The 57,671-nt window shown below is 60.4% G+C and carries 42 protein-coding genes and 1 tRNA gene (1 of these 43 only partly in view); 23 read left to right on the top strand and 20 right to left on the bottom strand.

Features of this window, described 5'->3' with window-relative positions; genetic code table 11:
• The 6 genes from flgE to flgJ all read left to right on the top strand — a co-directional run.
• On the top strand, positions 1-467 hold the 3' end of the coding sequence (gene flgE / locus VVD49_RS16720; RefSeq protein ID WP_327600345.1) for a flagellar hook protein FlgE. The gene continues 793 nt to the left of window position 1, outside the view; 467 of the gene's 1,260 nt are visible here — the last part of the coding sequence; its start codon lies off the left edge, out of view; its stop codon occupies positions 465-467.
• Between the two features lie 58 nt (positions 468-525).
• A complete protein-coding gene (flgF, locus tag VVD49_RS16715) occupies positions 526-1,263 on the top strand; it encodes a flagellar basal-body rod protein FlgF (RefSeq protein WP_327600344.1) in 738 nt (245 codons plus the stop codon).
• Between the two features lie 82 nt (positions 1,264-1,345).
• Positions 1,346-2,128 (top strand): flagellar basal-body rod protein FlgG, encoded by a 783-nt coding sequence (gene flgG / locus VVD49_RS16710; protein ID WP_327600343.1) that lies wholly within the window; start codon positions 1,346-1,348, stop codon positions 2,126-2,128.
• A gap of 36 nt (positions 2,129-2,164) precedes the next feature.
• Positions 2,165-2,857, top strand: coding sequence for a flagellar basal body L-ring protein FlgH (locus tag VVD49_RS16705; RefSeq protein WP_327600342.1), 693 nt, complete (start codon positions 2,165-2,167; stop codon positions 2,855-2,857).
• Positions 2,858-2,898: 41 nt separating this feature from the next.
• Positions 2,899-4,017 carry a flagellar basal body P-ring protein FlgI gene (locus VVD49_RS16700; RefSeq protein WP_327600341.1) on the top strand — a complete coding sequence of 373 codons (1,119 nt, stop codon included), beginning with the start codon at positions 2,899-2,901 and terminating at the stop codon, positions 4,015-4,017.
• Between the two features lie 2 nt (positions 4,018-4,019).
• A complete protein-coding gene (gene flgJ, locus VVD49_RS16695; protein ID WP_327600340.1) occupies positions 4,020-4,925 on the top strand; it encodes a flagellar assembly peptidoglycan hydrolase FlgJ in 906 nt (301 codons plus the stop codon).
• Between the two features lie 97 nt (positions 4,926-5,022).
• Here the strand turns inward: flgJ and VVD49_RS16690 are convergent, their stop codons facing one another.
• Together VVD49_RS16690 and bioA are read right to left on the bottom strand one after the other, a co-directional pair.
• Complete coding sequence (locus tag VVD49_RS16690) at positions 5,023-5,226, bottom strand: hypothetical protein (RefSeq protein WP_327600339.1); 204 nt, start codon at positions 5,224-5,226, stop codon at positions 5,023-5,025.
• A 152-nt stretch (positions 5,227-5,378) separates the two neighbouring features.
• Positions 5,379-6,695, bottom strand: a complete 1,317-nt coding sequence (gene bioA / locus VVD49_RS16685; RefSeq protein WP_327600338.1) for an adenosylmethionine--8-amino-7-oxononanoate transaminase — start codon at positions 6,693-6,695, stop codon at positions 5,379-5,381.
• 160 nt (positions 6,696-6,855) lie between these two features.
• Between bioA and yaaA the strand changes: the two genes are divergently transcribed.
• Genes yaaA through queF form a run of 3 tightly spaced genes read left to right on the top strand, consistent with a single transcriptional unit; the run spans position 6,856 to position 9,625 of the window.
• A complete protein-coding gene (gene yaaA / locus VVD49_RS16680) occupies positions 6,856-7,632 on the top strand; it encodes a peroxide stress protein YaaA (protein ID WP_327600598.1) in 777 nt (258 codons plus the stop codon).
• 8 nt (positions 7,633-7,640) lie between these two features.
• Entirely contained in the window at positions 7,641-8,792 is a 1,152-nt protein-coding gene (locus tag VVD49_RS16675; RefSeq protein ID WP_327600337.1) for a M14 family metallopeptidase, read from the top strand.
• Positions 8,789-9,625 carry an NADPH-dependent 7-cyano-7-deazaguanine reductase QueF gene (gene queF / locus VVD49_RS16670; RefSeq protein WP_327600336.1) on the top strand — a complete coding sequence of 279 codons (837 nt, stop codon included), beginning with the start codon at positions 8,789-8,791 and terminating at the stop codon, positions 9,623-9,625. The genes VVD49_RS16675 and queF overlap by 4 nt, the downstream gene beginning before the upstream one ends.
• 61 nt (positions 9,626-9,686) lie before the next feature.
• On the opposite strand, the gene VVD49_RS16665 is transcribed toward queF, so the two are convergent.
• Positions 9,687-9,762, bottom strand: a tRNA-Thr gene (locus VVD49_RS16665).
• A gap of 397 nt (positions 9,763-10,159) precedes the next feature.
• Here VVD49_RS16665 and VVD49_RS16660 point away from each other — a divergent pair.
• From VVD49_RS16660 to VVD49_RS16630, 8 genes are all read left to right on the top strand, one after another.
• The gene (locus tag VVD49_RS16660; RefSeq protein ID WP_327600335.1) at positions 10,160-13,327 is read left to right on the top strand and encodes a PilC/PilY family type IV pilus protein; all 3,168 of its coding nucleotides are present in this window, start codon (positions 10,160-10,162) and stop codon (positions 13,325-13,327) included.
• Positions 13,327-13,872 (top strand): GspH/FimT family pseudopilin, encoded by a 546-nt coding sequence (locus tag VVD49_RS21835; RefSeq protein WP_416384912.1) that lies wholly within the window; start codon positions 13,327-13,329, stop codon positions 13,870-13,872. The genes VVD49_RS16660 and VVD49_RS21835 overlap by 1 nt, the downstream gene beginning before the upstream one ends.
• A gap of 20 nt (positions 13,873-13,892) precedes the next feature.
• Positions 13,893-14,402, top strand: coding sequence for a type IV pilus modification protein PilV (gene pilV, locus VVD49_RS16655; protein WP_327600334.1), 510 nt, complete (start codon positions 13,893-13,895; stop codon positions 14,400-14,402).
• Positions 14,402-15,157, top strand: a complete 756-nt coding sequence (locus VVD49_RS16650) for a PilW family protein (protein WP_327600333.1) — start codon at positions 14,402-14,404, stop codon at positions 15,155-15,157. The genes pilV and VVD49_RS16650 overlap by 1 nt, the downstream gene beginning before the upstream one ends.
• Positions 15,158-15,166: 9 nt before the next feature.
• Positions 15,167-15,673: a pilus assembly PilX family protein gene (locus VVD49_RS16645; RefSeq protein ID WP_327600332.1), complete on the top strand. Its 507-nt coding sequence runs from the start codon at positions 15,167-15,169 to the stop codon at positions 15,671-15,673.
• Positions 15,674-15,694: 21 nt separating this feature from the next.
• Entirely contained in the window at positions 15,695-16,081 is a 387-nt protein-coding gene (locus VVD49_RS16640) for a type IV pilin protein (protein WP_327600331.1), read from the top strand.
• Between the two features lie 126 nt (positions 16,082-16,207).
• A complete protein-coding gene (gene aceB / locus VVD49_RS16635; protein ID WP_327600330.1) occupies positions 16,208-17,809 on the top strand; it encodes a malate synthase A in 1,602 nt (533 codons plus the stop codon).
• 104 nt (positions 17,810-17,913) lie between these two features.
• On the top strand, positions 17,914-18,060 hold the full coding sequence (locus VVD49_RS16630; RefSeq protein ID WP_327600329.1) for a hypothetical protein: 147 nt from the start codon (positions 17,914-17,916) through the stop codon (positions 18,058-18,060).
• Positions 18,061-18,189: 129 nt separating this feature from the next.
• On the opposite strand, the gene VVD49_RS16625 is transcribed toward VVD49_RS16630, so the two are convergent.
• The 10 genes from VVD49_RS16625 to VVD49_RS16580 all read right to left on the bottom strand — a co-directional run bounded on the left by VVD49_RS16625 (position 18,190) and on the right by VVD49_RS16580 (position 32,592).
• On the bottom strand, positions 18,190-20,409 hold the full coding sequence (locus VVD49_RS16625) for an NADP-dependent isocitrate dehydrogenase (RefSeq protein ID WP_327600328.1): 2,220 nt from the start codon (positions 20,407-20,409) through the stop codon (positions 18,190-18,192).
• Between the two features lie 163 nt (positions 20,410-20,572).
• Positions 20,573-22,201, bottom strand: coding sequence for a tetratricopeptide repeat protein (locus tag VVD49_RS16620; protein ID WP_327600327.1), 1,629 nt, complete (start codon positions 22,199-22,201; stop codon positions 20,573-20,575).
• Between the two features lie 146 nt (positions 22,202-22,347).
• Positions 22,348-24,417, bottom strand: a complete 2,070-nt coding sequence (locus tag VVD49_RS16615) for a S9 family peptidase (RefSeq protein WP_327600326.1) — start codon at positions 24,415-24,417, stop codon at positions 22,348-22,350.
• Between the two features lie 83 nt (positions 24,418-24,500).
• Positions 24,501-26,297 (bottom strand): aspartate--tRNA ligase, encoded by a 1,797-nt coding sequence (gene aspS / locus VVD49_RS16610; RefSeq protein WP_327600325.1) that lies wholly within the window; start codon positions 26,295-26,297, stop codon positions 24,501-24,503.
• Between the two features lie 234 nt (positions 26,298-26,531).
• Complete coding sequence (locus VVD49_RS16605) at positions 26,532-27,131, bottom strand: DUF502 domain-containing protein (protein ID WP_327600324.1); 600 nt, start codon at positions 27,129-27,131, stop codon at positions 26,532-26,534.
• 9 nt (positions 27,132-27,140) lie between these two features.
• Positions 27,141-27,449, bottom strand: coding sequence for an FmdB family zinc ribbon protein (locus tag VVD49_RS16600; RefSeq protein ID WP_327600323.1), 309 nt, complete (start codon positions 27,447-27,449; stop codon positions 27,141-27,143).
• 131 nt (positions 27,450-27,580) lie between these two features.
• Entirely contained in the window at positions 27,581-28,429 is an 849-nt protein-coding gene (locus VVD49_RS16595) for a prepilin peptidase (RefSeq protein WP_327600322.1), read from the bottom strand.
• A 30-nt stretch (positions 28,430-28,459) separates the two neighbouring features.
• Positions 28,460-29,695 (bottom strand): type II secretion system F family protein, encoded by a 1,236-nt coding sequence (locus VVD49_RS16590; protein WP_327600321.1) that lies wholly within the window; start codon positions 29,693-29,695, stop codon positions 28,460-28,462.
• A 22-nt stretch (positions 29,696-29,717) separates the two neighbouring features.
• On the bottom strand, positions 29,718-31,442 hold the full coding sequence (gene pilB, locus VVD49_RS16585; protein ID WP_327600320.1) for a type IV-A pilus assembly ATPase PilB: 1,725 nt from the start codon (positions 31,440-31,442) through the stop codon (positions 29,718-29,720).
• Positions 31,443-31,779: 337 nt separating this feature from the next.
• Entirely contained in the window at positions 31,780-32,592 is an 813-nt protein-coding gene (locus VVD49_RS16580; protein WP_327600319.1) for a cytochrome C assembly family protein, read from the bottom strand.
• 164 nt (positions 32,593-32,756) lie between these two features.
• Between VVD49_RS16580 and ffh the strand changes: the two genes are divergently transcribed.
• Both ffh and VVD49_RS16570 read left to right on the top strand, forming a co-directional pair.
• Entirely contained in the window at positions 32,757-34,118 is a 1,362-nt protein-coding gene (ffh, locus tag VVD49_RS16575; RefSeq protein ID WP_327600597.1) for a signal recognition particle protein, read from the top strand.
• Between the two features lie 19 nt (positions 34,119-34,137).
• Positions 34,138-34,935, top strand: a complete 798-nt coding sequence (locus VVD49_RS16570; protein ID WP_327600596.1) for a ferritin-like domain-containing protein — start codon at positions 34,138-34,140, stop codon at positions 34,933-34,935.
• A 52-nt stretch (positions 34,936-34,987) separates the two neighbouring features.
• On the opposite strand, the gene VVD49_RS16565 is transcribed toward VVD49_RS16570, so the two are convergent.
• Complete coding sequence (locus tag VVD49_RS16565) at positions 34,988-35,638, bottom strand: c-type cytochrome (RefSeq protein ID WP_327600595.1); 651 nt, start codon at positions 35,636-35,638, stop codon at positions 34,988-34,990.
• Positions 35,639-35,781: 143 nt separating this feature from the next.
• On the opposite strand from VVD49_RS16565, the gene yihA reads away from it, so the two are divergent.
• Positions 35,782-36,420, top strand: coding sequence for a ribosome biogenesis GTP-binding protein YihA/YsxC (gene yihA, locus VVD49_RS16560; RefSeq protein WP_327600318.1), 639 nt, complete (start codon positions 35,782-35,784; stop codon positions 36,418-36,420).
• A gap of 366 nt (positions 36,421-36,786) precedes the next feature.
• On the top strand, positions 36,787-37,809 hold the full coding sequence (gene hemB, locus VVD49_RS16555; protein WP_327600317.1) for a porphobilinogen synthase: 1,023 nt from the start codon (positions 36,787-36,789) through the stop codon (positions 37,807-37,809).
• Positions 37,810-37,882: 73 nt separating this feature from the next.
• On the opposite strand, the gene VVD49_RS16550 is transcribed toward hemB, so the two are convergent.
• The 4 genes from VVD49_RS16550 to bioB form a co-directional block, all read right to left on the bottom strand.
• On the bottom strand, positions 37,883-38,548 hold the full coding sequence (locus tag VVD49_RS16550) for a pyrimidine 5'-nucleotidase (protein WP_327600316.1): 666 nt from the start codon (positions 38,546-38,548) through the stop codon (positions 37,883-37,885).
• Positions 38,545-39,423 (bottom strand): methyltransferase domain-containing protein, encoded by an 879-nt coding sequence (locus VVD49_RS16545; protein ID WP_327600315.1) that lies wholly within the window; start codon positions 39,421-39,423, stop codon positions 38,545-38,547. Before VVD49_RS16545 ends, VVD49_RS16550 begins: the two co-directional genes overlap by 4 nt.
• A 51-nt stretch (positions 39,424-39,474) precedes the next feature.
• Entirely contained in the window at positions 39,475-40,731 is a 1,257-nt protein-coding gene (locus tag VVD49_RS16540) for a putative Na+/H+ antiporter (RefSeq protein WP_327600314.1), read from the bottom strand.
• A 61-nt stretch (positions 40,732-40,792) separates the two neighbouring features.
• Positions 40,793-41,818, bottom strand: coding sequence for a biotin synthase BioB (bioB, locus tag VVD49_RS16535; RefSeq protein WP_327600313.1), 1,026 nt, complete (start codon positions 41,816-41,818; stop codon positions 40,793-40,795).
• 59 nt (positions 41,819-41,877) lie between these two features.
• Between bioB and VVD49_RS16530 the strand changes: the two genes are divergently transcribed.
• Both VVD49_RS16530 and VVD49_RS16525 read left to right on the top strand, forming a co-directional pair.
• Complete coding sequence (locus VVD49_RS16530; protein ID WP_327600312.1) at positions 41,878-42,624, top strand: ComF family protein; 747 nt, start codon at positions 41,878-41,880, stop codon at positions 42,622-42,624.
• A 47-nt stretch (positions 42,625-42,671) separates the two neighbouring features.
• Entirely contained in the window at positions 42,672-43,136 is a 465-nt protein-coding gene (locus tag VVD49_RS16525; RefSeq protein WP_327600311.1) for a tRNA (cytidine(34)-2'-O)-methyltransferase, read from the top strand.
• A 502-nt stretch (positions 43,137-43,638) separates the two neighbouring features.
• Here VVD49_RS16525 and VVD49_RS16520 read toward each other — a convergent pair.
• Together VVD49_RS16520 and VVD49_RS16515 are read right to left on the bottom strand one after the other, a co-directional pair.
• Positions 43,639-45,279 carry a sensor domain-containing diguanylate cyclase gene (locus tag VVD49_RS16520; protein WP_327600310.1) on the bottom strand — a complete coding sequence of 547 codons (1,641 nt, stop codon included), beginning with the start codon at positions 45,277-45,279 and terminating at the stop codon, positions 43,639-43,641.
• 8 nt (positions 45,280-45,287) lie between these two features.
• Positions 45,288-57,593 (bottom strand): cadherin domain-containing protein, encoded by a 12,306-nt coding sequence (locus tag VVD49_RS16515; RefSeq protein WP_327600594.1) that lies wholly within the window; start codon positions 57,591-57,593, stop codon positions 45,288-45,290.
• Positions 57,594-57,671: the final 78 nt, after the last annotated feature.

Below are 57,671 nucleotides of genomic sequence, written 5' to 3'. Positions count from 1 at the left end.
CGGTGACGACCGGCGCCACCACGCCCCTGGCCTTCACCTTGAACATGGCGGGCAGCACACAGTACGGCAGCACTTTCAACGTGACCTCGCAGACGCAGGATGGCTATGCACCGGGCACGCTGTCGGGCATCACCATCAGCAAGGACGGCATCGTCCAGGGGCGTTACTCCAACGGCCAGACCACCGACATTGCCACCATCGCATTGGCGACCTTTGCCAGCCCGAACGGCTTGCTGTCGGTGGGTAGCAACTTCTGGGCGGAGTCCGCCGAATCGGGCGCCGCGCAACTGGGCGCACCGGGCATCGGCAAGCGTGGTTTGCTGCAGGCGGGCGCGGTCGAAGAGTCCAATGTGGATCTGACGGCCGAGCTGGTGAACATGATCACCCAGCAGCGTAACTACCAGGCCAATGCGCAGTCCATCAAGACGCAGGATCAGGTCATGCAGACCCTGGTGAACCTGCGTTAATTCCCGCATCTAGATAGATCTCCAGATAACCCCATAGCGCTGATCGGTCACGAGAACCATGGACAAGCTGATCTACACGGCAATGAGCGGGGCAAAGGCGACGATGGCCCAACAGGCCGCCGTGGCGAACAACCTGGCCAACACCTCGACGACGGGCTTCCGCTCCGAGTTGCATCGCTTCCGTGCTGTGGAGGTGCAGTCGCCCGCCGCTCATACGCGGGCGTTCGTGGTGGACGCCAATATGGCAACCGACTATCGCACGGGGCCACTACAGCGCACCGGCGGCGCCTATGACGTCGCGGTGGTTGGTTCTGGCATGTTCGCCGTGCAGGCAGCGAATGGTTCCGAGGCCTATACGCGCAACGGTAATTTCACGGTGGATTCAGAAGGCGTCATGCGTACGCAGAGCGGTCTGACAGTGGTGGGCGATTCCGGTCCGATCGCCATCCCGCCAGACAACGATGTCGAGATCGCGTACGACGGCACCATCACCGCAGTTCCAAGAACGGGGGCGAGAAACGCAGCCACCACGGCGGGCCGCCTCAAACTGGTCAATCCGGCGGAAGCCGACTTGCGCCGGGGCGAGGACGGCCTGTTCCGTACAGCTAACGGCGCACCCGCACAGCAAGACGAGGCCGTGAAGATCGCCAGCGGCTACGTCGAAGGCAGCAACGTGAATATCGTCGAGCAGATGGTCAACATGATCTCGTTGGGGCGCCATTTCGAAATGCAGACAAAGCTGCTGTCGACCGCGCAGGAAGACGACAAGGTCGCGACCCAGATCATCGCGCGTTGATTCGCAGGGTTGAGAGTCGGTCCGCGGCGTAAGCGGATCGAAAGACGCAGAACACACGAGACGTACAGGAAGGACCGAGAACATGATTGGCGCACTTTGGGTTGCCCGTACCGGCCTCGACGCTCAGCAGACTTCGCTGGACGTCATTGCCAATAATCTCGCCAACACGGCGACAAATGGCTACAAGAGCTCGCGTGCCGTATTCGAGGACCTGCTGTACCAGAATATCCGCCAGCCTGGCGCGCAGAGCTCGCAGACCACCACGCTGCCCTCTGGCATGCAGCTCGGTACCGGTGTGCGGCCGGTCGCCACGGTGCGTACGCAAACTCAGGGCAACCTGCAGCAGACCGATGGCGTGTTCGACATGGCCGTGCAGGGGCGAGGTTTCTTCCAGGTCTTGCTGCCAGACGGCACGACGGCCTACACCCGCGACGGCTCTTTCCAGACCGATTCGCAAGGTCAGCTGGTCACCGCCGCAGGCTACCCGGTGCAACCGGCCATTACGATTCCGGCCGATGCCCTGAGCGTCACCATCGCCAAGGACGGCACGGTCAGCGTGACCCAGCCCGGCTCGACGGCGACCACGCAAGTCGGCTCGATCCAGCTGGCGACCTTCATCAATCCAGGTGGCTTGCAGGCAACGGGTGAAAACCTGTTCCTCGAAACGACGGCCAGCGGTACGGCGACGCCCACGACGCCAGGCACCAACGGCGCCGGTACGGTCAACCAGCGCTATGTCGAGGCCTCCAACGTGAATGTCGCCGAAGAGTTGGTGAACATGATCCAGACCCAGCGCGCTTACGAATTCAACTCACGTGTCGTGAGCACGGCCGACCAGATGCTCGCGCGTCTCGGCCAGTTGTAAGCCTCGTCTGAACCGGTGACAAAAGGTAACTGAGCCATGAACGCCCGCATCCAGTCCGCTCTGCGCCCCGTGTCGTACTCCCTTGGTACGGCTTCGCTGGCCATGCTTTCGGCATGCAGCCTGATCACGCCGGCTACCAGCGTGCATCAACCCATGTCGGTTCGGCCGGAGCCCGCGCCCGTCGTGCAGGCCTACAACGGTTCGATCTACGGCGCCGCCACGCGACCCATCTTCGAAGACCGCCGCGCGCGCCTGGTGGGTGACACACTGACGGTGAACATCGTCGAAAAAACCCAAGCCAGCAAGAACGCCAATACCAACACGACGCGCGCCGCGAATTCATCGGTGGGCATTTCCTCGCTGGTCGGTGTGCCCGGCAAGTTCCTCGCGCCGCTATCGGTAGGCGCCAGCGATGACACGACCTTCTCCGGCAAGGGCGCCTCGGCTGCCAACAATGCATTCACCGGCACCATGACCGTGACGGTGATCGAGGTCTATCCCAACGGCAATCTGCTGGTATCTGGTGAAAAGCAGGTAGCGATCAATCAGGGGCAGGAATTCATCCGTTTTTCGGGCGTCGTGAATCCCAACAACGTGACAAGCTCCAATACCGTTCAATCCGTGCAGGTTGCGGATGCACGCGTCGAGTACCGCGGTAGCGGTTACGTCGAAGAGGCGCAGAGAATGGGTTGGTTGCAACGCATATTCATGAACGTCTTGCCATTCTGAACGGCCGTTCGGAGCAAGATCAAACGCAGGCAGGTTGAAACATGAGACAAGCGATCCGGGCATGTGCAGGTCTTCTTACCGCGTTGTCGCTGGCCCTGCTGGCGACACCAGCGGCGCAGGCGGAGCGCATCAAGGATCTGGCTTCCGTTGCCGGTGTGCGCAGCAATCAGCTGGTGGGCTATGGTCTCGTGGTGGGGCTCGATGGCACGGGTGACCAGACGACGCAAGCGCCGTTCACCACGCAGAGCATCGTCAACATGCTGGGCAATATGGGCATCACCGTGCCGCCCGGACAGACCCTGCAGCTCAAGAATGTGGCAGCCGTCATGGTCACCATGCAGTTGCCGCCCTTCGCCCAGCCCGGTCAGCAGTTCGACATCAATGTGTCTTCGCTGGCCAATGCCAAGAGTCTCAAGGGCGGCACCTTGCTGATGACGCCGCTGAAAGGCGCTGACGGCCAGGTCTATGCCGTTGCCCAGGGCAACATGGTGGTGGGCGGTGCAGGCGGGTCGGGTGGAGGCACGTCGGTGACCATCAATCACCTCTCCGCTGGCCGCATACCGGCCGGTGCCATTGTCGAGCGTGCCGTGCCGATGCAGGTCGGGCAGGGCGACACCATTACCTATGAACTTTCCACCGCAGACTTCGGGACGGCGCAACGCGTTGTAGACGCCATCAACCAGAACAATGTGTCGGGTACCGCGTGGGCGCTGGATGGCCGCCGTATCCAGGTGCGCGCCCCTGAGGCCGCTTATGAACGCGTGGCATTTCTGGGGCGTATCGAAAATCTTGAAGTGACCCCGCTTGCTGGCGCTGCGCGCGTCATCATCAATTCACGCACGGGCTCGGTGGTGATGAACCAGACCGTGACCTTGCAGGAGTGCGCAGTTGCACACGGCAATCTTGCCGTGGCGGTGAGCGAGAACACACAAGTCAGTCAGCCCAATGCCCTGGCGGGCGGGCAGACAGCGGTGACGCAGAACGGCACTGTCGATATCAAGCAGGGCGGCAATGGCATGATCCGCGTGCGCCCCGGGGCGAACCTGGCTGACGTGGTGAAGGCGCTCAATGCTGTCGGTGCAAACCCGCTGGATCTGATCAGCATCCTGCAGGCGATGAAGTCCGCCGGTGCCTTGCGCGCCGATCTCGAGGTGATCTGATCATGATGGACCAGATCAATACACTCGACGTCAATGCATTGATCGCGCTCAAGCGCGCGGCGCATGAGAACACGCCCGAGAGCATCAAGGCGACGGCCAAGCAGTTCGAGGCGCTGTTTCTGCAGATGGTGCTCAAGTCGATGCGCGAGACGGTGCCCAAGGACGGCATGCTCGACAGCGAGTCCACCAAGTTTTACGAAGGTCTCGGCGACCAGCAGCTGGCTGCGGTACTGGCACAGCGTGGCGGCGTCGGCCTGGCGGCTTCCATCGAACGTCAGCTCTTGCAACAGGCTGGTCTGCCGCCGGCTGATGCCAAGCCCGTTACCGGTTCGTCCCTGAAGTCCCTGCTGCCGAGCGGTGTCATGCCTGCCGCGCCGGCGACGCCGCAGGTCTCGCCGAAAGTTTCTGCGGCCATCAACGCACCTGCGAGCGATGCGCAACGCTTCGTGGAAAATCTGTGGCCGCAAGCGACGGAAGCTGCGCGCACGCTCAATGTGCCGGCGCATTTCCTGGTCGGACAAGCCGCGCTGGAAACCGGCTGGGGCAAATCGGAATTGCGCACGGCTGATGGTCGACCGACCTACAACCTGTTCAACATCAAGGCGGGCAAGGGCTGGACCGGGGCAACCGTGGATTCGGCGACGACCGAATATGAGAATGGCGTGGCGCAGACCCGCGTTGAACGCTTCCGTGCGTACGGCTCGTATGCAGAAGCTTTTCAGGACTATGCCAGGCTGGTCCAGCAATCACCACGCTACGCCGCAGCGCAAGGGCAGGGCGACGCCGCTGCTTTTGCCAAGGCTCTGCAAGCAGGCGGCTATGCTACCGATCCGGCATATGCCGACAAGCTGACCAAGGTGATCAACGGGAATACTTTGAGGCAAGGGCTCGTCGCCAGCGCACGTTGAAGCTGCGCAGTCGGGCTACCAGCCTTTCCCGTGACAGAAAAATAAAACGGCGCATCGCTTCAAGCGGTGCGCCGTTTTTCTTGTACAGCGGAAGCGCTTACTTTGCAGCAGGTGCAGCGGCTGCAGGAGCGGCCTTGTGCGAGGACTTCTTCGAAGACTTCTTGTGGGCCGAAGTCTTCTTGGCTGTCGGAGCAGGTGCCGAGGTCGCAGCAGCGGCAGGTGCAGCAGCTGGCACGTCGGCAGCAAACGCAGCGGAAGAAATGAAAGCACCAGCGATCAGGGCGGTCAGCAACTTGCTCATGGTTCGTATCCTTTAAGGTGGGTTGTGATGGCCGGGGTTCGATTGAAGCGAATCAAATCGCCCGGACAAGCTCAATAACGCCGTGCCGGATTGCGTGATGACATGTCGGGGCTGCGGAATGACGTGCAAATTGTTGCGAGATATTTTCGCTCTTAACAGAACTTTTCAAGTGCTGTATCCAGCGCGACGAGCGTGTTCGTGCTCAGCAATTGCGTGGTGGCGTGATCGAGGATGTAAGGCGGCATCCAGTAGATCGTCGAGCCGATGGGGCGCAGCAGCAGCCCCTCGTCCAGTGCAGCTTGCGCAAAGCATCGACTGAAGCCGGCAGGGGCGTCGACATCGAAGGCGAGGATCATTCCTGTCTGACGCACATTGCGTACTTTGCGGTGCGTGGTCATGGGCAGCGCAGCTTCGGTCAGCCAACCCGCGCGCTCGCGGTTGCGGGCGAGCACCTGTTCCTGATCGAACAGTTCCAGCGTGGCCAGCGCTGCCGTGCACGCCAGCGGGTTGCCCGTGTAGGAGTGCGAATGCAGGAAGCCGCGACTGACTTCATCGGCGTAGAACGCCTGATAGATCGCATCCCGGCTCAGCACCAGTGACAGCGGCAGATAGCCGCCGGAAATGCCTTTCGACAGGCACAGGAAGTCGGGCCAGATGCCGGCTTGTTCGCAAGCGAAGAAACTGCCCGTGCGACCACAGCCAACTGCGATCTCGTCGGCGATCAGATGTACCTCGTAACGATCGCACAGGGCGCGTGCCAGGCGCAGGTACTCGGCGTCATACATGGCCATGCCGGTCGCGCATTGCACGAGGGGCTCGACGATGAACGCGGCGGTTTGCGTGTGGTTAGCCTGCAGCCAGGCTTCGAGCGCGGCGGCGGCGTTGCGGGCTACATCGGCTGCTGTTTCTCCATCCTGCGCGCGGCGCCAGTCCGGCGACGGTACGGTGTCCGCCGCGCGCACGAGCGGGGCGTAGGCGTCGCGGAAGAGCGCGATGTCAGTGACTGCCAGCGCGCCGACCGTTTCGCCGTGGTAGCTCCCTTCGAGGCAGACGAAGCGGTTCTTCTCGCTGCGCCCCTGGTTGCGCCAATAGTGCAGGCTCATTTTCAAAGCGATTTCGGTGGCAGAGGCACCATCCGATGCGTAGAAGGCATGCCCGAGCGCGCCGCTGGTCAGCGCTGACAGTTTTTCGGACAGGGCAACAACAGGCTCGTGGGTGAAGCCCGCCAGCATCACGTGCTCGAGCTTTTCAAGCTGCTCGCGCAAGCGCAGGTTGATATAGGTATTGCAGTGGCCGAACAGATTGACCCACCATGAGCTGACTGCATCCAGATAGCGCTTGCCGTCAGCGTCGTACAGCCAGGGACCTTCGCCGCGCGCGATGGGAATGAGCGGCGTGGCTTCGTGCTGTTTCATCTGGGTGCACGGATGCCAGACGGCGGCGAGCGAGCGGGAGAGCAGGTCGGTCATGATGGGGGAGGGCGCAAAACAGGTGCGGCATTTTGCTTCGTATCTGCGCTGTCGGGCGAAAAACAGCGAGGAGCGTGTGCGACGTCTCCCGGTTCAGGCGGGGCGAGGGGGGATGCCGGTATACTCTTCGTTCATCAATTGTTGTTGCTTACCTCCCTGCATGCTCCAGATCGTCATTTCCCCTGCCAAGTCGCTCGATTTCGAATCGCCCACGCTTTCCGTTCCACACACCCAGCCCGATTTTCTCGATCAGTCACAGGCACTTATCAAGATCCTGCGCAAACTCGCACCGAAAACGGTTGGAAAACTCATGAGCATTTCCGATCAGCTTGCTGTGCTGAATGTGACGCGCTTTGCTGAATGGGCTCCGCCTTTTACTGAAAGCAATGCCCGCCAGGCCGTTTTCGCTTTCAATGGTGACGTCTATGGAGGGCTCGACGCGTATAGCCTTTCGGCAGATGATCTGGAGTGGGCGCAGCGGCATCTGCGGATCCTGTCGGGTCTTTATGGGCTGTTGAGGCCGCTTGATCTCATGCAGGCCTACCGTCTCGAGATGGGGACGCGCCTGGTCAATCCGGCTGGCCGGGACCTGTACAGCTTCTGGGGCGAGACAATTACGCAGCGACTCAACAAGGACTTCGGTGGGGCGGAGGGGGCCATCCTGGTCAATCTCGCGTCGGAGGAGTATTTCAGGTCTGTGCGCCCGCGCAAATTGAACGCCCGCGTCGTAACGCCCGTCTTCCAGGAGTTGAAGAGCGATGGTTACAAGGTCGTCAGTTTTTACGCCAAGCGCGCGCGTGGCTTGATGAGTCGCTATGCGATAGTGAATCGCATGACTGACGTCGAAGACCTGAAGCGCTTCGATGTCGAGGGCTACGAATTTGCCCCGCAGGTGTCGACTGAAGACACTTGGGTTTTCCGTCGTCAGGCGGCTTGAGGAACGTGATGAGCATCTACATCAACAGCAAGTTCGATAGCGGCAATATTGAAGTCGTCAATGCCGACAAGGCTGACGATATTCGTCTGCGCATTCGCAACGACAGTAACGCCGAGTTTCTGCAGTGGTTCCACTTCCGCCTGACTGCGCCCAAGGGCGAGGCTGTTCGGATCATCATCGAGAACGCCGGCGAATGCAGCTACGCCGAGGGTTGGCATGGCTACCAGTGCGCGGCCAGCCATGACCGGCAGGACTGGTTCCGCATCGCGACGACGTACTACGACGGCAAGCAACTGCGTATCGAGTTCGTGATGCAGCAAGACAGTCTCTGGCTGGCGTACTTTCAGCCCTATTCGCTGGAAAGACATTTCGATTTGCTGAATCGTTGTGCGCAGGATGCTGGCGTGCAATTGTTGCAGCTTGGCAATTCCGTCGAGCAGCGCAGCGTCGATGCGCTGCGCACCGGCCAGCCTGGTAACGCGCGCAAAAACGTCTGGATAATCGCGCGCCAGCATCCTGGTGAGGCCATGGCGGAATGGTGCGCCGAAGGCCTGCTCGAAGCCTTGCTGAACGAGGCCGATCCGGAGTTTGGTGCGGTGGCGCGCGAAATCCGCGAACGTGCGTGTCTGTATATCGTGCCCAACGTCAATCCTGACGGCAGTACGCTGGGCAACCTGCGTAGCAACGCGGCTGGCGCGAACCTGAATCGCGAATGGCGCACGCCGACCCTTGAGCGCAGCCCTGAAATCCTCTGCGTACGCCAAGGCATGCTCGATAGCGGCGTGGACTTCTTCCTTGATCTGCATGGCGATGAAACGCTGCCGTATGTGTTCATCGACGGCAGTCACATGGTGCCTGGCTACGGCGAGCGTAATCTCGCACTGCAGAAGGCATTCCTCGATGATCTGCTCGAGGCAAGTCCGGACTTCCAGACCGCGCAGGGCTACGCCGACAACCGCTTCGACGACGAGCTGCTGACGCTGGCATCCAAGTGGGTCGCCAATCAGTTCAACTGCGTGGCATTGACGCTCGAGATGCCCTTCAAGGACAACGCCAATGCGCCGGACGCGCGCGCCGGCTGGAGCGCCGCCCGCAGCAAGCGTCTCGGCGCTTTACTGCTGCATCCCCTCCTGGCCCATCTGCGTAGACTGGACTCATGAGCACACAAGATTCCAGCATCGGTTCGCCGCTCGGCAAGAAGGTCGTCTACGAAACCGAGTACAACCCCGCGCTGCTCTATCCCATCCCGCGCGCTGAAAAGCGGGCAGAGCTTGGCATTGCAGGGGCGCTGCCGTTCGTGGGCGCCGATATCTGGAATGCGTATGAAATCTCATGGCTCAATCTGCGCGGCAAACCCGTCGTGGCGCTGGGCGTCTTTACGGTGCCGGCCGATTCGCCAAACATTGTCGAATCCAAGTCGCTCAAGCTTTACCTGAACTCCTTCAACCAGTCCCGATTGGCGGATATCGCGGAGGTCGAAGCACGTATCGCCGGAGACCTCGGCCGGGCCGTCGGGGCCGCCGTAGATGTGCGTCTGGAAGACGTGGCAACTGCCACGCGTCTATCCGGCGTACCCGCCGGAGTCTGCATTGATGATCTCGATATCGAGATCGACCAATACGAGCCTGTGCCGGGCTTGCTGAGCACCCGGCCGGATTCAGTGGTCGCCAATGAGACGCTCTATTCCCATTTGCTCAAATCCAACTGCCTCGTCACGGGGCAGCCAGACTGGGGAATGCTCGCCGTCCGCTACAGTGGCCCGGCCATCGATCGCGAAGCCTTGCTGCGCTACATCGTGTCGTTCCGTGAGCACAACGAGTTCCATGAACAGTGCGTCGAACGGATCTTCATGGGCATCCAGGAGCAATGCCGCCCGGAGCAACTTGCAGTCTGGGCGAGATACACGCGGAGGGGCGGGCTGGATATCAATCCGGTGCGAGCAAGCTCACAGGAGTGGGCCGACATCGGCAATCCGTTCGAGGCTCGCCAGTGACGGACGGTCGACCCGCCGTGCGGAAAGGACAAAGGGCCGGCAAATGCCGACCCTTTGATTTTGGTGCTGCTGACCGGAATCGAACTGGTGACCTACTGATTACGAATCAGTTGCTCTACCAACTGAGCTACAGCAGCGAAGAGGCGCGATCATACCTGCAACTGCGGGGCGCATCAATCCCGTTCACGGGTTGATCGGTCAAGAAGTGCTGATAATTTGCCGTAAATGGTATTCCGGTACGCCAAACGGCGATGTCGTGACAGATTTCACGCTTGTTCAAAGTGTCTCCCCGCCTATCAACAAAGCTCTCCCATTGATCGTACCTTTGTTGAAAACGGTGTCTGCGTATTCGACACTCGCAATGTGAGGAAAGTGGCGGTAAGAAGAGTGAGTGCGCTTCAGAGGTGCTGGCGTGCAACGGACAGTCGTTGAACGCAGCCGGCATGCCAGCCGCAGTTGTTGTCAATATATTGATTAACCCGAGCCTTGCGCGTTGGTGTCTCTAACGCGAGTGGTCAAGTCCTAGAGGTCATCATGAACGGATGCTTCAAAATCAAATCGCTTGAGATCGCTATCTTGCTGGCCTTTCCAGCGACGGCGTTTCCGCTATTGGCAACAGCTGCAGAGCCCTACCCATATCTGCCACCGACTGTCACGTCCAGCGTGGCGCCAAACGTCATGCTGCAGTTTGATAACTCCGGCAGCATGAAGGATCTTCCGGTTGGTAAAACCTCGGGCGATTCGAAAATGACGATAGCGAAGAAGGCCGCTGACAAATTGCTGACTTCGTACCCCGGATTTCGATGGGGCTTGTTCTCATTTGATCCCAAAAAGGGTCAGACGCAAAATGCGGGCGTGCTGGTAGTTCCGATGAGTGACAACAATAGTGGCTCGGTTAATACCGCAGTTCAAAACCTGTCTCCAGATACCAATACTCCACTAGGCGAGACCTATTTCGAGGTCACCAATTATTTCGCCGGCGAGGCTTCCTATGCCGGCAAGAGTGCGGGTATTTCCAACGGTGTATATACCAGTCCGATTCAGTATCGTTGCCAGAAGAATTTCGCGATTGTTTTTACTGATGGGTTGTCAAACGGTGACGGGGTCTTGCCGGGCCTGCCAGTAGATGACATCGCATATAACGACAACAAGCCATCTTCCCCCTATCGCTCCGCGAAGAGCTATGTCTCGTACGACGCCTCTGGCACAGCCGTGACAAAGTCGTTCAAGGCATGCGTCGACAAAGATACAAAATCCGACATTACGTGCCCGGTGATTCTGGATGGTCAGACTGCAAGCGTGGCGGATGCTTTCATCGGGACAGATGACAGTGATTCGACGTTTGGCCGCTCCCTGCGTGACGTGGCGATGTACGCCTATGACCGGGATTTCAAGGTCTCAGGGCTTGATAACTCGAACAAGAGCTGGGACGACCCCAAGTTCCAGAAGCAGAATTTGACGACCTATACCGTAGGGTTTCAACTGAAAGACAAGGACGGCAAAGCATTGCCGGGCAACCCCATGTTGAGCGCAGCGGCAAAAGTGGGGGGCGGGAAATTTTTCCTGGCAAACGATCAGGCATCTCTGGACGATGCATTCAGTACCATTGCGAGCGAGATTCAGGCGAACACCTCAAACGCTGGCGGGGTTGCGGTCAAGAGTGAAACGACTCCTGCTGGAGACGTTGTACTGCAGCCGCTGTTCAACCCCAGGGGCTGGTACGGTGATCTGATGTGCTGGGTCCTTGGAGCTGACGGCGTCACGACGACGGCTTGCGCCAATCCCAAGGCGATCATTCCGTCATCCCGGACGATTTTTACAGCCAAAGTTGTGGGTACAACGACTACACCGTTTGATTTCGACAAGAGTACGGTTGATACCAACGCGACTTCTGCGCAAAAGCTGGCTTTGGGAGCAGATTCCGCAGCGCAAGGGAAGGTTGTTGATTTCATCCGCGGTGTTGAAGGGTTATCCGGGTTTCGTACGCGCCCAAATGGATTGCTTGGTGACATCATTGACGGTCAGCCTACCTTTGTAGGCAAACCATCGGGCAAAACAGTAGAAAAAACATACGCTCAATTCCAGGCGGATAACGCCGCCCGCAGTATCGCTTTTATCGGAGCGAATGACGGGATGTTGCACGCCTTTGACGTATCGTCCATGACTGAAATCATGGGCTTTGTTCCCTCCTCGGTTTATCGAAACCTCAAGTATCTAACAGCCTCCGACTACGGAGTGACAGCGGGTACGACGCCGCACCGGTACTTTGTGAATGGCAGCTCGCGCAAAGCCGACGTCAAGTTGGGTGTGAGCACTACTGATACTGATGTTTCGAAAAGTGGCACCTGGAAAACTGTCGTAGTGGGGGCGCTTGGGCAAGGAGGGCGTGGATACCACGCTATTGACGCCACAACCGCCGCTAGCCTTAAAACGGCCAAGACGGCGATCAAATGGGAGTGGACCAGTGTCAGTGATTCCGATTTGGGATACACACTGGGCCAACCTGTCATCTACAACGTCCGTCAGAAGAATTCCACCCTGGTTTTGCCCGCCGTAGTGCTCTCTAACGGCTACGAAAATGATTTCGTCGACGGCACGACTGCAGTGCCGACCACGTTGCGAACGACAACTGCCTCCGCTCTATTCATTTTGAATGTGGATACCGGAGCGCTCATCAAGAAAATTTCGTTGCCCGCAGGCTCATACGGATTGTCGGCTCCTGCTGGTGTGGACACTGACGGAGATGGGAAGCTGGACTATGTGTATGCCGGGGATCTAAGCGGTCGCATGTGGCGTTTCGATTTGACTAGCAATGATCCCGCAAATTGGTCGGTCAATACCAATCCGATATTCAATGCAGGCTCCACGCACCCGATCGTGATGCGGCCCGGAATCAAAGTGACTAAAGTTGGTAACGATCTCGCGAATATGGTTGTTTTCGGGACAGGCAAGCTACTGGTCGATTCCGATCGAAAGGATACGACCACCCAGTCCTTATATGGTGTGGTTGACATTGTTACCACTGCTGCAGTGACTGCATCTACCAGTAGCCTGCAAAAGCAGAGCGTACTCGACACCCAGGAGAAGGATGGCGTCAGCTTTCGCAAGGTTTCAAATATTGGAGTGACCTTGTCTGCTTCGGCACGAGGCTGGTACATGGAATTGCCGGAGAGCTCCGAAAGAATCGTCGCTTCGCCAATGATGTACGCCGACAAGTTCTTGGTAGGGACCGGGATCCCTTTGGCGGAGGCATGTCTCCAGGGGGGGAAGGGCTGGGTCATGGGGCTTAATCCATTGACGGGAGGTATTGCTACGACGCGCTCTGGTGCTACATATAGCATTTATGATCTCGACGGCTCGAACTCCTCGTCAGCGGGTGACAAAGTCGACTTCTCGACGGGCTCTCAGTATGTCAGCGGCGTGGCTCTGGATGCGATTCCAACAGAACTCTCCTTTATCAGCGGGGGCTCTGAAACCGGGGCCGTGGCGGCAATGCCTGTGCTCACTTCCGATGCAAACACAGGCAGTGTCATGGCGCTCACAGGGGCAAACGACATGGCTGTGTATAGCCCCGCTGAGCCAAAAGGCGGCGGGGTGCTCTTGGTACCAGAAATTGGAACAGATCAATTCAAGCGCAAGAAAGTTAACGCCGCACCGTCGGGCGTGAAGGTTGAGACCGGAATCTGGAGAGAGATCAAGTGATGGGGCCCTTTCGGCGCGCAGCGCAGCGCAAGCTGCAGCATGGCGTGACTCTTATAGAGTTGCTTGTAACAGCCGCAATTCTGGCCGTCCTTATCGCTGTTGTTGCGCCGGGTTTGTCTGGACTGATCAAGGATGCCAGGCTTTCATCCCAGACGGATGCACTTGTTGCTGCACTGAATCTGGCGCGACTTGAGGCGATCAGTAGGCGCGCTGATGTGACGTTATGTGCTACCGACAACCCGGACGCTACCTCTCCTGTTTGCTCCTCCGCAACGACTGCTACGGCGGTGGCAGCTGCCTGGGGAAATGGCTGGCTTGTAATGATGGGTACCACCGTGTTGCAGCGCTTCCCTCCCAAGAACGGTGTGACCTATACGCCGGCTAGCACTACGGCAAAGGATGCAACGTTCAGTGGCACCCTTGGCAGTGCTTCGGGTGCAACGCAAGTTACGCTTTGTTTGTCCGGGAGGAAGCAGCAAGCAGTAACGATTGCTGCTTCTGGCCACGTGAGTAAAAGCGTTAGCTCCTCGACGACTTGTGTATGACAAACTCCAGAGAAACTGTCATGCGAAAAACACGCGTTCAGCAGGTAGGCGTCGCTTTGATCGAAGTCATGGTGTCAGTGGCGATCTTGGCTCTCGGGCTTCTAGGCATGGCTGGAATGCAAGCACGCTCACTGATGATGAATCAAAGCTCGCATTACCGCAGCATCGCAGCAGATCTGGCGGGAGATCTGGCTGATCGCATTCATGCAAATCGTTCTCCGTATCTTTCTGGTTCTGGCTCTGCGACAAGCGCTCCATTGCCCCCCGACTTTTCGAAGTGCACCCAAGGAAGTACTGACAAAAGCACTACAAGCTGCTTGGCGCAAGGCTCGGGCGTTCAAAGTTATCGTGCCTCCACCGAGATATCCGAATGGAATACGACCGTTCGTGCTCAATTGCCTAGCGCAACCTGGAGTTTGACGAAGGAGAGTGGGGCAATCTCTGGTTATTATCGTTACACCCTGTCCATTACTTGGCTTGATGACCGCACTACGGCGGGCAACGCTACTTATTCCGTGGTGATTGAATAATGAAAACGCTCGTTCAAGGATTTTCGTTAATTGAATTGATGATTGCTTTGACAATAGGTTCATTCATCACGGTGGGTGCGGTGTCCGTTTATTCGACAACTCGTCAGGCAAACCGGATTCAAGGGATGCAGTCCCGGTTATCGGAGGATGGGCGATTTGCATTGTCGATGCTGCGGCGAGTCGTTTCGCAGGCGGGTTTTCGTCCAACATCTTCAACTGATCTCGATACAACACGTCTTTCATCGTTGTCTGCTACCAGTTTGACGATGAAGTTCATTCCTGACGGCGCGAATATGATCGCCTGTGATGGCTCCGTCGCCACCGGAGTTGTCGCGGTGGTACCGACCATTTCATTCGATACCGGCGCGAAGAAGTTGTCGTGCAGTACAACGGTTGGCACCGTAACAACTACTACTGACTGGATCGCCCCGGTGACCGGTGGAAACGGTACGGAGCTTATTTCCGGCGTATTTGAGTACGGCTCTGACACCAGCTCCGTGACGACCGATAGTGAGTTCCAATGCGGAAGCACAACTCGGGATTGCGTGGCCGATAGTTATTCAACGACGCCGACAACTCCTGAATTGGTCGTTGCTGTGAGAGTGTGTTTCGTATTGCGCTCTGAAGCCGTAGACGCGGGAGTTGTCCAGTCTGCTGCAACGAAGGATTGCGCAGGTAGCAACATTTCCGGCTCGGACACTGACCACAAGCTTTACCGTACTTTCCGCTCAACCATTCTGGTTCGGAATCGCTAGGAGTCCGCCATGAGATACAAAACGGGACAAGCCGGTTTGACCTTGATCGTCTCAATGGTAATGCTGGTCGTGCTGACATTGTTGGTAGTGGCGGGTATGCGCAGCTCAACGATGAGTGAGCGTATGGCAGGCAGTAGCATGGAACGCGCACGCGCCTATCAGGCTGCAGAGCAGGCACTCGCCCAAGCATCGGCGGTCCTTCAGACAAACGGAGAGGATTGTTTGTCAGGCTGTACCAATGTTACGGCCAGTGTGCAGGGCAAGGGCGTGGGTGCGGCGTGGACTGGTACGGCGCTGCCTGGGACTTGGAGCGAGACCAATGCGCTTTCGATTACAACTGCTACGGGCCAAAAAACGACGGCCAAGTACCTCATTCAGCAGCTACCTAGCAGCTTTGTGCCCGCGGCCAAGGCAAGTTTGGGGTGCATGGCGTACAGTGTCATGGGGCTTGGTCAAGGGTTGGTAAGCAATACTCAGGTCGTATTGCAGACCGTGTCTTTTGTCTGCCCCCTTTGAATTTCATCGAGGATCGGGGATATGAACATGGCGATTGAAGGTCGTCGCATAGCGGGCTTTACGCTGATCGAACTGATGATTGTGGTGGCGATTGTGGGGATTCTTGCCGCAGTCGCATTGCCGAGCTACAAGTCATATATAGCGCGTAGCAAACGGACCGATATTCAGCGTGAGCTCATTCAATGGGCCCAAGACCAAGAGCGCTGGTATACGACGAATGGGACATATCTCAATAGCGCAGGCACGGCTTGCGGGACTGGAGCTACGACCCAGAGCTCCGCCTACTCGCTTAGTTCCACTTGCACCGCCTCGACCTTTACGCTTACCGCGACGGCTGCCCAAGGCGGAAACAATCAGACCCTGGATAACACCGGAGACAGGCAACCGACAGGTGAGTGGGCAAAGTAGCTTGATGTAGTTGCTGAGCGTAAGAGGTCTGCATTGCAGGCCTTTTCGCTGATGTAAGCGGCCCCGTTTTACGGCAATGATCAGAAGGCGTAGAGTGCACTGCACCATTTTATGGGGAAGTGCGTCATGACTGTTATTGATTTGCCCGCTGGCGTCACAACGACGATAGAGCCGTATGAAGCCTTCTCGGAGGTGCTGTCTGTGCACGCCTTGGCGCTCGTCGCGAAACTTCATCGTCGCTTCGAGTCCTCCCGCCAGACTTTGCTAGCGGCGCGCATTACACGACAAGCCGAACTGGATGGCAGTGTCGTGCCCGGCTTCTTGAAAGAAACCACGATTGTTCGCGACGGGGAGTGGCGCATCGCACCGCTGCCGCTAGCCCTGCAGCGTCGCCGTGTGGAAATCACAGGCCCGGTCGAGCGCAAGATGATCATCAATGCGCTGAATTCCGGCGCGGATGCCTATATGGCGGACTTTGAGGATTCGAACACGCCGAACTGGGAGAACCAGATTCAAGGGCAGATCAATCTGATGGATGCCGTACGCGGCACGATCGGCCTTGAGCAGAACGGCAAGCAATACAAGCTCAACGACAAGGTTGCGACCCTGCTGGTGCGGCCGCGTGGTTGGCATCTCGATGAGAAGCATGTGCTGGTCGATGGTCAGCGCGTGTCTGGCGGCATCTTCGATTTCGCCTTGTTCTTCTTTCACAACGCCAAGGAATTGATTGCGCGTGGCGTAGGCCCGTACTTCTATTTGCCCAAGATGGAGAGCCATCTTGAGGCGCGTCTGTGGAATGACATCTTCTGCATGGCGCAGGACGAGCTCGGGATTCCGCGCGGGACGATCAAGGCGACGGTGTTGATCGAGACCATCGTGGCGACCTTCGAGATGGAAGAGATCCTGTACGAGCTACGTGAGCACAGTGCGGGTCTGAACGCGGGGCGCTGGGATTACATTTTCTCCTGCATCAAGAAATTCAAAACCAACAAGGACTTCTGCCTGGCCAACCGCAGCAGCATCACGATGACCTCACCGTTCATGCGTGCGTATGCGTTGTCGCTGGTGAAGGTCTGTCACAAGCGCGGCGCGCCGGCGATTGGCGGGATGAGCGCCTTGATTCCGATCAAGAACGACCCGGTGGCCAACGAGAAGGCGCTGGCGGGGATTCGGGCTGACAAGACGCGTGATGCGAATGATGGTTTCGATGGTGGCTGGGTTGCGCATCCTGGTCTCGTGCCGATTGCGATGGAAGAGTTCGTGAAGGTGCTGGGTGACAGGCCGAACCAGCTGGAAAAGCAGCGTGACGACGTGAATTTCACGGCGGCTGATTTCCTGAATTTCCAGCCAGAAACGCCGATCACCGAGGCGGGCCTGCGCAACAACATCAATGTCGGCATTCACTATCTCGGCTCCTGGCTGGCCGGCAATGGTTGCGTGCCGATCCACAACCTCATGGAGGACGCAGCGACTGCGGAAATCAGTCGTTCGCAGGTCTGGCAGTGGGTGCGTTCGCCGAAGGGCGTGCTGGATGATGGCCGCAAGGTGACGGAAGCCTTGGTGCGCAGCCTGATCGGCGAGGAATTGCTGAAGGTGAAAGCGAGCGTTGGGGCTGGTGGCGAGAACACCGAGACCTATGATCGTGCTGCCGAGATCTTCGAAACGATGTCGCTTGCCGAGGATTACCCGGAGTTTCTGACTTTGCCGCTTTATGAGGCGCTCGACTAGCTGTTGGCTTTGCTTTTCAGCCCGTAAACCGCTACATTTGCGGGCTAACCGGCTGGCCGCGCCGCCGGATTCTGGCTTTATCAAAGTAATTTCAGGAGATTTTCATGGCTATTACCCGCAAACGCCGTTCCGGTATCGAGCGTCGCTGCCTGAGCAAGGCTGCCAAGCGCATGTTCATGGGCATGCCACGTTCAGTGCTGCGCGCCGTGTATCAAGCTGAGTGCCACTTCAAGCAAAAGAAGCCACTCTGATCTGATCAGGCAAGTGCAAACAAAAAGCCCCGCAGTTGCGGGGCTTTTTGTTTGGGCTTTCGCCGTCTTTGCTGAGGCGACAAGAAAAAGGCGCGGTCCATGCCGCGCCTTTTTGCTGGCCTGCCTTGCTTACTTGATGCTGGCCAATGCTGCGTTGAGCGTCGCGCTCGGGCGCATCGCGGTCGAGCACTTCTCGGGCGAAGGGTGGTAGTAACCGCCCACATCCACTGGCTTGCCTTGCGCGCCGATCAATTCGCCAGCGATCTTCTCTTCATTGCTGGTGAGCGTTTCGGCGACAGACTTGAACGCGGCTTGCAGGCCAGCATCCTTGCTCTGTGCGGCCAGAGCTTGCGCCCAGTAGAGGCACAGGTAGAAGTGGCTGCCGCGGTTGTCGGTCTGGCCTACCTTGCGTGCAGGCGACTTGTCGTTCTCCAGGAACTTGGCGTTGGCTGCGTCCAGTGTTTCGGCCAGCACGGCAGCTGCCTTGTTGCCGGTCTTGGCGGCGAGTTCTTCGATGGACACTTGCAGGGCGAGGAATTCGCCGAGCGAATCCCAGCGCAGGTAGTTCTCTTCGAGGAACTGCTGCACGTGCTTCGGCGCCGAGCCGCCGGCGCCCGTTTCGTACAGGCCGCCACCTTCCAGCAGCGGGACGATGGACAGCATCTTGGCGCTGGTGCCGAGTTCGAGGATCGGGAACAGGTCGGTGTTGTAGTCGCGCAGCACGTTGCCGGTCACCGAGATGGTGTCCTTGCCGGCGCGGATGCGCGTGATCGACAACTTGCAGGCCTCGACCGGCGACAGGATCGGCAGCTCGAGGCCGCTGGTGTCGTGGTTCTTGAGGTAGGTCTTGACCTTCTCGATCAGGTTGCGATCGTAGGCGCGGGCTTCGTCGAGCCAGAACACAGCGGGCGTGTTCGTCGTACGCGCGCGGCCGACGGCGAGCTTGACCCAGTCCTGCACGGCGATGTCCTTGGTCTGGAACATGCGCCAGATGTCGCCGGTTTCCACTTCATGTTGCGTGAGCACCGAACCGTCAGCGGCGATGACCTTCACCGTGCCATCGGCCGGGATTTCGAAAGTCTTGTCGTGTGAGCCGTATTCTTCGGCGGCTTGCGCCATCAGGCCGACGTTGGGAACGGTGCCCATGGTCGTGACGTTGTAGGCGCCATGGGCCTTGCAGTCGTCGATGACGGCTTGATACACGCCTGCGTAGCAACGGTCCGGAATCGTGAACTTGGTGTCCTGCAGCTTGCCGGCAGCATTCCACATCTGGCCCGAGCTGCGGATGGCGGCGGGCATCGATGCGTCGACGATCACATCGCTTGGCACGTGCAGGTTGGTGATGCCCTTGTCGGAGTCAACCATGGCGACCGGCACGGCGGCTTCGGCAGCGCGCAGGTCGGCTTCGATGGCGGCCTTCTCTGCTTCAGGCAGCGATGCAATCTTGGCGTAGGCGTCGCCGATACCGTTGCGCACGTTGACGCCCAGCTTGGCGAAGGTGTCGGCGTGCTTGGCGAACACGTCCTTGTAGAACGCGCTGACGGCGTAGCCGAACAGGATGGGGTCGGAGACCTTCATCATGGTGGCCTTGAGGTGCAGCGAGAACAGCACGCCTTGCGCCTTCGCGTCGGCGACCTGTGCTTCGTAGAAAGCCTGCAGGCCCTTGCTGCTGATGAAGGTGGTAGCGATCAGCTCGCCATCCTTGACCTTCACTTCCTTCAGCGTCTTGGCGTTGCCTTGCTTGTCGGTGAATTCGATCTTGAGGGTGCTCGCAGCCGCGATGACAGCAGACTTTTCGTTGCCGTAGAAATCGCCCGAGGTCATGTGTGCGACGTGCGACTTTGAGTCCTTGCTCCAGGCGCCCATCGAGTGCGGGTGCTTCTTGGCGTACTGCTTGACGGCATTGGCGACGCGGCGGTCCGAGTTGCCTTCGCGCAGTACAGGGTTCACAGCGCTGCCGGAGACCTTGGCGTAGCGCGCCTTGATGGCCTTTTCTTCGTCGGTCGCCGGGTTCTCAGGGAAGTCCGGCACGGCGAAGCCTTGCGATTGCAGTTCCTTGATGGCCGCCTTGAGCTGGGGTACGGACGCGCTGACGTTAGGCAGCTTGATGATGTTGGCTTCTGGCGTCTTGGCCAGCTCGCCGAGTTCGGACAGCGTGTCCGGCACTTGCTGCTCGGGCTTCAGGAAGTCGCCGAAGTTGGCGAGGATACGTGCTGCAACCGAGATGTCGCGCGTCTCGACGGCGATGCCTGCCGTCTTGGTGAAAGCCTGAACGATGGGCAGGAAGGAGTAGGTGGCCAGTGCCGGGGCTTCGTCGGTGAGGGTGTAGATGATCTTCGCTTCGCTCATGGCTTTCTTTCGGGGGGAGTCGAGGGACGGCACGTTTCGTGCCGCAGCAAAGGCGGAAGTATATCAAGCGGCTAGGGAAACTACCGATGGATGATGCAATCGGCCCCCGTTTGACGGGCCTTTGGCGGCCGATTCACATCGGGAGAGCAGGCGGTGTCGGGTGTCAGAACTCGTTGGGTTTGACGCCGTGCTTCTTGAGCAAGCCGTGGAAGTAAGCCGTGATGGCTTTGAGCCGCTCGTTGCCGGGATCCTGCTTGCGCACGCGCTCGATGTAGGAACGGGCATCTGCCGCGAAGCGCGGATTCCAGCCGAGGTTTTCAATGTGCTTGAGCAACGACAGCGAGGCGTTGAAGAGTACGTTGATATTGCCCGGCATCTTGGCGACGGCTTGCATCATCTGCCGCACGGAACCATCGAAGTCACCGCGCTGAGCGAGTTGCGCGCCTTGCGCCATGAGGTCTTTGACCTCGTCCTTCACGCGATTGGCGAGTTGCTCGCCGAGTTCGGGGCGGCCCAATTCCACCAGCATGTTCTTGATGCGTTCGACAGCCTCATCGTCGGCAGCGTTGCGCATCACGTCCATGATCACTTCGGCGGCCTGGTCGTCGCGTTTGTTCTCGATGCAGATGCGCGCGAGGTCTTTCTTCAGTGCAAGCGTCGCACCGAGGCGTGGATCGTTGTGTTTGATGGCGTCGTCGAGCGCCGCTGCGGCGGTACCAAGATCGCCTTGCTGAGTGGCGACCATGGCGGTCGACAGGGCTTTGCAGAGCGGTGTCTTGGCCAGCCCCTCCATGCTGCGCTCCATGTCGCGCAGCGTGGCGCTGGCCGCGGTGGCATCGCCAGCACCGAGTTGCGCCTTGACGAGGGAGACGTGGTCCTCCGGGTCGCGGAAGTCTGAATACTTGCCCTTGCGCACGACCTCGGACATGGTCTTGATCGCAGTCTCGTGGTCGCCCAGCTCATTTGAAACTTCGCCGAGGCGCCGTAGACGCCGAGTGGTGTGCGGCGATACCTTGATGGCGTCCTGCAGGGTTTGTTGCGCACCTTCGAGTTCGCCCATGGCCTCGCGCGTGCGCGCCAGCCAGTCGTAGGCGTCCATGTAGTTGGCATTTTCCTCTATCAGCGCCGAGAAGCCGGTCTGGGCTTCTTCCAGTCGCTTCTGCAGGAACAGGGTCTTGGCCAGACCGAGTTTTGCCCAGGGCACCGCCTTCGAATCGAGAACCTGTGCATAGATCTGTTGCGCGTCATCCGTCTGGCCCGCACTCAGGTGCAGCTCGGCACGCAGGCGCAGAAAGTCGATGAGGAAGGCTGGGTGTTCTTGCTCCCCCCGTCGGCAGAACTCGATGGCGTCCAGCAGGTTTCCCGCTTCGACCAGCTTGTAGGTCGGCATGAAAGCATCGCGCTTGGTCAGTGCGCGCGACAGGCGATCAAGCAGCTTCTCCGACGAAAACGGCTTGAGCACGTAGTCGTTGGGGGCGAGTTCGACTGCGCTGACGACGCGCTCGTAAGAGCTCTCGCCGGTAATCATGATGAAGATGGTCCACAGCGGGATCAGGTGATGGTGGCGCAGGTCTTCCAGCAGGTGCTGGCCGTCCTGCCCCTCGCCGAGGTGGTACTCGCACAGGATGATGTCGAAGTTGATCTCGCGCAGCTTGCGGATGGCGACGCCGGCAGTGACGGCGAGATTGACCGTCGTGATGCCGCCCAGCGCAAGCATGTTGCGCAACTGGGTGCGCATGGCCGCGTTGGACTCGACAATCATCACCGAGATTTCGCTGAGTTCTTGCGGCATGGCTGGCTGGATGGCTGTCCGGTAAGGTCGGCGAAGTGTGCAAAGTTGGTATGCCGAGCTGAGTTCGGCAAGGACTGGCAACGGCACTGGGGGCCGTTTTCTTTAGGGGCGGCGTGGCTCCGCAGGCCCGCTCTGCGGGCTTTCCCTTACGCGCCAGTTCGATCCTGCAGCACGCTAAGCGCGAAGGCCAGCTGACGCGCCCGCTCGCGCAAACTGTCGTAGCGCCCTGAGGCACCGCCATGGCCCGCCTCCATGCTGGTGACGAGCAGCAAGGGGTTGCTGTCCGTCTTGAGCGTGCGCAGTTTGGCCACGTATTTGGCGGGCTCCCAGATCATGACCTGGCTGTCATGCAGCCCGGCCTCGACGAGGATGGCGGGGTAGGCCGTCGCGCCGAGATTGTCATAAGGGGAGTAGGCGAGCAGTCGATGATATTCCGCGCGGATAGTGGGGTTGCCCCACTCTTCGTACTCGCCGATGGTCAGCGGCAGGCTGTCGTCCTGCATGGTGGTCACGACGTCCAGGAAGGGGACTTCCAGCATGGCTGCCCCGAACAGGTCGGGGCGCAGGTTGAGTGCCGCGCCTACCAGCAGACCGCCCGCGCTGCCGCCCTGAGCGAAGATCCGTCCCTTTGCCGTGAAGCGTTCGGTGATCAGCTTTTCAGCGCAGGCGATGAAGTCTGTGAAGCTATTGTGCTTGTTCTCAAGGCGGCCGGCGTCATGCCAGCGTTGCCCCATCTCTCCACCACCGCGCACATGGGCCAGCGCATAGACCCAACCGCGATCGAGCAGGGATAGGCGTGACACGGAAAACCAGGGGTCGTTGGTGATGCCGTAGGCACCATAGCCATCAAGCCATAGCGGGGCGCTGCCGTCGCGCTTCAAGCCCCTGCGATAGACCAGCGACACGGGAATGGCGGTGCCATCTGCGGCGCGCGCTTCGATCCGCTCCGAGACATAGTTGGCCGGATCGAAATCGCCGAGCACCGGCTGGCGCTTCAGCAGGAGGGCTTGGCGTGCGCCGGGGTTGTAGTCGTAGACCGAGTCAGGCGTGGTCAGCGATTCGTAGGTGTAGCGCAGTGATGGCGAATCCCACTCGGGCAGGTCTTCCAGATCGACTACGTAGCTTGGATCGTTGAAAGCGATGTGATGCGTAACGCCATCGGTGAAATGCGTGATGGCCAGTTGCAGCACGCCCTGCGCGCGTTCCGTGGTGATGCGCCAATTCTGGTACAGGTCGAAACCCTCCAGCACGACGTCGTCACGATGCGGGATGCACTCACGCCAGTTCTCGCGACGCCAGTCGCTCAGCGGCGCTTCAACAAGCCGGAAGTTGGGGCCCGTGTCGTTGATGCGGATAAGCAGCCGGTCCGAATGGTGATCGACCTCGTACTCGATGCTGGCACGGCGTTTCGCCACGATCCGCCAGCGCCCCTGCGGACGATTTGCCGGCAGGATGCGCGACTCACTCGTCGTGTGGCTTGATGAGCTCAGCACCAGATACGCCCGGCTGCGTGTCTTGGCGACCATCAGGTTGAAGCGCTCGTCGCGCTCCTCGAAGAGCGGCGTGTCTTGCGTTTCGAAAAGCTGATGGCGCCACAGCTGGTTGGCGCGCTTGGTCTGTGTGTCTTCGGTGACGTAGAACAGCGTCAGGTCATCTTCTGCCCACGCGAGGCTGACCACGTGGTTGCGTGTGGTACGCAGATTCTTGCCCGTCGTCAGATCCCGCAGCCGCAGGCGATATTCGCGCTGCCCGCGTGTGTCTTCTGCCCAGGCGAGATAGCGTCCCGAAGGGCTGATCTCGTAGTCGCCAACCTCATAAAAGCTCTTGCCCGCGGCTTCCTGGTTTTCATCCAGCAAGACCACTTCGGCAGAGCTTTCCCAGCCGCTCTCCGTAATGCGCTTGCGGCAGTGGATCGGATACTGCGCGCCTTGCACGGTACGGCTGTAGTACATCCATTCGCCATACTTTGTCGGTACCGACAGATCGGCTTCCTGGATGCGGCCAAGCATTTCCGCATACAGGCTCTCCTGCAGCGCGCGCGTTGGCGTCAGCACCTTCTCCGCGTAAGCATTCTCGGCCTTGAGATAGTCGAGCACTTCTTCGCTTTGCACCTTGCGTAGCCAGTAGAAGGGATCGACGCGTGTGTGGCCGTGGGCCACCAGTTGCTTTGGGCGAGGCGGCGCGACGGGGGGCTTGGCGGAGAGGTCAAGCTTCAAGATCGATTCCTGTCAGGTACAAGAAACAAGGGCCGCAAAAGGAAATCCCTTTGCGGCCCCGTTGATTTGCGAGCTACTTGCGGTCAGCCTGCGGCTTCTTCCGTCTTGGCGACGTTGCGCAAGCGGATATGCAGTTCGCGTAGTTGTTTCTCGTCGACCGGGCTCGGTGCAAGCGTCAGCAAATCCTGCGCGCGCTGGGTCTTCGGGAAGGCGATGACGTCGCGAATCGATTCAGCGCCAGTCATCATGGTGACGATGCGGTCCAGACCGAAAGCCAGGCCGCCATGTGGAGGCGCGCCATACTTCAGCGCGTCGAGCAGGAAGCCGAACTTGAGCTGGGCTTCCTCTGCACCAATGCCGAGGGCCTTGAAGACTTTCTCCTGCACGTCTGCGCGGTGGATACGCACCGAACCGCCGCCCAGCTCCCAGCCGTTAAGGGCGAGGTCATAAGCCTTGGCCAGGCACTTGCCCGGATCCGTGTCGAGGTACTCGAGGTGCTCGTCTTTTGGCGACGTGAAGGGGTGATGACAGGCGACCCAGCGCTTGCTCTCCTCGTCGTAATCGAACATCGGGAAGTCGACCACCCAGGCTGGCGCCCACTTGCGGCCATCGACATGCCCCTTTTCGTGACCGATCTTCGAACGCAATGCGCCGAGTGCGTCGGAAACGATCTTGGCCTTGTCTGCGCCGAAGAAAATCAGATCGCCGCTTTGCGCGCCAGTGCGCTCCATCACCGTCTTCAGCGAGGCTTCGGACAGATTCTTGACGATGGGGGATTGCAGGCCGGTTTCGTTGAGCTGGGTAACGTCGTTGACCTTGATGTAGGCCAGACCCTTCGCGCCGTAGATCTTCACGAACTCGGTATAGCCATCGATTTCACCGCGCGACAGCGACGCGCCGCCTGGAATACGCAGGGCCGTGACACGACATGCGGGGTCGTTGGCTGCGCCAGCGAAAACCTTGAAGCTCACATCCTTCATCGCATCAGCGACATCGACCAGCTCCAGCGTGACGCGCAGGTCAGGCTTGTCCGAGCCGTAGCGGGCCATGGCTTCGCCGTAAGTAATGCGCGGGAACGGGTTGGGCAACTCGACATCAAGCGCGTCCTTGAACACGTAACGGATCAGGTCTTCCATGATCGCCGTGATCTCGTTTTCCGTCAGGAATGAGGTCTCCATATCGACTTGGGTGAATTCAGGCTGACGGTCAGCGCGCAAGTCTTCGTCACGGAAGCACTTGGTGATCTGGTAGTAACGGTCGTAGCCGGCCACCATCAGCAGCTGCTTGAACAGTTGTGGTGACTGCGGCAGAGCGAAGAACTGACCGTCATGCACACGGCTCGGTACGAGGTAATCGCGTGCGCCTTCCGGCGTGCTCTTGGTGAGCATCGGCGTTTCGATGTCGACGAAGCCAGCATCGTCCAGATAGCGGCGGAATGCGCGCGCGGTCTTGTAACGCAGCATCATGTTCTTCTGCATCGCGGGGCGGCGCAGATCGATCACGCGATGCGTCAGGCGAACGTTCTCGCTGAGGTTCTCGTCGTCAAGCTGGAAAGGCGGTGTGACGGAGGCATTGAGCACTTCCAGTTCATGCGCAAGTACTTCGATCTCGCCGGAAATCAGGTTGCTGTTGGTCGTGCCCTCCGGGCGGCGACGCACCTTGCCAACGACGCGCAGGCAGAACTCGTTGCGCACGCCTTCAGCCACCTTGAAGGTGCCGGCGCGGTCGGGGTCACAGACGATTTGCACCAGGCCTTCGCGGTCACGCAGGTCGATGAAAATCACGCCGCCATGGTCGCGACGACGATGGGCCCAGCCGAACAAGGTCACGGTCTGGTCGAGATGAGCAGCACTGACGAGGCCGCTATAGGTGGTACGCATGTGAAACTCCGGATGGTCTATTTGTTCTTCTTGGGCAGCGGCGACTTGCCATGCTGCCCCTCGAAAATGCTGCTGGATTGCGTGAGCGGATGCCGGGGTTGAGCGCAGGGGTGTGCGTTCAACCCACGCGATTTCGCACGGTCGAGGGCCGTAGTGGCGAGGCTGTTGCGCTGCGCAGAAGGCAGAGGGGCGAAATTTTCATGGCCGCGTAGTGTGCCGGATTTTCGCGAAAGTTCAATGCCCACTGCTGCCGGGAGGCACAACGCCCATGGAAATGATGTGCTTGAGCGCTTCATCCACGGTCATCTTGAGCTCCACGACTTCCCGCTTCGGCAGCATCAGGAAGAAGCCCGAAGTAGGATTCGGCGTCGTAGGCACATATACATTGATGCATTCTTCTGGCAGGTGTGCAGCCACCTCTACTGCCGGTATGCCGGTCTGGAAGCCAATGACCCACGAGCCCGCGCGCGGGTATTGCACCAGCACTGCATGGCGAAAAGCCTGGCCGCCCGGCCCGAGCAGGGTATCCGAAACCTGTTTGACGCTCGAATAGATGGACTTGACCACCGGGATGCGTGAAAGCAGGCTTTCCGACGCTTTGACGAGGCGCTGACCGAAGAAGTTGGAGGCAATGACACCCGTCAGCAGCACTGCAAGGACCGTCAGCAGTGCGCCCAAGCCCCAGATCTCGAAGCCAAGCCACTCCTGCGGGCGCCAATGTGCTGGCAAAAGCAGCATGCTCCTGTCCAGCGAGTTCACGAGCAGTTGCAATACCCAGACGGTAATTGCCAGCGGTACCCAGACAAGCAGACCGGTAATGAGGTATTTCTTCATCTGGCGGTGTCAGTGGCAGGCGCAGCCGGGATTGCAGGCTGAAGCCGCCGTGCTCGGCGCGGCGTCCGCAGTTGCAGGCGCTTCGGTCTTGGCTGTAGCTTCAGTGCCGGAGTTCGTCGCAGCAGGCGATGCGCTTCCGCCCTTGAAGTCCGTTGCATACCAACCATTGCCCTTCAGTTGAAAGCCGGCGGCGGTCAACGCCTTGCCGAATGCTTTGCTGCCACAAGCAGGGCACGTCTCGATCGGCGAATCGCTGACTTTCTGCAGATAGTCTTTTTTCTGACCGCAGTCGCCACAGCGGTATTCGTAGATCGGCATTTTTGAATCCCCAGTACGTATTTGAGAAGCTATTGCTCAATTTTAACGCAACGCAGCAACATCGAATGTGAAAACGATGTCGCAGGGGGAGATAAGTGAGGACGGATCAGGCGATCTCAAGCGCCAAGCGCCTAGATGCCCATCACAAGCGCGGAAAGTTGCTTCCCGAAGAACAGAGCGATCACCCCTGCCGCGGCGAGATAGGGGCCAAAGGGAATGGGCGTCTCGCGACCGTGTTTCGCGAACACCATGAGACTGATACCGATAATGGCACCAACCAGTGAGGAAAGCAGGATCACGATCGGCAGCACCTGCCAGCCCAACCAGGCACCGATTGCGGCCAGAAGTTTGAAGTCGCCATAACCCATGCCTTCTTTGCCCGTCACCAGCTTGAACAGCCAGTACACCGACCACAACACCAGGTAGCCGGCAGCCGCCCCTGCTACGGCATTGGGCAGGGTGCTGAATACACTCCCCACATTGAGCAACAGGCCTAGCCACAGCAAAGGCAGTGTGATGTCGTCAGGCAGCAGCATCGTATCGAGGTCGATGAAGCACAGTGCGACCATGCTCCAGAGGAAGGCCAGTGCGCCAAGACATGCCCAGCCATAACCAAAATGCCAGGCTGCACCGGCAGACAAGATGCCGGTGAGCAATTCGACCAGAGGATAGCGCGCGCTGATATGTGCCCTGCAACCACGACAGCGGCCACGCAGGGCGATGTAGCTCACTACTGGGATATTTTCGAGCGCTGAAATGAGATGCCCGCAATGCGGGCATTTCGAGCGTGGCGTGGCAAGGTTATAGCGTTCGCTCTTGGGAGGCTCTTCGTCCCTGAGCGAGGCCGCTTCCTCTTGCCATTGCTGCTCGAGCATTTTGGGCAAGCGGTGGATGACAACGTTGAGGAAGCTGCCGACACACAACCCCATCAAGCCGCAGACAAAACTCAATGCGACCGGGTGTTGGAGAATTTCAATCATCAAGGCTCAGATCGTTTTCTGCTGTTCGGGTTAAACGACCTGACCGAGCTTGAAAATTGGCAGGTACATGGCAACCACGAGCCCGCCGATCAGCGTGCCGAGGAAAACGATGATCATCGGTTCGATCAATTGCGAGAGGCCGGCAACCATGTCGTCAACCTCCGCTTCGAAGAAGTCGGCGACCTTGCCACACATGCTATCGAGCTGGCCAGATTCCTCTCCGATAGAAATCATTTGGACGACCATAGCAGGAAACACTTGGGCTCCTTGCATGGCGACAGTAAGACTGGTTCCGGTTGCGACTTCGTTTTGAATGTTCTTTGTGGCGACGAAGTAAACCTTGTTGCCCGAAGCTCCCGCCACTGAGTCTAAAGCTTCAACCAAAGGTACGCCCGCAGAGAACATTATGGAAAGTGTGCGAGTCCAGCGGGCGATTGTTGCTTTGCGAATAATGTCGCCAAAAACCGGAAGCTGCAAAACCAGCCTATCCACGGTAGCTTGCAATTGGGGTGAGCGCTTATGAACGTTTATGAAACCGATGACAGCTGCTGCCATGGCGGCAAAGATGAAAAAAGCATTAGCTACAAAAAAATCGGACAGAGCAATAACAATGAGCGTGGGGCCTGGCAGATCGGCCCCGAAACTCGTAAATACTTTCTTGAACTCTGGGACGACGAATAGCATGATCACCGAAGTCACAACTATGGAGACCAAGACGACTGCTGCCGGATAGAAGAGGGCCGATTTGATCTTGCTCTTGATAGCCAAGATTTTTTCTTGGTAGGTAGCCAAGCGATCCAGCAGATTTTCCAGCGCACCTGATTGCTCCCCTGCTTGTACCAAGTTTGCATAAAGCGCATCAAAGTAGCTTGGACGTTTGCGTACCGCCTGTGACAGGCTTGTCCCGGTCTCAACGTCGTTGCGGATTTCGTTCATCAGACGCGCCATGGCGGGGTTGCCTGACCCCTTGATTGCAATATCGAACGACTGCAATAGCGGCACGCCGGCCCGCATCATCGTGGCCAACTGGCGCGTAAAGATAGCGATGTCTTTCTGCTTGACCTTCGCGCCCCGTCCGAACGAGCGTTTCTTGATCTTGACGACCGAAATGCCTTGGCGGCGAAGTGCCGCTTGCACCACGTTTTCTGTTGCCGCGCGCAATTCTCCGCGCACCATCTTGCCGGTCTTGTCCTTGCCCTCCCAAGTAAAAAGCGTTTCTTTCTGTTCGGTGCCGGGGCGACGTGGGCGGGCTACGGTAGTGGCCATGTTCGGGGTCCTGTGATGCGTACTATTCGTTCGTGGTAGCGAGAACTTCAACCAGTGAAGTCATGCCTTGTTTGACCTTGAGCAGGCCGGACTGACGGAGATCCTTGATGCCTTCGGCCTGCGCTTGCGCGGCGATATCCATGGAGTTGCCGCCAGTCATGATGATGTGCTGGATTTCCTCGGAAATGGGCATGACTTGATAGATGCCTACCCGCCCCTTATAGCCGCTTCCCTTGCAGCGGTCACAGCCATTCGGACCAAAGGCCTGCCAGCTGCCATCGAGGTCTGCTTCCGAGAAGCCAGCCTGCATCAGCACTTCAACGGGAATATCAATTGGTTTCTTGCAGGTGCACAATCTGCGCGCCAGACGCTGCGCGGTAATCATGATGACACTGGATGCGATGTTGAAAGGGGCGATGCCCATGTTCTTCAAGCGATCCAGCGTTGTCGGAGCGTCGTTGGTGTGCAAGGTCGACAGTACCAAGTGCCCCGTCTGCGCGGCCTTGATAGAGATTTCTGCTGTTTCAAGGTCGCGGATTTCGCCGACCATGATGACGTCCGGATCCTGCCGCAGGAAAGACTTCAGCGCGGCCGAGAAATTCAGTCCCGCCTTGTCATTCATCGAGACCTGGTTGATGCCGGGCAGATTGATTTCCGCGGGATCCTCCGCGGTCGAGATATTGACGCCCGGTTTATTGAGAATATTCAGGCAGGTGTAAAGCGAAACTGTCTTGCCACTCCCGGTTGGTCCCGTCACGAGAACCATGCCGTACGGGCGGCTCACGGCGTCGAGCAAAGCTTGTTTCTGCTCGGGCTCGTAGCCCAGCGCATCGACCCCCAGCATCGCTGAGCTGGGGTCAAGAATACGCATGACGATCTTTTCACCGTGCAGGGTGGGCAGCGTTGACACACGGAAGTCGATGGCCTTCGTCTTGGACAGCACCAGCTTCATGCGGCCATCTTGCGGGATGCGCTTTTCAGCAATGTCCAGACGGGAGATGACTTTGATGCGCGCGGAAATCTTCTCGCGTAACGCGAGCGGGGGCTGCACCATTTCACGCAACACGCCGTCGGTTCTGTAGCGGATGCGATAGAACTTTTCGTAAGGCTCGAAGTGGATGTCGGAGGCGCCTTCGTTGATGGCGTCTACGAGCATTTTCTGGATAAAACGCACGACCGGTGCGTCATCGACATCTGCCCCGGCAGTATCTGTGGTGGACGATTCGTCAGAGAACTCGACCCCGTCACCGAGATCTCCCATGTCGAAATCGCCGGCGTCGGTGAGGTTGCTCAATGCCGTGCTGGCAGTTTCTGTCAGGCGGCCGAGTAGGGGCGCAAGCTTGTCTACTTCAACAACGACGGGATCAACAGTCATGCCCGTCTGGAAGCGGATCTCGTCCAGCGCGCGCATGTTCGTGGGGTCGGCGAGGGCGACCGTCACGCGATTGTTGCGTTTGGAGAGAGGAATGACTTGATGCTTGGAGATCAGTTTCTGATCGATTGCGTCTTTTGGAATCTGGGCTTCGTCGACTGCGGCCAGATCGAGCATCGGGAAGCCGAACATCTCCGCGCTGAACAGCGCGAGGTCAGACGCCTTGAGAAACCCCTTCAGCACGACTTCGCCAACAAAGCCGCCCGGATTGCTGTGGCCTGTTGAGCATGCAGCGGCGTCGGCTTCCTTGAGCCGTCCCTGTTGTACCAATGCTCGAGCCAGGCCGCTCAGAGCTGTTTGCGGATTTGCCGCCATCTATGTCCAGACGTCCGTTGTGTAAGGAATCTTGTCAGGTTAGGAAGATCAATGGCTTACACATGATTCTTGATGTTGCACTGTGAGAGCCATGCTTGTAAAGCCTTTACCATTGAGCCAAGACCGGCGGTGACGATAAGGCTTGGGACTTGTTCTGCCGGAATGCGAGCTCTGATATCCACCAAACGTTGGGAAATCATAAGCCCATTCAGTGTTTTCGGCCTTGTGGGCGCAAGGTTTAGGTCCCTAGAAAGAACTGATTGCGTAGCAATTCTGCGATTCCTGGCGCTCTTGCTGCCGATGCCCTGCAGTCTGTCGTGCTCTACCTGGGTTGCCCTCAGGGTTTGTGCAGCAGGACTTCCAGTACGAAGCGGGTGCCTGCATAGGCGAGGAACAGGCAGACGAAGCCTGCCAGCGTCCAGCGTTGGGCGACGCGTCCGCGCCAGCCACGCAGATGGCGTCCTATCAGCAAGATGCCGAACAGCAGCCACGAGATGATCGTGAAGACGGTCTTGTGGTTGATGGTGAGAGGCTTGCCAAAGACTTGTTCCGAAAACAACACGCCGGATCCAACGGTGAGTGTCAGGAAAATGAAGGCCACGCCGATCAAGCGGAACAGCAGATTTTCCAGTGTCAGCAACGGCGGGAGACCGCCTATCGGGCTGGTGAGTCGCGCGTGGTGTAACTGGCGCTCGGCGACGGCCATCATGACCGCATGCAGGGCTGCCAGCGTGAAAAGGCTGTAGGCCAGCATGGCTACGACGAAATGCAGACGGAATGCCCAGCCGTCGGCACTGACATGCATGCTGCCGGGGAGGACTGCGGGCAGGAAGGCACAGAGCGCGGCGGGTAGCATGGCCAGGGTGAGCAAACTGTCTATAGGCGTGACGAAGCTTTCCGCGAAGTACATCACCAGCGCCAGCCACAAGGTCAGGGACAGTGCGATGGCCAGCCCGAAGTGCAGTGTGCTGCCGTCGAACATGTCGAGCCACAGTACATAGCCGTGTGTCAGCAAGGCGGCCCCGAGCAGGATGCTGACCGGGAAGCGGTTTGCGCCCCGGTCTTGAAGATTGCGCAGCAGATGCCACTGTATGAGGCCTACGAGAGCGTAGGTCGAGCTCGGAACGAGATGCAGTAGAATGCCGGACATTCCCCGAGTTTAACGCGGCGCGAGTTTTTCCTGCATTGTTTGCCTGTGATCAGGCGATGCGTTCAGGACAGCGCACGCGACTCATGGTGCCGGTCGAAGCCGAGCTAGCCCTGCGCAGCGCCTTCGCGGCAATTGCATCCGCATTATTTTTTGGCATCCATCCCATGCTCGACAATCTCACCAATCGCCTCGCCAAGGTCGTCAAGACCTTGCGCGGACAGGCTCGACTGACCGAAGACAATATCTCCGAGATGCTGCGCGAAGTGCGCATGGCCCTGCTCGAGGCTGACGTCGCCTTGCCTGTGGTCAAGGATCTGATCAGTCGAGTGAAGGAAAAGGCGGTTGGGCAGGAGGTGATTGGCTCGCTGACGCCAGGTCAAGCGCTGGTGGGGGTCGTCAATGCCGAGCTGACCGAGATCATGGGAGGCTCCCAGGCGACGCTCAGCTTCGCCACCCAGCCGCCGGCCATCATCCTGATGGCGGGCCTGCAGGGGGCTGGCAAGACGACTACGGTTGGCAAGCTTGCCAAGTTCTTGAAGGAAAAACACAAGAAAAAGGTACTGACCGTCTCTTGTGATGTCTATCGCCCCGCGGCCATTACGCAGCTGCAAACGGTGACAGGGCAGGCTGGCGCAGAGTTCTTCCCGTCGACGGTGCAGCAGAAGCCGGTCGACATCGCCTTGGCGGCCATCGACTTCGCCAAGCGTCACTACTTCGACGTGCTGCTGGTTGACACCGCAGGTCGTCTGACCATCGACGAACAGATGATGGATGAGATCAAGCAGCTGCATGCTGCCGTGAATCCCATTGAAACCCTGTTCGTGGTGGATGCCATGCTGGGTCAGGACGCCGTGAATACGGCACGTGCCTTCAACGAAGCGCTTCCGCTCACCGGTGTCGTGCTGACCAAGCTTGACGGCGATTCGCGTGGCGGTGCCGCACTATCTGTTCGTCATGTCACCGGCAAGCCGATCAAGTTCACCGGCGTGGGCGAAAAGCTGACCGGGCTTGATGAGTTTCATCCCGACCGTATGGCCAGCCGCATTCTTGGCATGGGTGACATCCTGTCGCTCGTCGAGGGCGCGCGCAACATGGTCGACGAGGAAAAGGCCAAGGAATTTGCCGACAAGCTCAAGAAAGGCAAGGGCTTCGATCTGAATGACTTCAAGGATCAGATGGTGCAGATGCGGAAGATGGGCGGTCTGTCGTCGTTGATGGACAAGATGCCTGCCCAGTTTGCACAGGCTGCGTCGCAAATCAAAGGCGATGAAGCCGAGAAGTCCATGCGCCGTGTCGAGGGCATCATCAACTCCATGACGCCGGCAGAACGCAGCAATCCGGAGCTCATCAAGGCAAGCCGCAAGCGTCGCATTGCGACTGGCGCTGGCGTGCAGGTGCAGGAAGTCAATCGTCTGCTCAACCAGTTCGAGCAGATGCAGAAAATGATGAAGCAGTTCTCCCAGGGCGGTCTGGGCAAGCTCATGCGCGGCATGCGTGGCATGAAAGGCATGCTCCCCGGCATGTAACGCAGTGGCGGGCTTGGAAATGAATGTCGAGGCATTGGCGCTTGCCGCCTTGATGTGCCCGACGCCGCAACAGAAATGCGCGCTCACGACAGCTTTGCGGGCTCGTTGGCGAGCCGGTGAATTGTCTCGCTCCGGTCTGCCCGCGACAGGACGCGTTGAGGTGCCTGGCCGGCCGCCACGGCCAGAGCTCGTGTCGCCGGATCAGGTGCCGCGTCGCAGCCCGCATACAGTACCGGGCCGTGCAGCGCTCGTGCACGCCGTGGCGCACATAGAATTCAACGCGATCGATCTGGCGCTTGATTGCGTACTTCGCTTCTCCGCTGAAGGTGATGAATTCGTTACGCAGTGGCTGTCAGTCGCGAGCGAGGAGGCCCACCACTTCAGTTTGCTGTGCGCGCGCCTGCACGCCTTGGGCTACGCCTATGGTGACTTCACTGCCCATAACGGTTTGTGGGACATGGCAGTGAAAACCGACGATGATTTTCTGGCGCGCATGGCCTTGGTGCCGCGATTGCTGGAGGCTCGTGGACTGGATGCAACGCCCCTGATACAGGCCAAGTTACGTCAGGTTGGTGACACCGAGACGCTTGATATTCTCGACATCATTCTGCGCGACGAGATCGGTCATGTCGCGATTGGCGATCGATGGTTCCGCGTCGAGTGCGCGCGACGCGGGCTGGAGCCCGAAATGGAATTCCGGCGCCTGATTGCGCACTTTGGCGCTTTGCCTCCGCGCCCGCCCTTGAATGTCGAGGCACGTCTGGCTGCGGGTTTTTCCCCTGCAGAATTGGAGCGTTTCGAAGATTTCCGCCGCTAAAACAGAACGGGCCGCATGAGCGGCCCGTTTGTTTCGTGCGTTGAACCCGAGACTAGCGCAGACCTGCTGCGTAATCGGCGACTGCCTTGATTTCCGGCTCGGTCATCCGGATCGCGATGGTCCGCATCGCGCCGTTGGCGTCGTTAGTGCGTACGTTGTCACGGAACGAGCGCAGTTGCGCCTCGATGTATTCCGGGTGCTGGCCAGACAGGCGCGGGAACTGCGCCGGGATCCCGGCGCCTGCCGCGCCGTGGCAGCCCGCACAGGCAGGCAGGCCCTTCGAGGCGTCACCGGCACGCCAGATTTTCTGGCCAAGGGCAATGTTTGCCTTGTTCTTCGTCAGGTCCGGCTTGGCTTTTTGCTGCGAGAAATAGACGGCCAAGGCCTTCATGTCCGCGTCCGAAAGTGGTGCAGCCATGCCGGACATGACCGGGTTGTTACGCTCAGCGGGCTTGCCGTTCTGCGACTTGAAATTGGCGAGCTGCTTGGTGAGATATTCGGGGAATTGGCCTGCCAGCGAAGGATTGATGGCAATAATGCTGTTGCCGTCGGCGCCGTGGCAGGCTGCGCACACTTGTTCTGCGGTTTGTTTTGCCTTGGCCAGGTCAAGCGGAGCGGCCTTGGCCGTTTCTGTCGCAGTGACGGTTTGACAGACAAAATGGCTGGCCAAGGCCAGGCTCAGGAACAACTTGCGCTTGATCATCATTACCTCAAAGGCTTTGGGCGATTTAGAATCGCGCAATTCTATAACACTGGCGCAGCATTTGGCGCCACGGCAGCACTGGCTGCGCGCGCCAAGGTCCGCGCAGCGCGCCTCTCCCGTCATCCCGGATTTCTTCAGACACCATGAGCCTGTTTCGCCACGCCAGATTCGAGATTTCGATCGCCCGTCCCCAGGATCTACCGCCCGCCAATGGGCCGGAGATCGCTTTTGCCGGACGCTCGAACGCCGGCAAGTCCAGCGCGCTGAATACTTTGGTTGGGCATACGCGCCTGGCTTTCGTCAGCAAGACTCCTGGCCGGACGCAGCTCATCAATGTTTTCCGCATGCACAACGGCGCAGCGCTGGTCGATCTGCCCGGCTATGGCTATGCCAAGGTGCCTGAGGCTGTCCGCCTGCAGTGGGTGCGCCTGCTCGAGAACTACCTGACGCGTCGTGAGAGCCTGATGGGGCTGATCCTCATCATGGACTCGCGTCATCCTTTGACGCCACTCGATCAGCAGATGCTCAGTTGGTTTGCGCCGAGCGGACGCCCTGTCCATGTGTTGCTCAGCAAGGCCGACAAGTTGACGCGCAGCGCCAGCGCGCAGGTGCTGGCGAAGGTCAGGCGTGAGTTGCCGAAGTGGGGCGATCAGATCACCGTGCAGCTGTTTTCCAGCCTGAAAAAATCCGGCATGGAAGAGGCGGAGTCCATCGTGTCAGGCTGGATGGCGCCTGCGGGCAGCGCGGCAGTCGCTGAGCCTGAAGGTGATGCTGCCGACTGATGCGGCTTATGCAGATGTCGAAATGACAAATGCAAATGCGTGTAAAACTTTCACAAAATGTAGAAAATTTTGCAAGGCAAAGGGTTTGCTTCCCCACAAAAGAAAGACCCCCGAGCGCGAGGGGACGCGTCGGGGGCTAAACAACCCAGAAGGCCCGGGGGAGCGCAACTGGGCAACCCGCTCAGGGAGGTGAAGCGGGAGGCGATGCTGCACGGGGGGTGCAACACCGTCTGCTCTAATAGAAGGACAAATTAGTGAAAAGTTCCGAACTTTTTTCGAAAAATTTTCGGATACATTTTCTGACGCTGTTTCCGGCGGGAATACGTACAAGATATACACACCTCAAGCAATCCGGATTGATACCAAATGAATAATGGTTTTCCCCCAGGTTCGCCTGCCTTTCCTTCGAGCCGCATGCGTCGTATGCGTCGCGATGATTTTTCGCGTCGCCTGATGCGTGAGTCGCAGCTATCTGTAGATGATCTGATCTACCCGGTCTTCGTGCTGGAAGGCGAGGCGCGCGAAGAGGCTGTTGCCTCCATGCCGGGTGTGTCGCGCGTGTCGCTGGATCGTTTGCTGCTGGTGGCCGAAGAGGCCGTCGCGCTGGGCATTCCTGCGTTGGCCCTGTTCCCTGTGGTGGATGCTGCACGCAAGTCGCTTGACGCTGCCGAAGCCTGGAACCCTGACGGCCTCGTGCCGCGCACCGTTCAGGCCCTCAAGGCGCGTTTCCCCACGCTGGGTGTCATCACCGATGTGGCGCTGGATCCTTACACCAGCCACGGGCAGGATGGGCTGATCGACGACAGCGGCTACGTGCTCAATGATGAGACGCTGGCCGCGCTCGAGAAACAGGCGCTGTGCCATGCGCAGGCCGGCGCTGACGTGGTTGCTCCTTCGGACATGATGGACGGGCGCGTCGCGCGCATCCGCGCGAGGCTCGAAGCCGAGGGCTTGATCCACACGCGTATCCTGGCGTACTCGGCGAAATACGCTTCAAGCTTCTACGGCCCGTTCCGCGACGCGGTCGGCTCGGCTGCAAATCTGGGTAAAGGCAACAAGTACACCTACCAGATGGACCCTGGCAATTCGGACGAGGCGATCCGCGAGGTGGCGCTCGACATTGCTGAAGGTGCCGACATGTTCATGGTCAAGCCGGGCATGCCATACCTCGATATCGTGCGTCGCGTGAAGAGCGAGCTGCAGGTGCCGACCTTCGTATATCAGGTCAGCGGCGAGTACGCCATGCTCAAGGCTGCGGCGGCGAATGGCTGGCTCGATGAGCGCGCCTGTGTGCTTGAAGCCTTGCTGGCATTCAAGCGCGCCGGAGCAGACGGCATCCTGACCTACTTTGCGCTGGATGCGGCACGCTGGTTGCGCGAGAAGGGCTGAGCCGGCAGGGCTGCATGAAAAAGGCCGCACGGATGTGCGGCCTTTTTCATGTCTGGATGCGGAGCTGCCCTGCTCAGAAAGATCTGCGCGGAGCGAGGCCTATGCGTCGTAAGTCCAGGATGCTGCGCAATTTGACATCGACATAAGCGGGCCTGCCCTGGGCACGGCTGATCCATACGGTGCGCATGCCCAAGGCCTTGGCGGTGCGCAGGTTTTCCAGCGAGTCTTCGACGAGGACGCATTGCCCGGCGCGCACGCCCAGCTTTCCCAGCAGATGGCGAAAGCCTTGTGGCTCGGGTTTGGGGCGCAGGCGCAAGCCTTCGACGCCATGGATGTCGCTGAACAGGTGATCAATGCGCATGTGCCTGAGCACGGCCTCAACGTAGGCTTGTGGCCCGTTCGATACGACGATCTTGCGTCCCGGCAAGCGGTGCAGCACGGTACGAATCTCGCGCTCGAAGACGATCAGCTCGTGCAGATCCGGGAATTGATGCGTGTGGTACAGGAAATGATGCGGGTCGGTGTCGTGATTGCGCATCAGACCGAGCAGCGTCGCGCCGTAGCGTCGCCAGTAGTGCATGCGCAGCGCGTTGGCTTCTTCGGTGCTGATCTGCAGTTTTTCCGCGATATAGGCTGTCATTGCCGCATTGATGCGCGGGAAGATGTACGCACTCGTGTTGTGCAGCGTGTTATCCAGATCGAATAGCCATGTCGGCGCGCTGACAGGGTTACTGGTCATGTGCGTGGCTTGAAGCTGATGACCGAGCGCCCGTCTTCGAGCTTCTTCGGTGCGGTTTTCCAGGCATGGCCGTAAACGATCTCGAAGGTGGCCGGCAGACGGCCTTCCGTGCGCAGGCGGTCATACGCCTGTCGTGCGCGCTGCCAGTTGCCCTTGCCGGTGAGGCCGCGCGGGCGGGCGCCGGAGGCGTTGCTTGCACCGGCTTGTTGCAGCTCGCCCAGCAGGCCGTCGAGATCGGTATAGGTGAGGGTGATCACTTCCATGTCCATCACCGGCTCGGAAAAGCCGGCGTTGAGCAGGCAGTCGCCGAGGTCGTGCATGTCGATGAAACGATGCACGCGTTCGCCACCTGTCGTCGGCAGTGCGGCGCGTAGCTCGCGCAGCGTGTCGGGGCCCAGTGTCGAGAACATCAGCAAGCCATCGACGGCGAGTACGCGATGCATTTCGCGCAGCGCTGGCATCGGCTCGTGGAACCAGTTGAGCATCAGGTTGGACCATACCATCTGCACGCTGGCGCGTTGCAGGGGCAAGGCTTCCGCATCGGCGCACAGCAGTTGGGGGGCTTTGCTGCGGCTGAAGAGGCGTTGCAGGAATCCGCCGTATTGCTGGCCTGATGCGAGCAAGGAGCGTGCGAAGTCGATGCCGATGCGTTCGGCTTGTGGGTAGCGCTCGGCGAAGCCCGGCAGGTCGCGCCCTGTGCCGCAACCGAGATCGAGGATGCGTGTCGGGCTGACTCGGATGTAGTCGAGGCGCTCGGCCATGCGCCGCGACACTTCACGCGCGAGGAAGTCGGCCTTGTCGGCCGTCGCAGCGCTGTCGTTGAAGTGTTGCCGGACGAGCTGGCGATCGAGCTGGAAGTCTGTCGGGATACTCATTCGTATGCGTGGCGAACAGCAGTGGCGAAGGGCACGCCGGGGCTGCCTGGATCAGAGTAGCTGGAAGGCGCAGACGGCGACGAGTGTTGGCAAGGCCGCCGCAGCAAGCAGCCCGGCCGGGCTGATCGCGCCATCGGCAAAATGCTCGCGCAGAATGGTGTAGCCCGCCGGGTTGGGCGCGTTGGCGATGACGGTCAGCCCACCGCCGGTGACTGCGCCGGCGACGAGGGCGTATTTGAAGCCGTCGTCGATGCCGTCCACGAGTGAGCCCAGGTAGGTCAGGGCGGCATTGTCGGTAATGGCGGTCAGTGCAGTGGCGCCGAAATACAGCGTGAGGTCATTCATGCCGGCGAGGATGTCCTGCAACCACCATTTCTGCTGGCCGCCGAGCACGATGAGGCCGGCGAGGAAGAAGCCCACCATCAGCCCTTCGCGCAAGATCAGCTCGTCCTGATGGCGTTCGTAGGCGTGGGCAAAGCCGATGAAGAACAGCAGCAGGCTGATGAAGGCCGCAGGCGTGTGGGCGAAGACGACGACGCCGCACAGGAACAGGATGGAGATGATGCTGATGGGCAGCGGCACGGGAGCGCGCTCACGCGGCACGTTTTCGCTGCAACCGGCCAGCTCCTTGTGGAAAAGCAGGGTTGCGGCGACTGCATTGACCACGACGGCGCATGCGGCCTTCCAGCCGAAGTGGAAGAACATGAAGTTCAGGTCCCACCCCCATTTGCCCGCAACCATCAGCACCGGTGGCGCAGCGTAGGGGGTCATCACACCGCCGATGGAGATATTCACGAACAACACGCCCAGCGTGGCGTACTTGAGGCGCGCCGAAATGTCGCGCTTGTAGTACTGATCGCGCAGAATGAAGGCCGCGAGTGTCATGGCCGCCGGCTCCGTGATGAAGGAGCCTAGCAGGGGCACGACGATGAGCGTCACGACATAGAAGCTGGCGCCATGCGATATGGGTAACAGGCGGGCCAACCCATTGACCAGCGCCAGCGCGAGTTCGAGGATGGGGCGCGAGCCGGCGACGACCATGATCGCGAACACGAACATGGGCTCGGTGAAGTTCAGTGAGTCGAGATAGCGCGTGGCCTCCGGCTTGCCGTAGAGGACAAGCATGAAGACGATGAGGATCATCGCCCAGAAGCCGAATACGGCTTCGACTTCAGCGAGGATGTGCCAGACGCCGGAGTGGGCGGTCTGGCGGTCCGCCAGGCGTTCGAAGATCTTCGTGGAGAAGGTGTGTATCAGCGCGATGCCGAACAGTACGGCGCCGATGATTTCGATTGTCGAAGGACTCATGGCCTGTATCCGGATTGCCGTCAAACGAGACTGGCGGGCTCGTTGCGAGCCCGCCCGCGGATTACACGGACTTGATGCCCAGTTTCTGCATCAGTGCTGCGTCGCCTTCCACGTCAGGATTGCCGGTGGTGAGCAGCTTGTCACCGTAGAAAATCGAGTTGGCGCCAGCCAGGAAGCACATGGCCTGGGCTTCGTCCGACATTTCGCGACGACCTGCCGACAGGCGCACGTAGCTGGCCGGCATGGTGATGCGCGCAGCGGCAATGGTGCGGATGAATTCGAAGATGTCGATCGGCGGCGTGTCAGCCAGCGGCGTGCCCTCGACGCGCACCAGATTGTTGATCGGCACGGATTCGGGCGGTGGGTCCATGCTGGCCAGTTGCGAGATCAGCGCGGCGCGACCACGGCGTGATTCGCCCATGCCGATGATGCCGCCGGAACACACGTGGATGCCTGCGTCACGCACCTTGTCGATGGTGTCGAAGCGATCGGCCTGCGAGTGCGTCGAGATGATGGAGTCATACATCTCGGCAGCGGTGTCGAGATTGTGGTTGTAGTAGTCGAGGCCTGCGTCGGCAAGCTTCGCTGCCTGGCCTTCGCGCAGCATGCCCAGCGTCACGCAGGTTTCGAGGCCCAGCGCTTTGACTTGCTTGACCATCTCGATGACGGGCTCCAGGTCGCGATCCTTCGGGCCGCGCCAGGCGGCGCCCATACAGAAACGCGAGGCACCGTTCTCCTTGGCGATGCGTGCCTTGTCGACGACCTCGGCAACCGCCATCAATTCTTCCGACTCGAGGCCGGTCTGGTAACGTTTGGCTTGCGAGCAGTAGCCGCAGTCTTCGGAACAACCGCCGGTCTTGATCGACAGCAGGGTCGAGCGTTGCACGGCGTTGGCATCGAAATTCTCGCGGTGTACTTGCTGCGCGCGGAACATCAGGTCATTGAACGGCAGGTCGAACAGGGCCAGAACTGCATCTGTATGCCATTCGCCAGAGGTGGCAGCCTTGCGTGGACGGACCAGACGGATTTCCTTGGCCTGGATGTCGGAAGAACAGGAAGCGCTGTCCAGAGTGGTGCTGACGGTCATTGAGCAATCTCGATTTCTATGGGGAACAGCGGGAGACAAGCGCGGATGATCCGGGAAACATGAAAGGCTTGTCAAACAAGGCCAATGCGAAGCTCCTCGACCCGTGGGGGCGGATGCGCCGCGGTTTGCTGGCCAGGTTATGGCCGCAGCAGTGCTTTGTCTGCGGCGGTCGGGCCGGGCTGACGGTGGTGTGCCAGGCCTGCGAAGACATGCTGCCATGGCATGACAGCCCTTCCTGCCCGGTGTGTGCCTTGCCGGTGCCTGACGGCCAGACCTGTGGCCGTTGCCTCAAGCGCCCGCCGCATTTCGACGCCACGCTGGCGGCGTTCGAATACGAGCATCCGGTGCGCGAAATGATCATGGCGCTGAAATTCGGCGCGGCCTTCACGGTGAGCGACATGCTGATCAGCGCGCTGCTGGCGGTGGCCAGCGAGGCCGACGACCTGTCGGCAGACATCATCGTGCCGATGCCCTTGCATCGTCAGCGGATGGCCGAGCGCGGCTTCAACCAGTCCATGGAGCTGGCGCGTGGCGTTGGCCGGGCGCTGGATCTGCCGGTACGCGCGCAACTGCTCGTGCGCGACGCTGATACCCGCCACCAGGCGGGCATGCCCTTGCGCCAGCGCATCAAGAACGTGCGCGGCGCATTCCGCTGTGTCGAATCGATCGCTGGCAAGCGCGTGCTCGTGATCGACGATGTCATGACCAGTGGCGCAACGCTCAACGAGCTCGCGCGCACCTTGAAGCTTGCGGGTGCCGCGCAGGTGAGCAATCTCGTAGTGGCGAGAACCTTGCGCAGCAAGTAGCATCGCCGCCTTCCCCTGCGCAGTCATTTCACAAGCATTTATTCCCCATGTTCCACGTCGTCCTCTTCGAGCCGGAGATTCCGCCCAATACCGGCAACATCATGCGCCTCTGCGCCAACACCGGCGCGCGCCTGCACCTCGTGCAGCCGCTTGGGTTCGAGCTGAGTGACAAGCAACTGACACGTGCCGGTATGGACTATCGCGACAAGGCCGTCGTCACCGTGCATGGCGACTGGCTGGCGTGTTGTCGTGAACTGGGCGAGCGGCGCATGTTCGCGCTGACCACGCATGGCAGTCGGCGCTTCGACACGCCGCAGTACCAGGATGAGGATGTGTTCGTCTTCGGGCCGGAGTCACGCGGCTTGCCGGTGTGGCTGCGCGAGAGCTTCGCGCCGGATTTCCGCCTTCGCATCCCGATGGTGGCGGACAGCCGCAGCCTGAATCTTTCGAATAGCGCGGCGGTGGTGGTGATGGAGGCTTGGCGACAGCTGGGTTTCCGTGGTGGAGTCTAGCAATACTCAACGCGTGCTCGAGCGTTTTGATTGATAAAGCAATATGTCCTTATCCTTAGGACCACTTCACGTTAGGCACGGCATGAGCTATGACTCCGTAGATTCGGTAATCCAAGCGTGGGTCGCCAAGCATGAGCTCACACTATTTACCGGTGTCGAGGGAGTGAAAGATATCGAGTTCAGGGCCGTCTATGTTTCTAGTAGTGATGAGTGCTGCCAGATATGGGTCGATCCACCCAGAGAACTTGAGATCGAGTTGCATGCCGCTGGAGTTGAAACGCGACTGGATGAGGAATTCCGGCAAGACTGGTGTGTGCCTGTTTCGGCACTAAATGAATCTCTTGAGAGTGCACTTTTTTTTGTTCGGCGCTGGTTGGAGCGATAGCGCTTAAGGTGCGCAACATCTTTTCATTGCGCACGCTGTCCAGCCGAACAGTCGATATCTGTGATTGTTCGGAGCCTGCACGGTGCGCAAATGCCTTGCGGCATTTTCACACCCTGCTCAAGCGCCCGACTTTTCGAGCTTGTCTTTTTCCTGCTGGAAGCGCGTCTTGAGCGCGGCGCGGCGCTCTTCCGTGGCATCGTCGGCGGATTTCTCTTCCGCCTCTTCCTGCTTCGCCATTTCCGGCGCGAAGATCGTGCATTGATTGCGGCCGCTGTTCTTCGATACGTAGAGAGCCTGGTCGGCTTGTTCGATCAGGGCAGCGGCCGATGGCGCGTTGTGGCTGATGCTGGAGACGCCGAAGCTGGCGGTGATGAAGGGGCGGCCTTCCAGTTGCAGCGAGAAACCGACCTCGGTCTCCACCGTCTGGCGCACGCGTTCGGCGAACTGCATGGCCTGGTCTACGTCGGTATTGCCGAGCGCGATGCAGAACTCCTCGCCGCCGTAGCGGCATACCTCGTCGGTGTCACGCACCGAGCGCAATATGATGGATGAGAACTTCTGGATCACCTTGTCGCCGACCGGGTGGCCGAAGACGTCGTTGATGGACTTGAACTTGTCGATGTCGCACATCACGAAGCTCATCGGTGTGTGCGTCGCACGGGCGTTGTTGAACATGCCTTCGAGCAGGGGGAAGAAGGCGCGGCGGTTTAGTGCACCCGTCATCGGGTCGGAGCTGGCGAGTTTCTGCAGGGCGACGTTCTGGTCCTGCAGTTGCTCCTTGGAGTGCGCCAGCTCGGTCATGAGTACGACGAGTTGCTGGTTGGCCTCTTCGATCTCGGTGACGTCGCTGAAGGACACCATGCAGCCGCGCACGGCGTCACGGGCATCCAGCACCGGTGAGCAGTTGACGATCAGGCGGCGCAGGTCTTCGTCGTGCAGCGCTTCGTAGGCATTGCCGTGCACTGCTGACTTGCCATTCATGCACTCCTGCCAGGGGGGAGTGTCATGCTCGTCGCTCTGTGACTGGGTCAGCCAGCGGAAGGAGGACGGGTCTTTGCCGATCAGTACTTCGCGGTGTTCGCGTGACAGCCTGACGAAGGTGTCATTGGCCATCACGATGCGGCTCTGGTTGTCGACGACCAGCACGGCCTCGGAGAGCGCGTCGAAGGCCATCTGCACGCGCTCCGGCACTGCCGAGGAGGGGTCCAGATGCTGGAAGGTGCGGCGCAGGTAGATGTAGTACATGACGCCTGCACTGATACCGAACAAGCCGATGAGCTTGAACGAGGGCGTATTGAATATGCTGCCCAGCGTCGAGTCGTCGAGCGGTTTGAAGGCGAACTCGATCTGCCCCCAGCGGCTGTCCTTCGGTGAGCCAATCCTGGCGGCGGGGGCCATGGGCACGATGAAACGTGAGCGGCCCACTTCCGTGCTGTCGTGGGTGGTCCAGCTGCTCAGGTGATTGGCCGAGCTGGCAATCAACTCACCCGATGACATGCGCACGCCGATCGAGCGCAAGTCCGGGTTGCGTTTGACAAGCTCATTGACGACCGCCGGGATATTGCGCTGATCATCCTGCGACAACATGGTGGCCAGCTGCACGGACATGGATTCGGCAAGGTGTTGGCGGGCCTGTAGTTGCATCTTCTCCTGGCTCGGGAACACGCCGAGCACCAGATCCATGAACAACAGCAAGGTCATGGCCAGTGACATCAGGCCAATCGTGACGCGAACGGAGGGGCTGAAACGAAGGGGCATGGCTATGGTCAGGACTCGACTTCCGTCAACAAGGTGGATTTGCCGAAGTTCGGCCTGGATGGGAGCTCCTTGTTGGCGTCAGGGCTCGCTGCGGGGTCTGATTCATCCGGTATGAGATCGTCGACCCGGCCGCTGCGACGCCGGTCGCGGGCCAGGATCGGCAGGGGGTCCACCGTACGCCAGGCGGGGACGGAGGCCATCAGCGCAGCCAGCAAGCCAACCGAACGGCTTGCCCAGAAGACGATACCGGCGCTGATTGCCGTGGCGGCCAGCTTGCCGGCCTGGCTGGGCGACACGTCGAACAGGCCGTCTTGCTCGGCCTCAGGCGTGGTTGGAATGACTTCGATGCGCATGTCTTCCTGTGCGCTATCTGCCTGCGCGCCACGGCTGTATTGCCAACCGTAACTGTTCATGCCGGTGGCATTGGTGGTGTGCAGTTCGATTCCCTCGGCGTTGAAGTCCAGCAGGTCGGTACGCACGGCCGTGCCTGTGCCGTCGCCGTTCGAATGGCGTTGGGGAGCAGGCGCCGGCGTGGGCGTGACTTCGGTCGGCTCCCAGTCGGGCAATACCGCGTCCGGATCGCGCGGTACGGGGTCCGGCAGCGGCTCTTCCGGATCGATCGGTTTTGGTGGATCGGGCGGCTTGACTGGATCGGGCGGCTTGACTGGATCAATCGGTGGGTCAATCGGATCTGGATCCGGCAGCGGAATGATGATCGGGATGCTGCGGATTGCCAGGGTGGTCGAGCCGGTGACGGTGAAGCTGCCATCTGTCGTGCTGATGGCCAGCGTGTCGTCGCCGATGAAGCTCGCATTGCTCTGGTAACTCAGGCTGCTCACGGTGGCATTGATGTCGGCGACGCTGCCGTGCAGGGTCAGGCTACTTGTGCCGTTGCCGGTGATGCTGACTGCGCCTACACCCGCCACGTTGAGCGTGCCGTTGCTGACGGACAGGCTCAGGGTCTGCGCGTCGTTCTCCGGATCGGACACATGGATGCCCGAGAGGTCCAGCGCGGTGCCCGTCCTGCCGCTCGTATCGCCCGGCGTCGTGAGTGCCGGTGTCTCGTTGACGTTGCTGACGGCGATAGTGAAGTTGGCGCTGCTGGTCGAACCGTCGGCGCTGGTCGCCACGACGGTAATCGTATGGCTCTGCGCGGCTTCATAGTCGAGCAGGGCGCCATTGGCCACGCTCACCACACCTGTGCTGGCGTTGATCGTGAAGCGGCCGCCAGCGTCGTCGCTGAGGGCGTAGCTGACGGTGTTGTTCGTCGCATCGGCGTCCGTGGCGCTGGCCGTGATGCCTGCCAGGCTGCCTGTGGCGGAATTCTCGGCGACGCTGTTGCCGCTGCCATCGTTGTCGCTGACCGGCCCCACGTTCGATTCGTTGGCGTCGGTGATGGTGACGGCCCAGGCCTGTGTGGCCGTCGCACTGCCATCCGACACCTGGACGATGACGTCGTAGATGTTGTTGCCGCCGGCATCGGTGGGCGATTCGTAGTCGCGTGGCGAGATGAAGCTCAAGGCGCCGGTCGCACTGTTGATGGTGAAAAGCGCGGCGTCGGCACCTCCCGCTATCGAATAGGTCAGCGTGTCGCCATCTGCGTCGGTCGCCGTGACGGTCGTTACCGCCGTGGTGTTCTCTGTGACCGAAATGCTGGCATTGGCGGCGCCGCCTGCACTGGTGATGACAGGTGCGTCAGGCTGAGGCGTGACATCGAAGATGATGGTCTTGGGTGAAGGGTCGAAAGCCCCGTTCGAATCGCGCACGCTGAAGGTGAAGCTCGCGTAGCCGGTGCCGTTGGCGTTCGCCGCAGGCGTGAAGACCAGCGAGCCTGCCGTCGTGATGATCTGGCCTGCCGTCACCGGCACGCCGCCCAGTGTCAGGGTGCCGTTCGCAGGCACCGTGTCGATACGCACCGCGCTGAGTGAGTCGCCGGCGTCAACGTCGGTGAAGCCTACGTCGGCGACGGTAAAGGTGTAGGGCGCATCTTCGGCGAGTGAGATGGTCTTGTTCGTGCCGCTCGGGGCGTCGTTCACCGCGGTGACATTGATGGTCAGGGTGTTGGGCGCGGCATCGAAAGCACCTCCCTGATCGCCGACGCTGAAGGTGAAGCTCGCATAGCCGGTGCCATTGGCATTGGCCGCAGGCGTGAAGACCAGGTTGCCGATGTTGGCCGCGGCGATGACGTCGCCGGCCATGACTGCCACGCCCGACAGGGTCAGCGTGCCGGCGCCGGGTGGCGTGTCGATACGCACGGAGCCGAGCGAGTCGCCTGCGTCTATGTCGGAGAATCCGAAATCGGCAATCGAGAACGTGTAGGCCGTGTCTTCGTTGATGGTGACGGTCTTGTCGGTTCCCGTCGGCGCATCGTTGACCGCCGTGACATTGATGCTGAGCGTATTCGGCGAGAGGTCGTAGAGGCCACCGGCATCGCGCACGCTGAAGGTGAAGCTCGCGTAGCCGGTGCCGCTGGCGTTGCTGGCCGGCGTGAAGACGAGGTTGCCGAGATTGCCTGCCGCAATGACGTCGCCCGCGCTGACGGCCACCCCCGACAGTGTCAGGCTGCCGGCGGCGGGCACGCTGTCGATGCGCACGGCGCTGAGGGTGTCGCCCGGGTCGCCATCGGTGAAGCCGAAATCGGCAGCGCCGAAGACGTAGGCCGTATCTTCGTTGGTCGTGACGGTATTGTTCGTACCGTCCGGTGCTTCGTTGACATTGGTGACCGTGACCGAGAGCGCCTGGCTGTCAGTCAGCGATCCATCCGAGACTTGCACCGTCACGTCATAGACGTTGTCGCCGTCAGCGTCGCCAGCAGTTTCATAGTCGGGTGCCGTGATGAAGCTTAGTACGCCCGTGCTGCTGTTGATCACGAACTTGCCGGCATCCGCACCGCCGGTGATGGAGTAGGTGAGCGTCGTGCCGGCGTCGACGTCGCTGGCCACGACCGTAGTGACCGCCGTGGAGTGCTCGGGGATCGACAGCGAGGCGCTGGCACCGCCGCCATTGCTGGTGATGACGGGGGCCTCGTTGAGATTGGTGACCGTCACCGCAATGGCTTGCGAGTCGGTCAACGCGCCATCGGATACGTGCACGATGACGTTGTAGATGTTGTCGCCACCTGCATCCGTCGGCGAGTCGTAGTCAGGCGCCGTGATGAAGCTCAGCACACCGGTGTTGCTGTCTATGGTGAATTTCGACGCGTCAGCGCCGCCGATGATGGAATACGTCAGGGTCGTGCCGGCATCGACATCGCTGGCGACGACGGTGGTGACTGCCGTGGAGTTCTCGGGTACCGACACGCTGGCGAGTATTCCGCCGCCATCGCTGGTGATGACCGGGGCCTCGTTGACGTTGGTCACCGTCACCGAGATGGCCTGGCTGTCGGTCAGTGCGCCATCCGAAACCTGTACGGTCACTTCGTAGACATTGTCGCCGTCCGCATCGGTAGGCGTTTCGCGATCCGGCGCGGTGATGAAGCTCAGTACGCCGGTGCTGCTGTTGATCGTGAACTTCGCTGCGTCCGCGCCGGAGATCGAGTAGGTCAGCGTGCCGGAGTCGACGTCGGTCGCCGTCACGGTGGTTACTGCGGTGGTGTTCTCGGCGACGGAGACGGAGGCAGTCGCACCGCCACCGTTGCTGGTGATGACCGGAGCCTCGGCGGTATTGGTGACGGTGACCGCGATGTTCTGGCTGTCGCTGAGCGCGCCGTCGGAGACGACTACCGTCACGTTGTAGATATTGTCGCTGTTCGCGTCGCCCGGCGATTCGTAGTCGGGCGGTGCGATGAAGGTCAGCACGCCCGTGCTGCTGTCGATGCTGAACAGCGCCGCATCGGCACCACCGGCAATCGAATAGCTCAGCGTGCTGCCGGCGTCGACGTCGCTGGCAACGACCGTGGTGACTGCCGTCGTGTTTTCGGCCACCGAGACGGAGGCGTTGGCGCCGCCACCATTGCTGGTGATGACAGGGGCCTCATTGACGTTGGTGACCGTGACTGCAATGGCCTGGGTGTCCGTCAGCGAACCGTCCGAAACCTGCACGATCACGTCGTAGATATTGTCGCCGCCGACGTCGCCCGGGGCATCGTAGTCGGGCGCTGTGATGAAGCTGAGCGCGCCGGTGCTGCTGTTGATCGTGAACTTCGATGCGTCGGCACCGCCACTGATCGAATAGACCAGCGTCTGGGCCGGCAAGTCGGCATCGCTGGCCGTGACGGTGGTGACGGTCGTTGTGTTCTCGGCCACCGAAACCGATGCGCTGGCACCGCCGCCGTTGCTGGTGATGGTGGGGGCGCTGTCGTTGACTGGCGTGATCGTGACGGCAATGGCCTGTGAATCCGTGAAGCTGCCGTCCGAGACCTGCACGATGACGTGGTAGACGTTGTCGCTGTCGGCGTCGCTTGGCGACTCGTAGTCGCGCCCCGAGACGAAGCTCAGTGCACCAGTGCTGCTATTGATGGTGAATAGCGCCGAGTCGGCCCCGCCGACGATGCTGTAGCTTGCCGTGGCGCCCGCATCAACGTCGCTCGAGGTGACCGTGGTAACGGCCGTGGTGTTCTCGGCAATGGAGAGTGCAGCGCTGGCACCGCCACCGTCACTGGTGATGGCGGGTGCGTTGTCATTCACGTTGCTGATATTGATCGTGAAGTTCTGCGTGCTGGTCGAGCCGTCGGCACTGGTTGCCACCACCGTGATCACATGGCTGGTCGCGCTTTCGTAGTCGAGCAAGCTGCCATCGGCGACGGTGACCACGCCGCTGCCGGCATTGATGGCGAAGCGGCCACCTGCGTCGTTACTGAGCGCATAGGTGACGCTGCTGTTGGTGGCGTCGGCGTCTGTGGCGCTGGCGGTCAGACCGACGACAGTGCCATTGGCGGCATTCTCGGCGACCGTGTTGGCCGCGGCGTTGCTGTCGGTGATCGAGCTGACAGCGAATTCGTTGACGTCGGTCACCGTGATGGCGAGGGTCTGGCTGTCGGTATTGCTGCCGTCGGAGACCTGCACGATCACGCTGTAGATGTTGTTCGCGTCGGCATCCGTCGGGTTCTCGCGATCCGGTGCCGCGAGGAAGCTCAACGCGCCGGTGCTGCTGTCGATGGTGAACAGCGCGGCGTCGGCGCCGCCGATGATGGAGTAAGTGGCGGTTGCGCCGGCATCGGCATCAGTCGATGTGACGGTCGTGACGGCCGTCGTGTTCTCGGCGATGCTCACCAGTGCCGCGCTGCCGCCGCCGTTGCTGGTGATGACAGGTGGATTGTCATTGACGTTGCTGACGCTGATCAGGAAGCTCTGCGAACTGCTGGAGCCATCGGCGCTGGTGGCTACGACGGTGATGAGGTGAGCCGTCGCGCTCTCGTAGTCGAGCAGCGAGCCATCAGCCACGGTGACGACGCCCGCGCTGTCGATGGTGAAGCGGCCGCCGGCATCGTTGGAGAGTGCGTAGCTGATGCTGCTATTGCTGCCGTCTGCATCGGATGCATGGGCTGTAATGCCCACGACAGTGCCGTTGGCCGAGTTCTCGGCAACGGTATTGGCGCTGGCATCGGTGTCGGTGATGGCACTGATGCTGAATTCGTTGGCATCGGTGACTGTCACGGCGATGGCCTGGCTGTCGCTGAGTGCGCCATCGCTGACGCTGACGATCACGTTGTACACATTGTTGCCGCCCGCATCGGTGGGCGACTCGAAGTCCGGTGCGGAGACGAAGCTCAGCACGCCGGTGACGGGGTCGATGGTGAACTTCGCGGCATCTGCTCCACCACTGATCGAGTAGGTCAGGGTGTCGCCTTCGATATCGGAGGCCGTGACCGTGGTGACTGCTGTCGTGTTTTCGGCGACGGAGACGGCGGCGAGCGCGCCACCGCCATTGCTGGTGATGGTCGGCGCGGTATTGACCGAGGTGATGTTGATCGTCACGTTCTTCGAGTCGGTCAGCGAGCCGCCTGTGCCCGTGTTGCCATTGTCATCCACTGAAATGGTCAGCGTGTCGGTGGGCGGTGGTGTATTGCTGTCGATGCGATAGGTGAGCGTGGCGCTGCCCGCGCCGGCGAGCAGGTTGTTGATCTGGCTGAGCGTGCCCGTGAGGGTCACGCTGGTAGTGCCCGAGCCGGCGACGGCGACCCCGGTACTGCCCGCTGCGACATTCAATACACCGCTGGCCACCGATAGTGTCGCGGTGATTGTGCCGGAGGCTGCATCGACATCTGCAATCGACAGGCCCGTGCCTTCCAGCGCCATGTCCACTTTCTCGGTCGCCGCGTACGAAGGCGCCGTGATGGTCACGACCGGCGCGTCATTCACGGCGGTGACGGTGATGGCCACCGTGTTGGTGTCGGTGAGCGTGCCGCCCGACCCGGTATTACCCTGGTCGGAGGTGGTCAGCGTGAGGGTGTCGGCGCCATTGAAATTCAGGTTGCCGGTGTAGCTCATGCCGGCGAGGGCGGCGTTGATGTTGGCAAGAGTGCCGGTAAAGACCAGCGTCGCATCGCTCGTGCCGTCACCGGTGGTAAAGCTCAGGCCCGTGGTGCCGGAGAGGGTCAGCGTGCCGTGCGCAACCGACAAGGTCACCTGCACGCTGCTGCCCGCCGCATCGACGTCAGCGATCGAGATCAGGTTGCCATTGCCGGAGGAGAACACCAGGGTTGCTTCTTCCGCCACGCTTTGCGCAGCGGGCACGGTGTTGACCGGTGCGTCATTGACGGCCGCGATATTGATGGTGACGTTCTTCGAGTCGGTGAGCGAACCACCACTGCCGGTGTTGCCGTTGTCATTGACGGCAAGCGTCAGGGTGTCAGTGGCCGGCGGGGTGTTGCTGTTGATGCGATAGCTCACCGTCGCGCCGCCCGAGCCCGCAAGCAGGTTGTTGATCTGGCTGAGCGTGCCGGTGAGGGTCACGCTGGCCGAGCCGGAACCGCCAACGACCACGCCGGTGCTGCCCGCGGCAATGGTGAGCGTCCCGCTGGCCACCGACAGCGTGGCCGTCATGCTGCCGGAGGCCGCATCAATGTCGGCAATCGACAGGCCTGTGCCTTCGAGGGACAGGTCGGTCTGCTCGCTGGCGGAATAGGAGGGCGCCGTGATGGTCACGACCGGCGCGTCATTCACGGCGGTGACGGTGATGGCCACCGTGTCGGTGTCGGTGAGCGTGCCGCCTGACCCGGTATTGCCCTGGTCGGAGGTGGTCAGTGTGAGGGTGTCGGCGCCATTGAAATTCAGGTTGCCGGTGTAGCTCATACCGGCGAGGGCGGCGTTGATGTTGGCAAGAGTGCCGGTAAAGACCAGCGTCGCATCGCCCGTGCCGTCACCGGTGGTAAAGCTCAGGCCTGTGGTGCCGGAGAGGCTCAGCGTGCCGTGTGCAACCGACAAGGTCACCTGCACGCTGCTGCCCGCCGCATCGACGTCGGCGATCGAGATCAGGTTGCCATTGCCGGAGGAGAACACCAGGGTTGCTTCTTCCGCCACGCTTTGCGCAGCGGGCACGGTGTTGACCGGTGCGTCATTGACGGCCGCGATATTGATGGTGACGTTCTTCGAGTCAGTGAGCGAACCACCACTGCCGGTGTTGCCGTTGTCATTGACGGCAAGCGTCAGGGTGTCGGTGGCCGGCGGGGTGTTGCTGTTGATCGTGTAGCGGATTGCCGCACCGTCCGAACCGGACAGCGTCTGGTTGATCTGGGCCAGCGTGCCGGTCAGTTGCACGGTCGTCGGCGTCAGGTGTGACACGGTCACACCAGAGGTGGCGCCAGACACGTTCAGGGAGCCGCTGACGACGGACAGGGTCACGGTCATGGAGCCCGTGCCTGCATCCACGTCGGAGATCGACAGGCCCGTACCATCGAGGCGCAGCACCACCTGCTCGGTGGCCGAGTAGGACGGCTGGGCAATCGTCGCGACCGGCGCGTCGTTGACGCTGGCGACGCTGATGTCGCGCGTGGCGACATTGCTGTCGAGACTGCCATCACTGACCGTGAAGGACACGGTGCGCGTGGCGGTGGAGGGGTTGTCACTGCTGTTCTGGTAAGTAACCGAGCGCAGGGCGGTCTGGTAATCGGCGACGCTCGCCGAGCCGCTCAGTGTCAGGGTGCCGGTACTCGCGTTCCAGCTGCCCGTGATGCCGTTCTGGTTGCTGAAAGCGAGGACGTCCTGGCCATTCTGGTAGTTGCCGCTGATCTGCACGGTCGCGCCCTCGAGGCTGGCGCTGTCGACGTCGCTCACGCTGAGCCCGTTGTCGATGGCCGCCGCGCCACCGTTTTCGGTGTAGGCCAGCGTGCTGCCGGTGGTGCTCAGCACCGGCGCATCATTGACGGCGTCGACCGTGATCGTGAGGTTGTCGGTATCCGTCTTGGCGCCGCCGGAGCCGGTATTGCCCAGATCGTTGGTGCTCAGTGTCAGCGTGGCCGTGCCATTGAAGTTGGAAGTCGGCGCGAAGATCAGGCCGTCGAGGGCTGCATTGATGGCGGCGAAGGTGCCGGTGAACACCATCGTTGCATCGGCGCTGCCGTCACCCGTCGAGAACGACAGGCCGCTGATGCCGGACAAGGTCAGGGTGCCGTTGGTGACGGAAAGAGTGACCTCCACCGCCGCATTGCCCGCATCGACGTTGGTGATGCTGATGAGATTGCCGTTGCCGGAGGACAGCGTCAGCGAAGTGTCCTCGGTAGTGTTCTGCGCCGAGGGCATATTGTTGATCGGCGCGTCATTGACGGCGTCGACGTTCAGCGTGAAGGTGTTCGGCGTGGCGTCGTACCCGCCAAAGCTGTCCTGCACGCTGAACGTGAAGGAAGCGTATGGCGTGCCGTTGGCATTGGCCACCGGCGTGAATACTAGGTTGGTGATGTCGGCCGTCAGGATGGTCTGCCCGGCAGCGACGGCGATGCCTGAAAGCGTCAGTGAGCCGCTCGCAGGCAGCGTGTCAATGCGCACGCCTGCAAGCGTTTGGCCGCCGTCCGCATCGTTGAAGGCGAAGTCGCTGACCTGGAAGGTGTAGCTGGCATCCTCATTGAACGTTGCTGAAGCGTCGCTGCTGGTCGGCAGATTATTGGCGGCAACATTGATTGTCAGCGTTGCGATATTGCTGGTGAGGCCGTCAGGATCGGTGAGCTGATAGGTGACGGTCTGGCTGCCACTGGTCGCACCCGGATCGAAGTTGATCGAGCCGTCCGGATTGACGGTGGCCGAAGTGCCCGGGCTGTTGCTGATGATGGTGACGGTCAGGTCGCCCGCCACATTGTCCAGATCGCTGTCGTTGGCTTTGACGTTCACGTCGATAGGCGTGCCCGGTGCTGTCGAAGCGCTGTCATTGTTCGCCACCGGTGCGTCATTCACCGGATTGACCGTGATGCTGATGTTGTCCGTATCGCTCTTCGCGCCACCGCTGCCCGTGTTGCCCTGGTCGTTGGTGGTGATGCTCAGGGTGGCCGAGCCGTTGTAGTTGGCGGTCGGATTGTAGGTGAGGGTGGCGAGCGCGGTATTGATGTCGGCGAGGGTGCCGGTGAACACCATGCTGGCGTCCGTCGTGCCGTCACCCGTCGTGAAGCTCAGGCCGCTAGTGCCGCCCAGCGTGAGGGTGCCGTGCGTGACGGACAGCGTGACCTGCATGCTGCCGCTGGCAGCATCGGCGTCGCTGATCTGGATCTGGTTGCCGTTGCCTGCGCTGAACACCAGCGCCGTGTCTTCATCGGTAGCCTGCGCGCCCGGCACGCTGTTGACCGGCGCGTCATTGACGGCCGACAGGCTGATATTGCGCGTGGCGGTATTGCTGTTGAGCGCTCCATCGTTCGCCACGAAGGAAACCGTGCGCGTCGTCGTAACCGGGTTGTCGCTGCTGTTGCGGTACGTCACTGCGCGCAGCGCAGTCTGGTAGTTGGCGACGCTGGAGGAGCCGCTGAGGGTCAGCGTGCCGGTCGCGGCATTCCAGCTGCCGGTGATGCCGAGCTGGTTGGTGAAGGCCAGGATGTCCTGACCATTCTGGTAATTGCCGGTGATCTGCACCGTCGCGCTGGACAGATTGGTGCTGTCGATGTCGCTGACCGTCAGGCCGGTGTCGATTGCCGTGGCAGCCGCATTCTCCGTGTATGACAGCGTCGTTCCCGTGGTTGCCAGCACGGGTGCGTCATTCACCGCGTTGACCGTGATGGTGACCGTGTCCGTATCGGTCTTGGTGCCGCCCGAGCCCGTGTTGCCCTGGTCGCTGGTGACGAGGGTCAGGGTGGCCGAGCCGTTGTAGTTGGCCGTCGGGTTGTAGGTGATGGTGGCCAGCGCCGCATTGATGTTGGCGATGGTGCCGGTGAACACCATGCTGGCATCTGTCGTGCCGTCGCCGGAGCTGAAGGAGAGCCCGCTGACGCCGCCGAGGGTTAGCGTGCCGTTGGTGACGGAGAGCGTGACCTGCATGCTGCCACTGGCGGCATCGACGTCGGCAATCTGTATCTGGTTGCCATTGCCCGAGCTGAAAACGAGCGCTGTGTCCTCGTTGGTGCTCTGCGCGCCCGGCACGCTGTTGACTGGCGCATCGTTCACCGCAGACACCGTGATGCCGATGGTGTCGCTATCGGTGGCACCGTTGCTGTCGGTCGACAGCACGGTCAGCGTATCGCTGCCGTTGTAGTTGAGCAGGCCCTGGTAGACGAGGCTGCTCAGGGTGGCATTGATGTCGGTCTGCGTGCCGGTGATGGTGAAGCTCGCAGTGCCGTTGGCGCCTGCCGAGATACTGGCCGCGCCCGAGAGGCTGACGTTGAGCGTGCCGTGCAGCACGTCGAGCGCGACGCTGACGAGGTTGTTGTCGATGTCGTTGACCGAGATCGTCGAAATCGCCAGCGGCGTGTCTTCATTGACGGACTGCGCACCGGGCACCGAGTTGACGGGCGAGTCGTTCACCGGATTGACGGTGATGGCGACATTGTCAGTATCGGTCTTTGCGCCACCCGAGCCGGTATTGCCCTGGTCGGAGGTGACGATGGATAGCGTGTCGCTGCCGTTGTAGTTGGCGGTAGGCAGGTAGCTCATGCCGGCCAGCGCCGCATTGATGTTGGCGATCGTGCCGGTGAACACCATGGAGGCATCAGACACGCCGTCGCCCGAGGAGAAACTCAGGCCACTGGTGCCGGAAAGTGTCAGCGTGCCGTTGCTGACGGAGAGCGTGACCTGCATGCTGCCGCTGGCGGCATCCACGTCACTGATTGAAATCAGGTTGCCGTTGCCTGACGAGAAGACGAGGGCGGTGTCTTCGTTCGTGCTTTGCGCGCCCGGTACGCCATTGACCGGCGCATCGTTCACCGGCGTGACGTTGAAAGTGATCGTATTGGGCGAGGCGTCATAGACGCTGCTCTGGTCACGCACGCTGAAGGTGAAGCTGGCGTACGAATTTCCGTTGGCGTTGGCCGCAGGTGTGAACACCAGCGTGGAGAGCTGCGCAGTCGTGAGGATCGTGCCCGCCGTGACGGTGCCGCCGGAGTAGGTGAAGGTGCCCACGGCCGGGACCGTATCGAAGCGCACGGCGCTGAGCGAGTCACCGCTATCGACGTCGGAGAAGCCGAAGTCAGAGGCGGAAAAAGTGTAGGCCGTGTCCTCGTTCGTCGTGATCGTCTTGTCAGCGCCGGTCGGTGCGTCGTTCACCGGCGTGACGTTGAAAGTAATCGTGTTCGGCGAAGCGTCATAGACGCTGCTCTGGTCACGCACGCTGAAGGTGAAGCTGGCGTAGCTGTTGCCATTGGCATTCGCTGCAGGCGTGAAGACCAGCGTGGAGAGCTGCGCAGTCGTGAGGATCGTACCTGCCGTGACGGTGCCGCCGGAGTAGGTGAAGGTGCCCACGGCCGGGACCGTATCGAAGCGCACGGCGCTGAGCGAATCACCGCTATCGACGTCGGAGAAACCGAAGTCGGAAGCGGCGAAGGTATAGGCCGTGTCCTCGTTCGTCGTGATCGTCTTGTCGGCGCCGGTCGGTGCATCGTTCACCGCTGTGACATTGACCGTGATCGTGTTCGGCGAAGCATCGAAAGCGCCGCTCTGGTCGCGCACGCTGAACGTGAAGTTTGCGTAGTTGCTGCCATTGGCGTTGGCGGCCGGCGTGAAGGTCAGCGTGGCGATCTGTGCATTGCTGAGAATCATGCCGGCGGTGACGGTCGTACCACCCGAGTGCGTCAGCGTGCCGGCCCCAGGCACGGAGTCGATGCGCACGCCATTGATCGAGTCGCCGCTATCGACATCGGAGAAACCGAAGTCGGAGGTCGTGAACGTGTAGGCCGTATCCTCGTTCGTGGTGATCGTCTTGTTGGTGCCGGTCGGCGCATCGTTCACCGGCGTGACGTTGAAAGTGATGGTGTTGGGCGAGGCGTCATAGACGCTGCTCTGGTCACGTACGCTGAAGGTGAAGCTGGCGTAGCTGTTGCCGTTGGC

This window comes from Uliginosibacterium silvisoli, from assembly GCF_036017035.1.
Classification (GTDB): domain Bacteria; phylum Pseudomonadota; class Gammaproteobacteria; order Burkholderiales; family Rhodocyclaceae; genus Viridibacterium; species Viridibacterium silvisoli.
Note: the sequence above shows the minus strand (reverse complement) of the source record. Positions and strands in the feature narration are given on the sequence as shown.

What these genes read in the sequence shown, in the direction of transcription:
- flgF (WP_327600344.1), top strand. Translation starts at nt 526, where the DNA reads ATGGACAAGCTGATCTACACGGCAATGAGCGGGGCAAAGGCGACGATG.
- flgG (WP_327600343.1), top strand. Translation starts at nt 1,346, where the DNA reads ATGATTGGCGCACTTTGGGTTGCCCGTACCGGCCTCGACGCTCAGCAG.
- VVD49_RS16705 (WP_327600342.1), top strand. Translation starts at nt 2,165, where the DNA reads ATGAACGCCCGCATCCAGTCCGCTCTGCGCCCCGTGTCGTACTCCCTT.
- VVD49_RS16700 (WP_327600341.1), top strand. Translation starts at nt 2,899, where the DNA reads ATGAGACAAGCGATCCGGGCATGTGCAGGTCTTCTTACCGCGTTGTCG.
- flgJ (WP_327600340.1), top strand. Translation starts at nt 4,020, where the DNA reads ATGATGGACCAGATCAATACACTCGACGTCAATGCATTGATCGCGCTC.
- VVD49_RS16690 (WP_327600339.1), bottom strand. Translation starts at nt 5,226, where the DNA reads ATGAGCAAGTTGCTGACCGCCCTGATCGCTGGTGCTTTCATTTCTTCC.
- bioA (WP_327600338.1), bottom strand. Translation starts at nt 6,695, where the DNA reads ATGACCGACCTGCTCTCCCGCTCGCTCGCCGCCGTCTGGCATCCGTGC.
- yaaA (WP_327600598.1), top strand. Translation starts at nt 6,856, where the DNA reads ATGCTCCAGATCGTCATTTCCCCTGCCAAGTCGCTCGATTTCGAATCG.
- VVD49_RS16675 (WP_327600337.1), top strand. Translation starts at nt 7,641, where the DNA reads ATGAGCATCTACATCAACAGCAAGTTCGATAGCGGCAATATTGAAGTC.
- queF (WP_327600336.1), top strand. Translation starts at nt 8,789, where the DNA reads ATGAGCACACAAGATTCCAGCATCGGTTCGCCGCTCGGCAAGAAGGTC.
- VVD49_RS16660 (WP_327600335.1), top strand. Translation starts at nt 10,160, where the DNA reads ATGAACGGATGCTTCAAAATCAAATCGCTTGAGATCGCTATCTTGCTG.
- VVD49_RS21835 (WP_416384912.1), top strand. Translation starts at nt 13,327, where the DNA reads ATGGGGCCCTTTCGGCGCGCAGCGCAGCGCAAGCTGCAGCATGGCGTG.
- pilV (WP_327600334.1), top strand. Translation starts at nt 13,893, where the DNA reads ATGCGAAAAACACGCGTTCAGCAGGTAGGCGTCGCTTTGATCGAAGTC.
- VVD49_RS16650 (WP_327600333.1), top strand. Translation starts at nt 14,402, where the DNA reads ATGAAAACGCTCGTTCAAGGATTTTCGTTAATTGAATTGATGATTGCT.
- VVD49_RS16645 (WP_327600332.1), top strand. Translation starts at nt 15,167, where the DNA reads ATGAGATACAAAACGGGACAAGCCGGTTTGACCTTGATCGTCTCAATG.
- VVD49_RS16640 (WP_327600331.1), top strand. Translation starts at nt 15,695, where the DNA reads ATGAACATGGCGATTGAAGGTCGTCGCATAGCGGGCTTTACGCTGATC.
- aceB (WP_327600330.1), top strand. Translation starts at nt 16,208, where the DNA reads ATGACTGTTATTGATTTGCCCGCTGGCGTCACAACGACGATAGAGCCG.
- VVD49_RS16630 (WP_327600329.1), top strand. Translation starts at nt 17,914, where the DNA reads ATGGCTATTACCCGCAAACGCCGTTCCGGTATCGAGCGTCGCTGCCTG.
- VVD49_RS16625 (WP_327600328.1), bottom strand. Translation starts at nt 20,409, where the DNA reads ATGAGCGAAGCGAAGATCATCTACACCCTCACCGACGAAGCCCCGGCA.
- VVD49_RS16620 (WP_327600327.1), bottom strand. Translation starts at nt 22,201, where the DNA reads ATGCCGCAAGAACTCAGCGAAATCTCGGTGATGATTGTCGAGTCCAAC.
- aspS (WP_327600325.1), bottom strand. Translation starts at nt 26,297, where the DNA reads ATGCGTACCACCTATAGCGGCCTCGTCAGTGCTGCTCATCTCGACCAG.
- VVD49_RS16605 (WP_327600324.1), bottom strand. Translation starts at nt 27,131, where the DNA reads ATGAAGAAATACCTCATTACCGGTCTGCTTGTCTGGGTACCGCTGGCA.
- VVD49_RS16600 (WP_327600323.1), bottom strand. Translation starts at nt 27,449, where the DNA reads ATGCCGATCTACGAATACCGCTGTGGCGACTGCGGTCAGAAAAAAGAC.
- VVD49_RS16595 (WP_327600322.1), bottom strand. Translation starts at nt 28,429, where the DNA reads ATGATTGAAATTCTCCAACACCCGGTCGCATTGAGTTTTGTCTGCGGC.
- VVD49_RS16590 (WP_327600321.1), bottom strand. Translation starts at nt 29,695, where the DNA reads ATGGCCACTACCGTAGCCCGCCCACGTCGCCCCGGCACCGAACAGAAA.
- pilB (WP_327600320.1), bottom strand. Translation starts at nt 31,442, where the DNA reads ATGGCGGCAAATCCGCAAACAGCTCTGAGCGGCCTGGCTCGAGCATTG.
- VVD49_RS16580 (WP_327600319.1), bottom strand. Translation starts at nt 32,592, where the DNA reads ATGTCCGGCATTCTACTGCATCTCGTTCCGAGCTCGACCTACGCTCTC.
- ffh (WP_327600597.1), top strand. Translation starts at nt 32,757, where the DNA reads ATGCTCGACAATCTCACCAATCGCCTCGCCAAGGTCGTCAAGACCTTG.
- VVD49_RS16570 (WP_327600596.1), top strand. Translation starts at nt 34,138, where the DNA reads ATGAATGTCGAGGCATTGGCGCTTGCCGCCTTGATGTGCCCGACGCCG.
- VVD49_RS16565 (WP_327600595.1), bottom strand. Translation starts at nt 35,638, where the DNA reads ATGATCAAGCGCAAGTTGTTCCTGAGCCTGGCCTTGGCCAGCCATTTT.
- yihA (WP_327600318.1), top strand. Translation starts at nt 35,782, where the DNA reads ATGAGCCTGTTTCGCCACGCCAGATTCGAGATTTCGATCGCCCGTCCC.
- hemB (WP_327600317.1), top strand. Translation starts at nt 36,787, where the DNA reads ATGAATAATGGTTTTCCCCCAGGTTCGCCTGCCTTTCCTTCGAGCCGC.
- VVD49_RS16550 (WP_327600316.1), bottom strand. Translation starts at nt 38,548, where the DNA reads ATGACCAGTAACCCTGTCAGCGCGCCGACATGGCTATTCGATCTGGAT.
- VVD49_RS16545 (WP_327600315.1), bottom strand. Translation starts at nt 39,423, where the DNA reads ATGAGTATCCCGACAGACTTCCAGCTCGATCGCCAGCTCGTCCGGCAA.
- VVD49_RS16540 (WP_327600314.1), bottom strand. Translation starts at nt 40,731, where the DNA reads ATGAGTCCTTCGACAATCGAAATCATCGGCGCCGTACTGTTCGGCATC.
- bioB (WP_327600313.1), bottom strand. Translation starts at nt 41,818, where the DNA reads ATGACCGTCAGCACCACTCTGGACAGCGCTTCCTGTTCTTCCGACATC.
- VVD49_RS16530 (WP_327600312.1), top strand. Translation starts at nt 41,878, where the DNA reads ATGAAAGGCTTGTCAAACAAGGCCAATGCGAAGCTCCTCGACCCGTGG.
- VVD49_RS16525 (WP_327600311.1), top strand. Translation starts at nt 42,672, where the DNA reads ATGTTCCACGTCGTCCTCTTCGAGCCGGAGATTCCGCCCAATACCGGC.
- VVD49_RS16520 (WP_327600310.1), bottom strand. Translation starts at nt 45,279, where the DNA reads ATGCCCCTTCGTTTCAGCCCCTCCGTTCGCGTCACGATTGGCCTGATG.